General features: G+C 60.2%; 38 protein-coding genes, 1 other RNA gene and 2 pseudogenes. 26 read left to right on the forward strand and 15 right to left on the reverse strand.

Annotation, left to right across the window (positions count from 1 at the left end):
- Window positions 1–65: 65 nt before the first annotated feature.
- The 5 genes and pseudogenes from petA to ACIQV9_RS26650 form a co-directional block, all read left to right on the forward strand.
- A pseudogene (gene petA, locus ACIQV9_RS26630) lies at window positions 66–587 on the forward strand (ubiquinol-cytochrome c reductase iron-sulfur subunit); the annotation flags it as partial.
- The gene (locus tag ACIQV9_RS26635; RefSeq protein WP_083375773.1) at window positions 587–1,798 is read left to right on the forward strand and encodes a cytochrome bc complex cytochrome b subunit; all 1,212 of its coding nucleotides are present in this window, start codon (window positions 587–589) and stop codon (window positions 1,796–1,798) included. The pseudogene petA and the gene ACIQV9_RS26635, both read left to right, overlap by 1 nt.
- Window positions 1,798–2,580 (forward strand): cytochrome c1, encoded by a 783-nt coding sequence (locus ACIQV9_RS26640; RefSeq protein ID WP_403107783.1) that lies wholly within the window; start codon window positions 1,798–1,800, stop codon window positions 2,578–2,580. The genes ACIQV9_RS26635 and ACIQV9_RS26640 overlap by 1 nt, the downstream gene beginning before the upstream one ends.
- A 150-nt stretch (window positions 2,581–2,730) precedes the next feature.
- Window positions 2,731–3,348, forward strand: coding sequence for a glutathione S-transferase N-terminal domain-containing protein (locus tag ACIQV9_RS26645; protein ID WP_027922678.1), 618 nt, complete (start codon window positions 2,731–2,733; stop codon window positions 3,346–3,348).
- 16 nt (window positions 3,349–3,364) lie between these two features.
- Window positions 3,365–3,778: a ClpXP protease specificity-enhancing factor gene (locus ACIQV9_RS26650; RefSeq protein WP_059406200.1), complete on the forward strand. Its 414-nt coding sequence runs from the start codon at window positions 3,365–3,367 to the stop codon at window positions 3,776–3,778.
- 86 nt (window positions 3,779–3,864) lie between these two features.
- Here the strand turns inward: ACIQV9_RS26650 and ACIQV9_RS26655 are convergent, their stop codons facing one another.
- The 4 genes from ACIQV9_RS26655 to ACIQV9_RS26670 all read right to left on the reverse strand — a co-directional run bounded on the left by ACIQV9_RS26655 (window position 3,865) and on the right by ACIQV9_RS26670 (window position 7,311).
- Window positions 3,865–4,443 (reverse strand): BON domain-containing protein, encoded by a 579-nt coding sequence (locus ACIQV9_RS26655; RefSeq protein WP_403107786.1) that lies wholly within the window; start codon window positions 4,441–4,443, stop codon window positions 3,865–3,867.
- Window positions 4,440–5,033 carry a phosphoheptose isomerase gene (locus ACIQV9_RS26660; protein ID WP_008025961.1) on the reverse strand — a complete coding sequence of 198 codons (594 nt, stop codon included), beginning with the start codon at window positions 5,031–5,033 and terminating at the stop codon, window positions 4,440–4,442. The genes ACIQV9_RS26655 and ACIQV9_RS26660 overlap by 4 nt, the downstream gene beginning before the upstream one ends.
- Before the next feature lie 104 nt (window positions 5,034–5,137).
- Window positions 5,138–5,500, reverse strand: a complete 363-nt coding sequence (locus ACIQV9_RS26665) for a YraN family protein (protein ID WP_007904371.1) — start codon at window positions 5,498–5,500, stop codon at window positions 5,138–5,140.
- Window positions 5,500–7,311: a penicillin-binding protein activator gene (locus tag ACIQV9_RS26670; protein ID WP_403107788.1), complete on the reverse strand. Its 1,812-nt coding sequence runs from the start codon at window positions 7,309–7,311 to the stop codon at window positions 5,500–5,502. The genes ACIQV9_RS26665 and ACIQV9_RS26670 overlap by 1 nt, the downstream gene beginning before the upstream one ends.
- Window positions 7,312–7,486: 175 nt before the next feature.
- On the opposite strand from ACIQV9_RS26670, the gene rsmI reads away from it, so the two are divergent.
- The 18 genes from rsmI (at window position 7,487) to lpxC (ending at window position 26,993) form a co-directional block, all read left to right on the forward strand.
- Complete coding sequence (gene rsmI / locus ACIQV9_RS26675; protein WP_403107790.1) at window positions 7,487–8,392, forward strand: 16S rRNA (cytidine(1402)-2'-O)-methyltransferase; 906 nt, start codon at window positions 7,487–7,489, stop codon at window positions 8,390–8,392.
- A 76-nt stretch (window positions 8,393–8,468) separates the two neighbouring features.
- Window positions 8,469–8,822: RNase P RNA component class A (gene rnpB / locus ACIQV9_RS26680), an RNA gene on the forward strand.
- A 355-nt stretch (window positions 8,823–9,177) separates the two neighbouring features.
- On the forward strand, window positions 9,178–9,633 hold the full coding sequence (gene mraZ / locus ACIQV9_RS26685) for a division/cell wall cluster transcriptional repressor MraZ (protein WP_403107792.1): 456 nt from the start codon (window positions 9,178–9,180) through the stop codon (window positions 9,631–9,633).
- Window positions 9,630–10,577, forward strand: a complete 948-nt coding sequence (gene rsmH / locus ACIQV9_RS26690; RefSeq protein ID WP_403107793.1) for a 16S rRNA (cytosine(1402)-N(4))-methyltransferase RsmH — start codon at window positions 9,630–9,632, stop codon at window positions 10,575–10,577. Before mraZ ends, rsmH begins: the two co-directional genes overlap by 4 nt.
- On the forward strand, window positions 10,574–10,867 hold the full coding sequence (ftsL, locus tag ACIQV9_RS26695; protein WP_403107795.1) for a cell division protein FtsL: 294 nt from the start codon (window positions 10,574–10,576) through the stop codon (window positions 10,865–10,867). Before rsmH ends, ftsL begins: the two co-directional genes overlap by 4 nt.
- Window positions 10,867–12,606 (forward strand): peptidoglycan D,D-transpeptidase FtsI family protein, encoded by a 1,740-nt coding sequence (locus ACIQV9_RS26700; RefSeq protein ID WP_403107839.1) that lies wholly within the window; start codon window positions 10,867–10,869, stop codon window positions 12,604–12,606. Before ftsL ends, ACIQV9_RS26700 begins: the two co-directional genes overlap by 1 nt.
- Window positions 12,606–14,069 (forward strand): UDP-N-acetylmuramoyl-L-alanyl-D-glutamate--2,6-diaminopimelate ligase, encoded by a 1,464-nt coding sequence (locus tag ACIQV9_RS26705; RefSeq protein WP_403107797.1) that lies wholly within the window; start codon window positions 12,606–12,608, stop codon window positions 14,067–14,069. The genes ACIQV9_RS26700 and ACIQV9_RS26705 overlap by 1 nt, the downstream gene beginning before the upstream one ends.
- Window positions 14,062–15,429 (forward strand): UDP-N-acetylmuramoyl-tripeptide--D-alanyl-D-alanine ligase, encoded by a 1,368-nt coding sequence (murF, locus tag ACIQV9_RS26710; RefSeq protein WP_403107799.1) that lies wholly within the window; start codon window positions 14,062–14,064, stop codon window positions 15,427–15,429. The genes ACIQV9_RS26705 and murF overlap by 8 nt, the downstream gene beginning before the upstream one ends.
- Complete coding sequence (gene mraY, locus ACIQV9_RS26715; RefSeq protein WP_403107801.1) at window positions 15,429–16,511, forward strand: phospho-N-acetylmuramoyl-pentapeptide-transferase; 1,083 nt, start codon at window positions 15,429–15,431, stop codon at window positions 16,509–16,511. The genes murF and mraY overlap by 1 nt, the downstream gene beginning before the upstream one ends.
- Before the next feature lie 5 nt (window positions 16,512–16,516).
- On the forward strand, window positions 16,517–17,863 hold the full coding sequence (gene murD / locus ACIQV9_RS26720) for a UDP-N-acetylmuramoyl-L-alanine--D-glutamate ligase (protein WP_403107803.1): 1,347 nt from the start codon (window positions 16,517–16,519) through the stop codon (window positions 17,861–17,863).
- Entirely contained in the window at window positions 17,860–19,077 is a 1,218-nt protein-coding gene (ftsW, locus tag ACIQV9_RS26725) for a putative lipid II flippase FtsW (RefSeq protein ID WP_403107805.1), read from the forward strand. The genes murD and ftsW overlap by 4 nt, the downstream gene beginning before the upstream one ends.
- Window positions 19,067–20,137 carry an undecaprenyldiphospho-muramoylpentapeptide beta-N-acetylglucosaminyltransferase gene (murG, locus tag ACIQV9_RS26730; RefSeq protein WP_403107807.1) on the forward strand — a complete coding sequence of 357 codons (1,071 nt, stop codon included), beginning with the start codon at window positions 19,067–19,069 and terminating at the stop codon, window positions 20,135–20,137. Before ftsW ends, murG begins: the two co-directional genes overlap by 11 nt.
- A complete protein-coding gene (gene murC, locus ACIQV9_RS26735) occupies window positions 20,130–21,590 on the forward strand; it encodes a UDP-N-acetylmuramate--L-alanine ligase (protein ID WP_403107809.1) in 1,461 nt (486 codons plus the stop codon). The genes murG and murC overlap by 8 nt, the downstream gene beginning before the upstream one ends.
- On the forward strand, window positions 21,587–22,555 hold the full coding sequence (locus ACIQV9_RS26740) for a D-alanine--D-alanine ligase (protein ID WP_403107811.1): 969 nt from the start codon (window positions 21,587–21,589) through the stop codon (window positions 22,553–22,555). Before murC ends, ACIQV9_RS26740 begins: the two co-directional genes overlap by 4 nt.
- 4 nt (window positions 22,556–22,559) lie before the next feature.
- Window positions 22,560–23,429: a cell division protein FtsQ/DivIB gene (locus tag ACIQV9_RS26745; protein ID WP_403107813.1), complete on the forward strand. Its 870-nt coding sequence runs from the start codon at window positions 22,560–22,562 to the stop codon at window positions 23,427–23,429.
- Window positions 23,430–23,444: 15 nt separating this feature from the next.
- Entirely contained in the window at window positions 23,445–24,704 is a 1,260-nt protein-coding gene (gene ftsA, locus ACIQV9_RS26750; protein WP_008147519.1) for a cell division protein FtsA, read from the forward strand.
- A gap of 71 nt (window positions 24,705–24,775) precedes the next feature.
- Entirely contained in the window at window positions 24,776–25,969 is a 1,194-nt protein-coding gene (gene ftsZ / locus ACIQV9_RS26755) for a cell division protein FtsZ (RefSeq protein ID WP_403107815.1), read from the forward strand.
- Window positions 25,970–26,081: 112 nt separating this feature from the next.
- A complete protein-coding gene (gene lpxC, locus ACIQV9_RS26760; protein ID WP_017340679.1) occupies window positions 26,082–26,993 on the forward strand; it encodes a UDP-3-O-acyl-N-acetylglucosamine deacetylase in 912 nt (303 codons plus the stop codon).
- A gap of 171 nt (window positions 26,994–27,164) precedes the next feature.
- On the opposite strand, the gene ACIQV9_RS26765 is transcribed toward lpxC, so the two are convergent.
- The 6 genes from ACIQV9_RS26765 to ACIQV9_RS26790 all read right to left on the reverse strand — a co-directional run bounded on the left by ACIQV9_RS26765 (window position 27,165) and on the right by ACIQV9_RS26790 (window position 35,719).
- A complete protein-coding gene (locus tag ACIQV9_RS26765; protein WP_403107818.1) occupies window positions 27,165–28,661 on the reverse strand; it encodes a diguanylate cyclase in 1,497 nt (498 codons plus the stop codon).
- Between the two features lie 371 nt (window positions 28,662–29,032).
- Entirely contained in the window at window positions 29,033–29,257 is a 225-nt protein-coding gene (locus tag ACIQV9_RS26770) for a hypothetical protein (RefSeq protein WP_403107820.1), read from the reverse strand.
- A 162-nt stretch (window positions 29,258–29,419) separates the two neighbouring features.
- Window positions 29,420–30,784 (reverse strand): heavy metal sensor histidine kinase, encoded by a 1,365-nt coding sequence (locus ACIQV9_RS26775; RefSeq protein ID WP_403107821.1) that lies wholly within the window; start codon window positions 30,782–30,784, stop codon window positions 29,420–29,422.
- Window positions 30,774–31,451, reverse strand: a complete 678-nt coding sequence (locus tag ACIQV9_RS26780; RefSeq protein WP_403107823.1) for a heavy metal response regulator transcription factor — start codon at window positions 31,449–31,451, stop codon at window positions 30,774–30,776. Before ACIQV9_RS26780 ends, ACIQV9_RS26775 begins: the two co-directional genes overlap by 11 nt.
- Window positions 31,452–31,460: 9 nt before the next feature.
- Window positions 31,461–34,562, reverse strand: coding sequence for a multidrug efflux RND transporter permease subunit (locus ACIQV9_RS26785; RefSeq protein WP_403107825.1), 3,102 nt, complete (start codon window positions 34,560–34,562; stop codon window positions 31,461–31,463).
- Window positions 34,559–35,719, reverse strand: coding sequence for an efflux RND transporter periplasmic adaptor subunit (locus ACIQV9_RS26790; RefSeq protein ID WP_403107827.1), 1,161 nt, complete (start codon window positions 35,717–35,719; stop codon window positions 34,559–34,561). Before ACIQV9_RS26790 ends, ACIQV9_RS26785 begins: the two co-directional genes overlap by 4 nt.
- Window positions 35,720–36,814: 1,095 nt before the next feature.
- Between ACIQV9_RS26790 and ACIQV9_RS26795 the strand changes: the two are divergent.
- A pseudogene (locus tag ACIQV9_RS26795) lies at window positions 36,815–37,185 on the forward strand (DUF6124 family protein).
- 231 nt (window positions 37,186–37,416) lie between these two features.
- Window positions 37,417–37,674, forward strand: coding sequence for a hypothetical protein (locus tag ACIQV9_RS26800; protein ID WP_403107829.1), 258 nt, complete (start codon window positions 37,417–37,419; stop codon window positions 37,672–37,674).
- A gap of 154 nt (window positions 37,675–37,828) precedes the next feature.
- Here the strand turns inward: ACIQV9_RS26800 and ACIQV9_RS26805 are convergent, their stop codons facing one another.
- The 5 genes from ACIQV9_RS26805 to norR form a co-directional block, all read right to left on the reverse strand.
- Window positions 37,829–38,578, reverse strand: coding sequence for a YkgJ family cysteine cluster protein (locus tag ACIQV9_RS26805; RefSeq protein ID WP_403107831.1), 750 nt, complete (start codon window positions 38,576–38,578; stop codon window positions 37,829–37,831).
- A gap of 83 nt (window positions 38,579–38,661) precedes the next feature.
- Window positions 38,662–38,988: a hypothetical protein gene (locus tag ACIQV9_RS26810; protein ID WP_403107833.1), complete on the reverse strand. Its 327-nt coding sequence runs from the start codon at window positions 38,986–38,988 to the stop codon at window positions 38,662–38,664.
- Window positions 38,989–39,141: 153 nt separating this feature from the next.
- Window positions 39,142–39,600 carry a GNAT family N-acetyltransferase gene (locus ACIQV9_RS26815; RefSeq protein WP_403107841.1) on the reverse strand — a complete coding sequence of 153 codons (459 nt, stop codon included), beginning with the start codon at window positions 39,598–39,600 and terminating at the stop codon, window positions 39,142–39,144.
- A gap of 27 nt (window positions 39,601–39,627) precedes the next feature.
- Window positions 39,628–40,530 carry a chemotaxis protein CheV gene (locus ACIQV9_RS26820; RefSeq protein ID WP_010458072.1) on the reverse strand — a complete coding sequence of 301 codons (903 nt, stop codon included), beginning with the start codon at window positions 40,528–40,530 and terminating at the stop codon, window positions 39,628–39,630.
- Between the two features lie 281 nt (window positions 40,531–40,811).
- The gene (gene norR, locus ACIQV9_RS26825; protein WP_403107835.1) at window positions 40,812–42,365 is read right to left on the reverse strand and encodes a nitric oxide reductase transcriptional regulator NorR; all 1,554 of its coding nucleotides are present in this window, start codon (window positions 42,363–42,365) and stop codon (window positions 40,812–40,814) included.
- A gap of 157 nt (window positions 42,366–42,522) precedes the next feature.
- Here norR and hmpA point away from each other — a divergent pair, with 157 nt between their 5' ends.
- Complete coding sequence (gene hmpA, locus ACIQV9_RS26830) at window positions 42,523–43,704, forward strand: NO-inducible flavohemoprotein (RefSeq protein ID WP_403107837.1); 1,182 nt, start codon at window positions 42,523–42,525, stop codon at window positions 43,702–43,704.
- Window positions 43,705–43,809: the final 105 nt, after the last annotated feature.

Consider the following 43,809-nt stretch of genomic DNA (forward strand, 5'->3'; position numbering starts at 1 on the left):
AATGATACGTCAAACCAGAAAATCAACGCTTAATGGAATAATCAACATACGTCGTGCGAGCTTAAGGAGCGGTGGGGGCTGCGGTCCCGTTCGTGGGGTCATGGTTTCCCAGTGCCAAGGCGAAAGCCGCAGGTGCACCGGTGAAAGTGAATGTCAGCAAAATCGAACCAGGTCAGCAGATGATTGCTGAGTGGCGCGGTCAGCCGGTGTTCATTGTCCGCCGTACCGAGGAAATCCTGGGGAATCTGAAAAAGATCGAGGGCCAGCTGTCTGACCCGACCTCCAAGAACTCGACACAACCGACCTATGTCGACCCGGAAACGCGTTCGATCAAGCCAGAAGTTCTGCTGCTGATCGGTATCTGCACGCACCTGGGTTGCTCACCGACCTTCCGTCCAGAAGTGGCACCTGCGGATCTGGGCAAGGACTGGGTAGGTGGTTATTTCTGCCCTTGCCACGGTTCCCACTACGATCTGGCTGGCCGCGTCTACAAGTCGCAACCTGCGCCTTTGAACCTGCCAGTTCCCCCGCATTCCTATGAGACCGATGACATTATTGTCGTTGGCGTCGATACGGAGAAAGCGTGATGAGCAAGTTCATGGATTGGGTTGATGCGCGCTTTCCCGCGACCAAAATGTGGGAAGACCATCTCAGCAAGTACTACGCCCCGAAGAACTTCAACTTCTTCTATTTCTTTGGCTCCCTGGCACTGCTCGTTCTGGTCAACCAGATCGTTACCGGTGTCTGGCTGACCATGAGCTACACCCCGTCGGCGGAAGAAGCCTTTGCCTCCGTCGAATACATCATGCGCGACGTCGAGTACGGCTCGATCCTGCGTATGTTGCACGCGGTCGGCGCTTCGATGTTCTTCATCGTGGTTTATCTGCACATGTTCCGTGGCTTGCTCTACGGTTCGTACCAGAAGCCGCGCGAGCTGGTGTGGGTCTTCGGCATGCTGATCTATCTGGCGCTGATGGCTGAAGCCTTCATGGGTTACCTGCTGCCGTGGGGCCAGATGTCCTACTGGGGTGCCCAGGTGATCATCTCGCTGTTCGGTGCGATTCCTGTGATCGGGAACGACCTGACTCAGTGGATTCGTGGTGACTACCTGATTTCGGGTATTACCCTGAACCGCTTCTTCGCCCTGCACGTAGTCGCCTTGCCGATCGTGATTCTCGGTCTGGTGGTGCTGCACGTCCTGGCGCTGCACGAAGTCGGTTCGAACAACCCGGACGGCGTGGACATCAAGAAACACAAAGACGAAAACGGCGTACCGCTGGACGGCATTGCCTTCCATCCGTACTACACCGTGAAAGATATCGTCGGCGTGGTGGTGTTCCTGTTCATCTTCTGCTCGATCGTGTTCTTCTTCCCGGAAATGGGTGGCTACTTCCTCGAGAAGCCGAACTTTGAAGTGGCGAACGCCTTCAAGACCCCTGAGCACATCGCTCCGGTCTGGTACTTCACGCCGTTCTACGCGATTCTGCGGGCGGTTCCGGACAAGCTCCTGGGCGTTATCGCCATGGGCGCGGCCATCGCTGTGCTGTTCGTCCTGCCGTGGCTGGACCGCAGCCCGGTCAAGTCGATGCGCTACAAAGGCTGGCTGAGCAAAATCTGGCTGGTGGTGTTCTGCGTTTCGTTCGTGATCCTCGGCATTCTGGGTGTTCTGGCCCCGACGCCAGGTCGTACGTTGCTGTCGCAGGTCTGTACCTTCCTGTACTTCGCCTACTTCATTCTGATGCCGTTCTACACCAGGCTCGAGAAGACCAAACCGGTTCCGGAAAGGGTGACTGGCTGATGAAAAAGCTATTTGCTGTACTGATTCTTGCTGCCATGCCTGTGTTCTCCTTCGCGTCGACAGCCGGTGCTCCTGAACTGGAAAAGGTCGATATCGACGTTTCCGATCAGGCTGCCATGCAGGATGGCGCGCGTACGTTCGCCAACTACTGCATGGGCTGCCACAGCGCCAAGTTCCAGCGCTACGAGCGTGTTGCCGATGACCTGGGCATCCCGCATGACCTGATGCTCTCGAAGCTGGTGTTCACCGGCGCCAAGATTGGCGACCACATGAACATCGGCATGCAGCCGGCAGACGCCAAGACCTGGTTCGGTGCGGCGCCGCCCGACCTGACCCTGGTCGCTCGCGTTCGTGGCACTGACTGGCTCTACGGTTACCTGAAGTCCTTCTACGAAGATCCGTCGCGTCCTTGGGGTGTGAACAACAAGGTTTTCCCGAACGTGGGCATGCCTAACGTCCTGGTTGGCCTGCAAGGTCGTCAGGTTGTCGGTTGCAAGCAGGTTCAGATCGTCGAAGACGGCAAGAAGCAATATGATCCGCTGACCGGTACAGCGCTGACACATGAAGCGTGCGATCAGCTGACCATCGTGCCGAAGAGCGGTGCTCTGACCGAACAGCAGTTCGATGAGAAGGTCAAGAATCTGGTAACCTTCCTGGCTTACTCGGCTAACCCGGTTAAGCTGGAGCATCAGCGCATCGGTACCTATGTGTTGCTGTACCTGGCGTTCTTCTTCGTATTCGCTTACTTGCTCAAGCGTGAATACTGGAAAGACGTCCATTGATAAAGCTGTAAGCAATTGCTGTTAATCGCACGCGCCCAGGGGCGTCTCTGAAGGTGTAACGAGTCTGGCAAGCCAGGCGTTACGAGAGGCGTCCTCTGGGCGCGTGCGTTTTTCCGCTTCCGATAATTTCAACAAGCGAGGAGGACCGCCATGGGCGTGACCAATCGGTTGGCCTGTTACTCCGACCCCGCCGACCACTATTCCCACCGAGTGCGCATCGTACTTGCAGAGAAGGGTGTCAGCGCAGAGATCATTTACGTGGAAGCTGGTCGCCAGCCGCCTAAACTGATTGAAGTGAACCCTTACGGAAGTCTGCCCACCCTGGTCGATCGTGACCTGGCGTTGTGGGAGTCGACCGTGGTGATGGAATATCTGGATGAGCGTTACCCGCACCCGCCTTTGCTGCCGGTTTATCCTGTGGCGCGTGCCAACAGCCGTCTGCTGATTCATCGTATTCAGCGTGACTGGTGTGGTCTGGTGGATCTGATCCTGGATTCGAAGACCAAGGAAGCTGCCCGCGTCGTGGCTCGTAAAGAGTTGCGTGAAAGCCTGACAGGTGTGTCGCCGCTGTTCGCCGACAAGCCGTTTTTCCTCAGTGAGGAACAAAGTCTGGTGGATTGCTGCCTATTGCCAATACTCTGGCGTTTGCCGATTCTGGGTATTGAACTGCCGCGGCCTGCCAAGCCGCTGCTTGATTACATGGAGCGCTCGTTTGCGCGTGAGGCTTTCCAGGCGAGTCTGTCTGGTGTCGAACGCGATATGCGCTAAGGCTTAAGGAGCCGCTATGAACTCCAGTCGACCTTATCTGGTCCGCGCGCTCTACGAGTGGATTGTGGACAACGATTGCACCCCGCACATGCTGGTCAATTCCGAGTATCCGTCGGTGCAGGTGCCTCAGGGTTTTGCCAGTGACGGACAGATTGTCCTGAACGTATCACCGGCTGCCGTGCGTCATATGCACATGGACAATGAGGCGGTCAGCTTCGAAGGGCGCTTCGGTGGCGTGCCGCACACTCTGTACGTGCCTATCGCATCGATCCTGGGTATTTACGCCCGGGAGAATGGCCAGGGCATGGTGTTCGATCTGGAATCGCCTATGGAAGACGAGGAAGAGATCGAGCCGGATGACGATATTCCGCCGCCCGACAGCGAGCCGCCGCGTCCCAGCGGTCGACCCAGTTTGAAAGTGGTGAAGTAATAAAAAAGGCGATCCGCAAGGATCGCCTTTTTTATTACTGTCGGAGCGATGGCGACCTCAGAGAGGCCATCGTCGGTCATCAAATATCAGTCAATGTACTCAAACAACTTCACAATCTTCTGCACGCCAGAAACGCTCTGCACCAGATTGGTGGCCTGCGCCGCTTCCTGCTTGGTCAGCAGGCCCAGCAGATAAACGATGCCGTTCTCGGTGACGACCTTGATGCGCGACCCCGGGATGTTCGGGTCGGTGAGCATCTGGGTCTTGATCTTGGAGGTCAGCCAGGTGTCGTTCTGGCGAGCTAGGAAGCCGGAGGGCGGCAGGACCTGCAGCTCGTTATGAACCTTCTTCACGCGCTGGACGGCGGAAGCAGCCTGTTCGGCCTTGGCTTTGAGGTCGGCAGTCGGTGTTTGCCCTGCGAGCAGCACGACACCGTTGAAGCTGGTGACGACGATGTGCGAATCGTTGTCCAGGGCAGGATCGGCCTTGGCGACGTTCACGCCGACTTTTGTGTCGATCAGGGAGTCGTCGATCTTGCTGCCGAAGGTGCGCGTTCCGCGGTCATCTTCAATCGGCGCTTCACGGCTGGCTTTAACCACCGACGTGCAGCCGCTGATGCCGAGGCACAGGGTCAAGGCCAGAAAGCCTAGGCGATTAGGGGTCATTCTTCACTCCCGAACAATTGGCTGTCGATCAAATCGCAAAGGCAATGGATCGCCAGCAGGTGGACTTCCTGAATACGTGCGGTGACGTTGGCCGGTACGCGAATCTCGACGTCTTCGGGCAATAGCAGCGACGCCATGCCGCCGCCATCGCGACCGGTCAATGCTACGACAATCATTTCGCGATCATGTGCGGCCTGGATCGCTTGAATTATGTTCGCCGAGTTGCCGCTGGTGGAAATCGCCAGCAATACGTCACCCGGCTGGCCGAGGGCGCGGATCTGTTTGGAGAAGATTTCGTTGTAGCTGTAATCGTTGGCAATCGAGGTGATCGTCGAGCTGTCGGTGGTCAGCGCAATGGCGGGCAGGCTCGGACGTTCGCGCTCGAATCGGTTGAGCAGCTCGGACGAAAAGTGCTGGGCGTCACCGGCGGAACCGCCATTGCCGCAGGAAAGCATTTTGCCCTCATTGAGCAGGGCGTTGACCATCACTTGGCTGGCTTGCTCGATGTGCGGTGCAAGTACGTCCATCGCCATTTGCTTGGTGTCGATACTGGCCTGAAAAAGCTGGCGAATTCGGGATTGCATGTCCATCTGTGTGACCTTAATTAGCGCGGCTACTCGGCACATGAATGTGCAGCCCGCAAAGCAAAGAGCAAAAGTGTTGGGTAAAGGTGTCCGCTTCGGGGCGCATGGGATCAGCTGTCGAAGGCATTCTGCAACCAGTTCAACTGATCGAGGTTGCTGTCGATGGCAACCACGTCGAAGCGGCAGGGGGAATTGGCCCAACGCGACTCGCGCTGAAGAAAATACTGCGCGGCGAAAATCAGTTTCTGCCGTTTGCGCCCATCGATACTGTCGAGCGCTCCACCCCACTGGGTGTTTTTTCTGTAGCGGACTTCAACGAATACTACTGTATCGCCATCAAGCATGACCAGATCAAGCTCGCCGCGTTTGCACAACCAGTTCTGCGCCAGCAGGCGCAGACCCTGTTGTTGAAGATGTTCGAGCGCATGGCGCTCGGCATCTTTACCGCTTTGCTGGCGTGACCGGTCAGGCATCAGCGTGGGGTATCCGGCAGGCGTTGAACCTGACCGCTGACGAATTGTGCCCACGGCAACTGGCGCACCACGCGCTGGTTTTGAGTCATGCCCAGGCTGCCCGACTGGCCTTCAATACGGCTGTCCGGCAGCGCCTTGAGTTGGCCCAGTCGTGGCGCCAGGCGATACGCATCCACGCCCATTGCGTACAGGCGACCGAGGCTGCCGGCGGCTTGTGGCCATTGTGCGGTGACCTGTTTGCGCAGCGGATCATTGGCGTCCAGCAACCACGGGGTTTCGCAGAAACGGATGCCGTTCATATCGTTGTACTGGTTCGCGTCGCCGCTGGCACTGAATACGTGGGACGTGGCGTAAACCGGCACATCGCCCGCGTACTGGAAGTTCAAGGTCGGTTTGATCTGCTGGGCCTGTTGCGGAGTAGCAGCCAGGAAGATGAACTCGATGTCCTGACGACGCGAAGGCTGGGCCGCTACCTGCGAGCCAACGGTGCTTTGCAGGCTCTTGGCGCGACCTTCGCTCTGACGCAGCTGGAACATGTCGGCAATCTGCTGGGCCAATTGAACGGGTTGGTCAACACGCTCGGTCGCGACGATGCTGCCACCGTTGGCTTGCCAGTCCTGGCTAAATGCGCGCAACACGCGATCGCCCCATTCGCCTTTCGGCACCATGATAGCGGCGCGATGCAGGCCATCGGCGCGAGCGCGACGGGACACTTCCCGGGCTTCGTCTTCAGCGGCAAGACCGAACTGGAACAACTGCGCCGGACCTTGTTCGCCTTCGCTGTAGTTCAGCGCCAGGGTGGTGATCGGCAGTTGCGGGCGAGCACTGAGCTGTTTGACCAGCGGTTTCTCCAGCGGACCGACTACCAGTTGCACGCCATCGGCCTGGGCCTTGCGGTAGAACTCGTCCATCGAAGTCAGTTTCGAGCTGTCATAGAACTCGATGGCTGGCGGCTTCTGCCCGGCTTGTTGAGCCTGGTAGTGAGCCGCCATGAAACCTTCGCGCAGTGCTTTGCCGACCGAGGCCAGCGGGCCGTCTTGCGGCAGCAGCAGGGCGATCTTGCTCAGGGGCTGGCTGGCCAGTTCCTTGAGTTTTGTCAGTGGCAGTGGCAATTGAATGGCGGCCGGGTGTTTAGGGTTCTGGGCGCGCCAGTTGTCGATCGCGGCTTGCTGCTGCTCCAGGGTGCCAGCGGTTTTTACCGCCAGTGCCAGGCCCATCCAGCCACCGAGGTCATCGTTGGTGGTGGGTTGCAGTTGATCGGTTGGCAGCGAGGCGATCAGGGTCCAGATCGCTTCATGGTTTTTAGCGGCCGCTTCACCTTCGAGCATTGGCGCAATGAAGATGCGCTCCCGTGCAGCCGGCAGTGTCTGGCCATCGGCCTCAAGGGCGCGAGCATGGACGGTGCCGGTGCGAACCTGTTGCTCGACCGGCAATTCGCTCAGGCGTTGCAGGCTCGGATGGCTCAAGGCAGTCAACGCCGCCTTGGGCTGGTTGCGCGCCATGGCCAGTTCAGCCGCCAGGGTGCTGGCGAAGACTTGTTGGCCGGGCTTGAGTGTTTCCACCGGAACCTGTTGCAGGATTTGCGCGGACTGGCCGGCATTGCCCTGACGATAGGCCAGGTCTGCCGCGCTCAGGCGCAGCAGCGAGGCTTTTTCCGGATCCTTGCTTTGAGCGGCCTGTTCGAGCAGTTGCTCGATACTGGCGTCCGGGGTCCGTGGAAGTTCGCCAAGGCTGGAAGAGGGCGAGCTGGCGCAAGCCGCCAGCAAGGCAGCGAGGCAGAGGGCAGTGAACAGCCGCAGGCAAGCGATCATGTAGTGTTCCTGATACTCGATCAAATTAGCGTGGAATTGTACCCAAGCACTGGCCGGGGCGCGATGTTACTGGCGTGAATCGATCAATTTAGCTCGTGCAAATGTTGCAGCGCTGCACAAACGCCTGAAAAACCCGAGTAGGGCGGGGCGATCGCAAGCGTCGCTACGCGCTACAATGTCGCCTTTTACCGATCATGAGGTGTGCGCTTTGACTGCTCCAGGTGCTTTGAATTCCGCTGCTGGCTCGCTTTATGTGGTGGCGACGCCCATCGGCAACCTGGACGACATCAGTGCGCGTGCACTGAAGATCCTTCGCGACGTCGCGTTGATTGCCGCCGAAGACACCCGTCACTCCCAGCGCCTGATGCAACATTTCGGCATTCCCACGCCGCTGGCCGCCTGCCATGAACACAACGAGCGCGATGAAGGCAGCCGCTTTATCACGCGATTGCTGGCGGGCGACGATGTGGCGCTGATCTCCGATGCCGGCACGCCGCTGATTTCCGATCCGGGTTATCACCTGGTACGTCAGGCCCGTGCCGCCGGCATCAATGTGGTGCCGGTCCCGGGTGCCTGTGCATTGATCGCGGCGTTGTCGGCGGCGGGATTGCCGTCGGACCGTTTCATTTTCGAAGGCTTCCTCCCGGCCAAGGCTGTCGGTCGCCGCGCTCGTCTGGAGCTGGTCAAGGACGAGCCGCGCACGCTGATTTTCTATGAGGCGCCGCATCGCATCCTTGAGTGCCTGCAAGACATGGAGCTGGTGTTCGGTCCCGAGCGTCCGGCGTTGCTGGCCCGTGAAATCACCAAAACCTTCGAAACCCTCAAAGGTCTGCCGCTGGCCGAGTTGCGTGAGTTCGTCGAGTCGGACAGCAATCAGCAGCGTGGCGAGTGCGTGGTGTTAGTGGCGGGCTGGTCGGCACCTGAGACCGAGGATGCGGTCAGCAGTGAGGCCATGCGCATCCTCAATCTGTTGCTTGAAGAGATGCCGCTCAAGCGTGCGGCGGCATTGGCGGCGCAAATTACCGGTGAGCGCAAGAATGTGCTCTATCAGGTTGCGCTGGATAAACAGAAGGGCGAGTAAAAACCCGACGCACAGGAGCAGCCAAAGGCGTTTAGCGCTTGTTCTTCGGCCGCTCTGCCGTTAACCTTCGCGGCGGAGAGTCGATTGGACAGTCGCTGCCCTCTATGAAAATTAGGGGGGGGAGGAAAGTCCGGGCTCCATAGGGCGAAGTGCCAGGTAATGCCTGGGAGGCGTGAGCCTACGGAAAGTGCCACAGAAAATAACCGCCTAAGCGCTTCGGCGCCGGTAAGGGTGAAAAGGTGCGGTAAGAGCGCACCGCACGTCTGGCAACAGTTCGTGGCTAGGTAAACCCCACTTGGAGCAAGACCAAATAGGGTCCCAAGGCGTGGCCCGCGCTGGGACCGGGTAGGTTGCTAAAGATGTCCAGTGATGGCCATCGTAGACGAATGACTGTTCAAGACAGAACCCGGCTTACAGATCGACTCTCCACCTTTTTTCTCCCCCCTGCTTTAATCATTAAGCAGGGTGCTGGTAGTAGCAATTTCCCTCCTTCCAGAATCGTTGCCAGAACACTTTCGTAATACCGAAAAAATCTTACTCTTAACAAATTACTTTAACTTTCGAACGCAGCCTTCTGTGCTGATTCAAGTTATTGAGCAAAATCACACGTCAGATTCTCGTTGCACCTCTGTTTACCCTCCTAAATCTCAGTTCTGTAAGGGTTTTCCTTTAATCCGCGCCTTGACGGTGCGGTGGCCGCATTCCTATAGTGTGCGCAAGTGGCGGAAAGTGGCATGAAGTGGGTTTTTTGAGCTCAAAACGCTAATATTTGGAGAAACGCTGACGTGTTTCGCGGAGCTAACGCTATAAGTCTCGATGCAAAGGGCCGTCTCGCCATGCCGAGCCGGTACCGTGACGAGCTCGTTTCGCGTAGTTCCGGTCAGATGATCGTCACAATTGATGCCGTTGATCCGTGTTTGTGTGTTTACCCCCTCGATGAGTGGGAAATTATCGAAACCAAACTGCGCGCACTGCCTTCGCTTCGCGAAGAGAACCGCCGCCTGCAACGTTTACTGATTGGTAATGCCGTCGACCTCGAGCTCGATGGCAGTGGTCGTTTTCTGGTTCCGCCGCGTCTTCGTGAATATGCCAAGTTGGATAAACGCGCGATGTTGGTAGGCCAACTGAACAAGTTCCAATTGTGGGACGAGGATGCCTGGGATGCGGTTTCTGCCGCTGACCTGGCTGCTATTCAACAACCGGGCGCCATGCCTGATGAACTGCGTGATTTGATCCTGTGACTATTGATAGCGGCTTTAACCACATCACCGTACTGCTTGACGAAGCCGTGGAGGCTCTCGCCGTACGTCCTGATGGCTGCTATCTGGACGGCACATTCGGACGCGGCGGGCACAGTCGGTTGATCCTGAGCCAGCTCGGTCCCGATGGTCGGGTCCTCGGATTCGACAAAGATCCTCAAGCGATTGCCACCGGGCAAACGCTAGCGGCCGAAGACGGCCGCTTTGTCGTTGTGCAACGCAGCTTTGCCGAGCTCGGTTCGGAAGTGACCGAACGCGGTCTGCACGGCAAGGTCAGCGGCGTTTTGCTCGACCTGGGCGTGTCTTCGCCACAGCTCGACGACCCTGAACGCGGCTTCAGTTTCCTCAATGATGGCCCGCTGGACATGCGCATGGACCCGTCCCGCGGGATCAGCGCTGCCGAATTCGTCAACACCGCGCCAGTGGAAGAAATCGCCCGGGTATTCAAAGAATACGGCGAAGAGCGTTTCTCCGGCCGCATGGCCCGCGCCGTGGCCGAGCGCCGCGACATCAAGCCGTTCGAGCGCACTGCCGACCTGGCTGAAGTCCTGAAAGTCGCCAACCCTGCATGGGAAAAGGGTAAAAACCCCGCGACCCGTGCGTTCCAGGGCTTGCGTATTCACGTCAACAACGAACTGGGTGATCTGGAAGCCGGCCTCGAAGGCGCGCTGGAATGCCTGGAAGTCGGTGGCCGTCTGGTGGTCATCAGCTTCCACTCGCTGGAAGACCGCATCGTCAAACTGTTCATGCGCAAACTGGTAAAAGGCGAAGCCGACAACCTGCCGCGCAACCTGCCGGTCCGTCACGTCGCTTTCGAACCGATCATCAAAATCCATGGCAAAGCGCAGTCCGCCTCCGAGGCCGAACTCAAAGCCAACCCACGCTCCCGGAGCGCCGTCATGCGCGTCGCGGAGAAGCTGCGGTGAGCAAGCTTTTCGCCAAGCCTCTTCCTGGCGGAAGCTTTTTCATGCTGCTGCTGTTTATTGGCGTGCTCGTGTCGGCCATCGGCGTGTCGTACAGCGCCCACTGGAACCGTCAGTTGCTGAACTCGCTGTTCGCCGAGTTGAGCGTGCGCGACAAGGCGCAAGCGGAGTGGGGCCGGTTGATTCTCGAGCAGAGCACCTGGACCGCCCACAGCCGTATCGAAGTCCTGGCCACCGAGCAACTGAAGATGCGCATTCCCGGCGCCGCTGAAGTGCAGATGGTGGCGCCATGATGAAACTCGAAGGCGCACTGTTTCCATGGCGTTTCCGCCTGGTGCTGGGCTTGCTCGGCGTCATGGTCGCGGCGATTTGCTGGCGCATCATCGACCTGCAAGTCGTCGACCGTGCCTTCCTTAAAGGTCAGGGCGATGCGCGCAGCGTTCGTCACATTCCGATTCCGGCTCACCGTGGTCTGATCACCGACCGTAACGGCGAGCCGTTGGCCGTGAGTACCCCGGTCACCACGTTGTGGGCGAATGCCAAGGAAATGCAACTGGCCAAAGAAAAATGGCCGGCCTTGGCAGCCGCGCTGGGCCAAGACCCTAAAGCCCTGGCCGAGCGCCTCGAAGCCCAGGCCAATAAAGAATTCATCTACCTGGTGCGCGGGCTGACCCCCGAGCAGGGCCAGTCCGTGCTCGACCTGAAAGTGCCGGGTGTCTACGGCATTGAAGAGTTCCGGCGGTTCTACCCGGCCGGTGAGGTCACCGCGCACATGGTCGGCTTTACCGACATCGATGACCACGGTCGTGAAGGGGTCGAACTGGCCTACGACGAATGGCTGGCCGGGGTCGCCGGCAAGCGACAGGTCATCAAGGATCGGCGTGGCCGACTTATCAAGGATGTCCAGGTCACCAAAAACGCCAAGGCCGGCAAGCCCTTGGCGTTGTCCATTGACCTGCGTCTGCAATACCTGGCCAACCGCGAGCTGCGTAACGCGATCATTGAGAACGGCGCCAAGGCCGGCAGCCTGGTGATCATGGATGTGAAGACCGGCGAGATCCTCGCCATGGTCAACCAGCCGACCTACAACCCGAACAACCGTCGCAACCTGCAACCGGCGATGATGCGCAACCGCGCCATGATCGACGTGTTCGAACCGGGTTCGACCATGAAAGCCATCTCCATGAGCGCCGCGATCGAAACCGGGCGCTGGAAACCGAGCGACACCGTCGAGGTATACCCGGGCACCTTGCAGATTGGTAAATACACGATCAAGGACGTTTCCAAGTCCGAAGGCCCGGTGCTCGACCTGACCGGCATTCTGATCAATTCCAGTAACGTCGGCATGAGTAAGGTCGCGTTCGATATCGGTGGCGAAACCATTTTCCGCCTCGCGCAGAAAGTCGGCCTCGGCCAGGACACCGGTCTCGGCTTCCCGGGCGAGCGCGTCGGCAACCTGCCGAACTACCGCGAATGGCGCAAGGCTGAAACCGCCACGCTGTCCTACGGCTACGGTATTTCCGTGACCGCGATCCAGTTGGTCCACGCCTTCTCGGCCCTGGCCAATAACGGTCGCCTCGCGCCGCTGACCCTGATCAAAACCGACAAGGCGCCGCAAACCACACAGGTATTGCCGGAAGCTGTCGCGAAAACCATGCAAACCATGCTGCAACAAGTGATCGAAGCCCCGCGCGGTGTATTCCGTGCGCAAGTGCCGGCGTATCACGTGGGCGGCAAGTCGGGTACCGCGCGTAAAACGTCGGTCGGCACCAAAGGCTACGCCGAGAATTCCTACCGCTCACTGTTCGCTGGCTTCGGCCCGATGAGCGATCCGCGTTACGCAATCGTGGTGGTGATCGATGAACCGACCAAGGCCGGCTACTTCGGTGGTCTGGTCTCGGCGCCAGTGTTCAGCAAAGTGATGTCCGGGACGCTGCGCCTGATGAACATCACCCCGGACAACCTGCCACCGACGCAAACCGCTAACGCCACACCTGTCGTTCCACTGAAAGCCAATGGAGGGCGCGGCTAATGTCTTTGAGCCTGAACAAGATTTTCGCTCACGCCGGCCGCGATCTGTTGATCCGCGAGCTGACCCTGGACAGCCGCAACGTGCGGGCTGGTGATCTGTTTCTCGCTGTTCCTGGCGGCAAGGTCGACGGTCGCGCGCACATCGCCGATGCCCTGCAGCGCGGTGCTGCTGCCGTGGCTTACGAAGTCGAAGGCGCTACCGTGTTGCCGATCACCGACGTGCCGTTGATTCCGGTCAAAGGCCTGGCGGCGCAGTTGTCGGACATCGCCGGTCGCTTTTATGGCGACCCGAGCCGGCACCTGAACCTGGTCGGCGTGACCGGCACCAACGGCAAAACCAGCGTTACGCAATTGGTTGCGCAAGCTCTGGATTTGCTCGGCCAACATTGCGGCATTGTCGGCACCCTGGGCACCGGTTTCTACGGCGCGCTGGAAAGCGGCCTGCACACCACGCCGAATCCGATCGCCGTGCAAGCGACCTTGGCCGACCTGAAAAAGGCCGGTGCCAAAGCGGTCGCCATGGAAGTGTCTTCCCACGGCCTGGATCAAGGCCGCGTGAGCGCCCTGGCGTTCGATGTGGCGGTAATGACCAACCTGTCCCGCGATCACCTCGATTACCACGGCACCATGCAAGCCTACGGCGAAGCCAAGGCCAAGCTGTTTGCCTGGAACGATTTGAAGTGCCGGGTGATCAATCTCGACGACGAGTTCGGCCGCCAACTGGCTGCGGACAAACGTGAATCGCGCCTGATCACCTACAGCCTCGAAGATGCCAGCGCCTACCTGTATTGCCGTGAAGCGCAGTTCGACGACGAAGGCGTGCGCGCCACGCTGGTCACGCCCCAGGGCGAACACCATTTGCGCAGCACCTTGCTCGGCCGCTTCAACCTGAGCAACGTGCTGGCCGCGGTCGGCGCTTTGCTCGGCCTGGACTACGCGCTGGACGAAATCCTCAAGGTGCTGCCGAAACTCGAAGGTCCGGCTGGTCGTATGCAACGTCTCGGCGGCGGCACTCAGCCGCTGGTGGTGGTCGATTACGCCCACACGCCGGATGCGCTGGAAAAAGTCTTGATGGCCCTGCGTCCACACGCCAAAGGCCGTTTGTTGTGCCTGTTTGGTTGCGGCGGTGATCGCGATCGCGGCAAGCGTCCGCTGATGGCCGAAGTGGTCGAGCGTCTGGCCGACGGCGTGCTGGTCACCGATGACAACCCTCGCACCGAAGATCCTTCACTGATATTCGATGACATTCGTGCCGGTTTCACCGCAGTGGATAAAGTCACTTTCGTCGCTGGCCGTGGTCAGGCGATTGCCCAGTTGATCGCCAGCGCTTCGGCGGATGACGTGATTGTCCTGGCCGGTAAAGGTCACGAGGACTATCAGGAAATCAACGGCGAGCGTCACGCGTTCTCCGATCTGGTCGAGGCCGATCACGCCTTGACCGCATGGGAGGTGGCGCATGCTTAAAGCCTTGAAACTGAGCGAGCTGGCCGGCGCACTGAATGCACAATTGATCTCGGCCGATGCCACGTTCGATGGTGTCAGCATCGACAGCCGCGCAATCAAACCGGGTCAGCTGTTTATTGCCCTGACCGGTCCGCGTTTCGACGGTCATGACTATTTGAACGACGTTGCCAGCAAAGGCGCGGTCGCCGCACTGGTCGAGCGCGAAGTCGCCGACAGCGCGCTGCCGCAATTACTGGTCAAGGACACCCGCCAGGCGTTGGGCCAACTGGGCGCGATGAACCGTGCGGCGTTTACCAACCCTGTCGCCGCGATCACCGGTTCCAGCGGTAAAACCACGGTCAAGGAAATGCTCGCCAGCATCCTGCGCACGCGCGGTCCGGTAATGGCGACCCGTGGCAACCTGAACAACGACCTCGGCGTGCCGCTGACCCTGCTCGAACTCGCGCCGGAACATACCTCCGCCGTGATCGAGCTCGGTGCTTCGCGTCTCGGCGAAATTGCCTACACCGTCGGCATGACCAAGCCGCACGTGGCCGTGCTCAACAACGCCGGGACCGCCCACGTCGGCGAGTTCGGCGGGCCGGAAAAAATCGTTGAAGCCAAGGGCGAGATTATTGAAGGGCTGGACGCCGATGGCGTCGCCGTGCTCAATCTTGACGACAAGGCGTTCGGCATCTGGAAGGCCCGTGCGGCCGGTCGCAAAGTGCTGACTTTCGCCCTGAACAACCCAAGCGCCGACTTCTACGCCAGGGACCTGGATCGCGATGCGCGCGGTTGCCCGGCTTTCAATCTGCACAGTCCTGAAGGTGTGGAGCGCGTTCAACTGAACCTGCTCGGCACCCATAACGTCGCCAATGCCATGGCCGCCGCCGCTGCCGCGCATGCCTTGGGCGTGTCGCTGTTCGGCATCGCCACCGGCCTCGGCGCGGTGCAACCGGTCAAGGGCCGCACCGTCGCCCAACTGGCCAGCAATGGCATGCGCGTGATCGATGACACGTACAACGCGAACCCCACCTCCATGTGCGCCGCCGTTGATATACTCGCCGGCTTTTCCGGCCGCACCGTTCTGGTGCTCGGAGATATCGGCGAATTGGGCGATTGGGCGGAGCAGGGGCACCGCGATGTGGGCGAGTACGCCCGCGGCAAGGTTTCCGCGCTTTACGCCGTCGGGCCACTGATGGCTCAGGCCGTGAACGCTTTCGGTCCCCAGGCCTTTCACTTCAGCACTCAGGCTGAGCTGATCAAGGCCCTGGGCGCCGAGCAAGACACAAACACCACCATTTTGATCAAGGGTTCGCGCAGCGCTGCGATGGAAAACGTCGTCGCCGCTTTGTGCGGGTCCAGCCTGGAGAAACATTAATGCTGCTGCTGCTAGCGGAGTATCTGCAACAGTTCTACAAAGGCTTCGCGGTCTTTCAGTACCTGACCCTGCGCGGGATCCTCGGTGTGCTGACCGCGCTGGTTTTGTCGCTGTGCTATGGCCCGTGGATGATCCGCACGTTGCAGAACCGTCAGATCGGTCAATCCGTTCGCAACGACGGTCCACAATCGCACCTGTCCAAGTCGGGCACCCCGACCATGGGCGGCGCACTGATCCTTTCGTCCATCGGTGTCAGTACCTTGCTGTGGGCTGACCTGAGCAACCGTTACGTCTGGACCGTGTTGCTGGTGACGTTGCTGTTCGGAGCTATCGGCTGGGTCGACGACTACCGCAAAGTGATCGAGAAAAACTCCCGTGGCTTGCCGAGCCGCTGGAAATATTTCTGGCAGTCGGTGTTCGGCCTGGGCGCGGCGATCTTCCTTTATATGACCGCTGCAACGCCGGTGGAAACCACCCTGATCCTGCCGATGCTCAAGGACTACAGCATTCCGCTGGGCATAGGCTTCGTCGTCTTGACCTATTTCGTGATCGTCGGCTCGAGCAATGCGGTCAACCTGACCGATGGCCTCGACGGCCTGGCGATCATGCCGACCGTGATGGTCGGTGGCGGCCTTGGTATCTTCTGCTACCTGTCCGGTAACGTGAAATTCGCTGAATACCTGCTGATCCCTTACGTACCGGGCGCCGGTGAGTTGATCGTGTTCTGCGGTGCCTTGATCGGTGCGGGCCTGGGTTTCCTCTGGTTCAACACCTATCCGGCGCAAGTCTTCATGGGCGACGTCGGCGCACTAGCGCTGGGCGCAGCTCTTGGCACCATCGCGGTGATCGTCCGTCAGGAAATCGTCCTGTTCATCATGGGCGGCGTGTTCGTGATGGAGACCCTGTCCGTGGTTATCCAGGTTGCTTCTTTCAAGCTGACCGGTCGCCGTGTGTTCCGCATGGCACCGATTCACCACCACTTTGAACTCAAGGGCTGGCCCGAGCCGCGTGTGATCGTCCGTTTCTGGATCATCACCGTGATTCTCGTATTGGTCGGCCTTGCCACCCTGAAGCTGAGGTAGAACGAGTGTCTCTGATCGCTTCTGACCACTTCCGCATCGTTGTCGGCCTCGGCAAGAGCGGCATGTCCCTGGTTCGCTTCCTGGCGAACCGGGGCACGTCGTTTGCTGTGGCCGATACGCGGGAAAATCCACCGGAACTGGCCACGCTCACGCGTGACTATCCGCACGTGGAAGTGCGTTGTGGCGAGCTGGACGTCGAATTCCTGTGCCGTGCCGACGAGCTCTACGTGAGCCCCGGCCTGGCGCTGGCGACCCCGGCCCTGCAGGCCGCCGCCGCCCGTGGCGTGAAATTGTCCGGCGACATCGAGCTGTTCGCGCGTAACGCGAAGGCGCCGATTGTCGCCATCAGCGGTTCCAACGCGAAAAGCACCGTCACCACCCTGGTCGGCGAGATGGCGGTGGCGGCGGGCAAGCGTGTCGCTGTCGGTGGCAACCTCGGTACGCCGGCGCTGGATTTGCTCAGCGACGACATCGAGTTGTACGTGATGGAACTGTCGAGCTTCCAGCTCGAAACCACCGATCAACTCAACGCCGAAGTGGCGACCGTGCTTAACGTCAGCGAAGACCACATGGACCGCTACAGCGGTCTGCCGGCCTATCACCTGGCCAAGCACCGGATCTTCCGCGGTGCCAAGCAGTTTGTGGTCAACCGTCAGGATGCCTTGAGCCGTCCATTGATGGGCGAGGGCCAGCCGTGCTGGACCTTCGGTTTGAGCAAGCCCGATTTCAAGGCTTTCGGTATCCGCGAAGAAGACGGCGAGAAGTACCTGGCCTTCGAATTCCAGAACCTGATGCCGGTGCGCGAGTTGAAAATTCGTGGCGCCCACAACCAGTCCAACGCCTTGGCGGCCTTGGCCCTGGGCCATGCTGTCGGCCTGCCGTTCGACGCCATGCTCTCGAGCCTGCGCACCTTCGCCGGGTTGGAGCATCGCTGCCAGTGGGTCCGTGATCTGGACGGTGTGAGCTATTACAACGATTCCAAAGCCACCAACGTCGGCGCCGCACTGGCGGCCATCGAAGGCCTGGGCGCGGACATCGACGGCAAACTCGTGCTGATCGCCGGTGGCGACGGCAAGGGTGCCGAATTCAAGGATTTGCGTGACCCGGTGGCGGTCAACTGCCGCGCCGTGGTGCTGATGGGCCGGGACTCCGACTTGATCGGCCAAGCCATCGGCGATGCCGTGCCGCTGATTCGCGTCAGTTCGCTGGATGAAGCGGTTGCGCAATGCCGCACCGTCGCCGAGCCAGGCGACGCCGTGCTGCTGTCGCCTGCCTGCGCCAGTTTCGACATGTTCAAGAATTACGAAGACCGTGGTCATCAGTTCGTCCGCGCTGTGGAGGAACTGGCATGAGCCTGATGAACATCATCAAGCCTTATCCGTCGCCGATCATTACCGGGCGCGGGATCGACCTCGACTTCCCGATGCTTGCCGGTTGCCTGGCCTTGATCGGTCTCGGGCTGGTGATGATTGCCTCGGCCTCGACCGAAGTGGCGGCCGTGCAGTCGGGCAGTGCCCTGTACTACATGATTCGTCACCTGATCTACATCGTGCTGGGCCTGGGTGCCGGTATCGTCACCTTGATGATTCCGATCGCCACCTGGCAACGCCTTGGCTGGCTGATGCTGATTGGTGCATTCGGTTTGCTGGTGATGGTGATCATCCCGGGGATCGGCCGTGAAGTGAACGGTTCGATGCGCTGGATCGGCTTCAGTTTCTTCAACGTCCAGCCGTCCGAGATCGCCAAGGTGTTTGTGGTGATCTACCTCGCCGGTTATCTGGTGCGTCGCCAGAAAGAAGTGCGGGAAAGCTGGATGGGTTTCTTCAAGCCGTTCATCGTTCTGCTGCCAATGGCCGGTCTGTTGCTGATGGAGCCGGACTTTGGCGCCACCGTTGTCATGATGGGCGCGGCGGCGGCGATGCTGTTCCTCGGCGGGGTCGGGCTGTTCCGTTTTTCCTTGATGGTGGTCCTGGCGGTCGGGGCGGTGGTGCTGTTGATTCAAGTGCAGCCGTATCGAATGGCGCGCCTGACCAACTTTGCCGATCCATGGGCTGACCAGTTCGGTGCAGGCTATCAGTTGTCGCAGGCATTGATCGCGTTCGGTCGCGGCGAATGGCTGGGCGTTGGCCTGGGCAACAGCGTGCAGAAACAGTTCTACCTGCCGGAAGCCCACACCGACTTCGTGTTCTCGGTCCTGGCCGAAGAACTGGGTGCCGTGGGTTCCTTGTTCACGGTGGCGTTGTTCGTCTTTGTTTGCGTGCGTGGCATGTACATCGGTTATTGGGCCGAGAAGGCCAAGCAATTCTTCGCCGCCTACATCGCTTACGGCCTGTCGTTCCTGTGGATCGGCCAGTTCCTGATCAATATCGGGGTGAACGTCGGCCTGCTGCCGACCAAAGGCCTGACCCTGCCGTTCCTCAGTTATGGCGGCAGTTCGCTGGTGATCTGCGGTGCCTGTCTCGGTTTGTTGCTGCGCATCGAGTGGGAGAGTCGAACCCACTTGGGCAGCGAGGAGATGGAGTTCCATGAGAGCGACTTCGCCGAGGAGCCGACCCATGGGCGCTAACGTCTTGATCATGGCGGGCGGCACCGGTGGCCACGTGTTCCCGGCGCTGGCGTGCGCGCGCGAATTCCAGGCCCGCGGTTACACCGTGCACTGGCTCGGGACGCCGCGCGGGATCGAGAACGACCTGGTGCCGATGGCCGGTATCGAGCTGCACCGGATCAACGCCACCGGTCTACGCGGCAAGGGCAAATTGTCCCTGCTCAAGGCCCCGTTCATGGTGCTCAAATCCGTCTGGCAGGCGCGGTCAATCATTCGTCAGCTGCGGCCGGTGTGCGTGGTCGGCTTCGGTGGTTATGTGACCGGCCCCGGCGGCGTTGCAGCCAAACTGGCCGGCGTGCCGGTGATCGTTCATGAGCAGAACGCCGTGGCCGGTACCGCCAATCGGTTGCTGGTGCCGTTGGCCGCCCGAGTCTGTGAAGCGTTCCCCGACACCTTTACCCTGTCGGACAGCCGTCGGACCACCGGTAACCCGGTGCGCACCGAACTGTTCCTCGAAACACAGCGACCTGCCCTGGCCGGTCGCAAGGCGCGTTTGCTGATCCTGGGCGGAAGCCTGGGCGCAGAGCCGTTGAACAAGTTGCTGCCTGAAGCCTTGTCGCAAGTCGCCCCCGACCTGCGCCCGGAAGTGTTTCATCAGGCCGGCAAAAACCACGATGAAGTGACTGCAGAGCGCTATCGCGCGGCTGGCGTCGAGGCGCAAGTGCAGCCTTTCATCAAAGACATGGCCCAAGCCTATGGCTGGGCCGACCTGGTGGTGTGCCGCGCAGGCGCATTGACCATCAGTGAACTGGCTGCCGCCGGTCTGCCCTCGATGCTGGTGCCTTTGCCCCACGCGATCGACGATCACCAGACCCGCAACGCCGATTATTTGGCCCGTGAAGGCGCTGCCTTCCTGATGCCGCAAAGAACGACTGGCGCAGCGGATCTTGCCGCACGCCTGACAGAGGTCCTGATGCAACCACAACGACTCAACGACATGGCCACCGCGGCACGCCGCCTGGCCAAACCCGATGCAACCCGTAACGTGGTCGATACCTGTCTGGAGGTGGCCCATGGTTGAGAAACAGAAAGCCATGCCGCAACCGGAAATGCGCCGCATCCGTCGCATCCACTTCGTCGGCATTGGCGGCGTAGGCATGTGCGGCATCGCCGAAGTGCTGCTGAACCTGGGCTATGAAGTGTCCGGTTCCGACCTGAAAGCCTCGCCGGTGACCGAGCGCCTCGAGTCCTTCGGCGCGCAAATCTTTATCGGTCACCGTGCCGAAAACGCTGCTGCCGCTGATGTGCTGGTGGTGTCGAGCGCCGTGAATACGTCCAACCCGGAAGTCGCCACTGCGCTGGAACGCCGCATCCCTGTGGTGCCGCGTGCCGAAATGCTGGCCGAGCTGATGCGCTATCGCCACGGCATCGCCGTCGCCGGTACGCACGGCAAAACCACCACCACCAGCCTGATCGCTTCGGTGTTCGCGGCCGGTGGCCTGGACCCGACGTTCGTGATCGGTGGCCGCCTGAATGCCGCGGGCACCAATGCCCAGCTCGGCACCAGCCGCTACCTGATCGCCGAAGCCGACGAAAGCGACGCCAGTTTCCTGCACTTGCAGCCGCTGGTGGCCGTGGTCACCAACATCGACGCCGACCACATGGCGACCTATGACGGTGACTTCAACAAACTGAAGAAAACCTTCGTCGAGTTCCTCCACAACCTGCCGTTCTACGGTCTGGCGGTGGTGTGCCTGGACGATCCGGTGGTGCGTGAAATCCTGCCGCTGGTGAAACGCCCAACCGTCACTTACGGCTTCGGCGATGACTGCGACGTGCGCGCCATCAATGTGCGTCAGCAAGGCATGCAGACCTTCTTCACTGTGCTGCGCCCTGATCGCGAGCCATTGGATGTCTCGGTGAACATGCCGGGCAATCACAACGTATTGAACGCGCTGGCGACCATCTGCATCGCCACCGACGAGGGCGTCAGCGATGAAGCCATCGTCCAGGGCCTGTCCGGCTTCCAGGGTGTCGGTCGACGCTTCCAGGTCTATGGCGAACTGCCGGTCGACGGCGGCAACGTCATGCTGGTCGACGACTACGGTCACCACCCGACCGAAGTCGCGGCCGTGATCCAGGCCGTGCGCGGTGGCTGGCCGGAGCGCCGTCTGGTGATGGTTTACCAGCCGCACCGTTACAGCCGCACCCGCGACCTCTACGACGATTTCGTCAATGTACTGGCCGATGCCAACGTTTTGCTGCTGATGGAAGTCTACCCGGCCGGTGAAGAACCGATCCCGGGCGCGGACAGCCGCAAGTTGTGCAACAGCATTCGTCAGCGCGGTCAGCTCGACCCGATCTACATCGAACGTGGTGTCGACCTCGCACCGCTGGTCAAGCCGCTGCTGCGTGCCGGCGACATCCTGCTGTGCCAGGGTGCCGGTGATATCGGTGGTCTCGCCCCGAAACTGTTGGCCAGTCCGCTATTCGCGGGTGCTGTTGCCGCGCCGACTGCGGGGAAGTTGAAATGACTGCTGCTTACGCCAACCTCGTCTCCACGATTGCGCCGAAAGACTTCGGCCGCGTCGCCGTTCTGTTCGGCGGCAAGAGTGCCGAGCGTGAAGTGTCCCTGAAGTCGGGCAACGCTGTACTCGACGCACTGCTGAGCGCCGGTGTGGATGCGTTCGGCCTCGATGTGGGCGATGACCTTCTGCAACGTTTGCTGAACGAAAAGATCGACCGCGCCTTCGTCATCCTCCACGGTCGTGGCGGTGAAGACGGCAGCATGCAGGGCCTGCTCGAATGCCTGGGCATTCCGTACACCGGCAGCGGCATTCTTGCTTCCGCACTGGCCATGGACAAGCTGCGGACCAAACAGGTCTGGCACAGCCTCGGCATCCCGACGCCACGTCACGCGGTACTGAGCTCCGAGGCTGATTGTATTTCGGCAGCGACGGAACTGGGCTTCCCTTTGATCGTCAAACCGGCCCATGAAGGTTCAAGTATCGGGATGGCCAAAGTGACGTCCGCGTCGGAGTTGATCGACGCCTGGAAAGCGGCCAGTACCTACGATTCGCAAGTGTTGGTCGAGCAATGGATTCAAGGTCCGGAGTTCACCATTGCCACCCTGCGTGACCAGGTGTTGCCTCCAATTGCCTTGGGCACGACGCACAGCTTCTACGACTACGACGCCAAGTACGTGGCTTCCGATACCCAGTACCGGATCCCGTGTGGCCTGGACAGCACCAAGGAAAAAGAACTGATGGACCTCACGGCGAAAGCCTGTGAGGCGCTGGGTATCGCCGGTTGGGGCAGGGCAGACGTGATGCAGGACGCCGACGGGCAGTTCTGGTTCCTCGAAGTCAACACCGCTCCGGGCATGACCGATCACAGCCTGGTGCCGATGGCGGCCCGTGCTGCCGGCCTGGATTTCCAGCAACTGGTTCTGGCGATTCTGGCGGCAAGCGTTGCCGGCCATAACGAGGCGCGAGGTTAAGACCATGCAAGGCGCATCGCTGAGACATCAGCCTCCCGCACCGCCCGGCCGCAAGCCGGTGCCGCGGGGTGCCAGCCGAATGGTGGCCAAAGAGCCGATGTCTGCGCGCCTGCCGAAAGCCAATTTTGGTTTTATCAAAGCGTTGTTCTGGCCGTTGCTGTTGGTCGCACTGGGCTTCGGCACTTACGAAGGCGCGCAGCGGTTGCTGCCCTACGCCGACCGGCCGATCAGCAAAATCGCGGTGCAGGGCGACTTGAGTTACATCAGCCAGCAAGCGGTGCAGCAGCGAATCGCCCCGTACGTGGCGTCGAGCTTCTTCACCATCGATCTTGCGAGCATGCGCACCGAACTTGAAACGATGCCATGGATTGCCCACGCCGAAGTGCGCAGGGTGTGGCCGGATCAAGTGGTGATCCGCCTGGAAGAGCAATTGCCGGTGGCCCGTTGGGGCGATGAATCGCTGTTGAACAACCAGGGCCAGGCGTTCACCCCGCGTGAGCTGGCCAATTACGAACACTTGCCACAGCTGTTCGGCCCACAACGGGCGCAACAGCAAGTGATGCAGCAATACCAGGTGCTGAGCCAGATGCTCAGGCCGATGGGCTTCTCGATTGCACGCCTGGAGTTGCGTGAACGAGGCAGCTGGTTCCTGACCACCGGCGCCGGCAGCGCGGGCCCGGGGATCGAACTGCTGCTGGGACGCGGCAAGCTGGTGGAAAAGATGCGCCGCTTCATTGCCATCTACGACAAGACGCTTAAAGAACAGATTACGAACATTGCGCGCATCGATCTGCGCTACGCCAACGGCCTCGCTGTTGGCTGGCGGGAACCTGTAGCGCCCACGACAGCCCAACCCGCTGTCGCGAAGAATTAAGAAGAGGCAGGACCCATGGCAAACGTGCAAAGCGGCAAAATGATCGTCGGTCTCGATATCGGCACCTCCAAGGTGGTGGCGCTGGTCGGCGAGGTCTCGGACGACGGCACGCTCGAAATCGTCGGGATCGGCACTCATCCGTCCCGTGGCCTGAAGAAAGGCGTGGTGGTGAACATCGAGTCCACCGTGCAATCGATCCAGCGCGCGATCGAAGAAGCGCAGCTGATGGCCGGTTGCCGGATCCACTCGGCGTTCGTCGGCGTGGCCGGCAATCACATCCGCAGCCTGAACTCCCACGGCATCGTGGCTATTCGTGATCGCGAAGTCAGCTCCGCCGACCTTGAGCGTGTCCTCGACGCCGCCCAGGCCGTGGCGATCCCGGCTGACCAGCGCGTGCTGCACACCTTGCCGCAGGATTACGTGATCGATAACCAGGAAGGCGTCCGTGAGCCGCTGGGCATGTCGGGCGTGCGTCTGGAAGCCAAGGTTCACGTGGTCACCTGCGCCGTCAACGCTGCACAGAACATTGAAAAATGCGTGCGTCGCTGTGGTCTGGAAATCGACGACATCATTCTCGAGCAACTGGCTTCGGCCTATTCGGTCCTGACCGATGACGAGAAAGAGCTGGGCGTGTGCCTGGTGGACATTGGCGGCGGCACCACCGACATCGCGATCTTCACCGAAGGCGCGATCCGTCACACCGCGGTGATCCCGATTGCGGGCGACCAGGTGACCAACGACATCGCCATGGCGTTGCGCACCCCGACCCAGTACGCCGAAGAAATCAAGATTCGCTACGCCTGCGCCCTGGCCAAGCTGGCCGGTGCCGGTGAAACCATCAAGGTGCCAAGCGTTGGCGACCGTCCACCGCGCGAGCTGTCCCGTCAGGCCCTGGCCGAAGTGGTCGAGCCGCGTTACGACGAGCTGTTCACGCTGATCCAGGCCGAACTGCGCCGCAGTGGCTACGAAGACCTGATCCCGGCCGGCATCGTGCTGACCGGCGGTACCTCGAAAATGGAAGGCGCGGTCGAACTGGCCGAAGAAATCTTCCACATGCCGGTCCGCCTGGGCGTGCCCCATGGCGTCAAGGGCCTGGACGACGTGGTCCGTAACCCGATTTATTCCACCGGCGTTGGCCTGCTGATGTACGGCCTGCAAAAGCAGTCCGACGGGATTTCGTTCTCGGGCATCAGCAGCCGCGACAGCTACAGCAATGAAGAACCGAAAGCCGCCTTGCTCGATCGCATCAAGAGCTGGGTACAAGGCAACTTCTAAAGATTTACCGCAGCACCGTTGTAGATACAGGCAGTAGGCGAAAAAACTAGAGAAATGAAAGGAGAGGGAAAATGTTCGAACTCGTAGACAACATCCCCGCAAGCCCGGTAATCAAAGTTATCGGTGTTGGCGGAGGCGGCGGCAACGCTGTCAACCACATGGTCAAGAGCAACATTGAAGGCGTTGAATTCATCTGCGCCAACACTGATGCCCAGGCGCTGAAATCCATCGGCGCGCGGACCATCCTGCAACTGGGCACCGGCGTGACCAAAGGTCTGGGCGCCGGCGCCAACCCTGAAGTAGGTCGTCAGGCCGCTCTCGAAGACCGTGAGCGCATTGCCGAAGTCCTGCAGGGCACCAATATGGTGTTCATCACCACCGGCATGGGCGGTGGTACCGGTACCGGTGCTGCGCCGATCATTGCTGAAGTGGCCAAGGAAATGGGGATTCTCACCGTTGCGGTGGTGACTCGTCCGTTCCCGTTCGAAGGCCGCAAGCGTATGCAGATCGCCGACGAAGGTATCCGTCTGCTGTCTGAAAGCGTCGACTCGTTGATCACCATTCCCAACGAGAAACTGCTGACCATCCTTGGCAAGGACGCAAGCCTGCTGTCCGCATTCGCCAAGGCCGACGATGTACTGGCCGGTGCCGTTCGCGGTATCTCCGACATCATCAAGCGTCCGGGCATGATCAACGTCGACTTTGCCGACGTACGCACCGTGATGAGCGAAATGGGCATGGCGATGATGGGCACTGGCTGCGCCAGCGGTCCGAACCGTGCACGTGAGGCCACCGAAGCGGCCATTCGCAACCCGTTGCTGGAAGACGTGAACCTGCAAGGTGCACGCGGCATCCTGGTGAACATCACCGCCGGTCCTGACCTGTCCCTGGGTGAGTACTCCGACGTGGGTAGCATCATCGAAGCTTTCGCTTCCGAGCACGCCATGGTCAAGGTCGGTACCGTTATCGATCCGGACATGCGCGACGAACTGCACGTGACTGTGGTTGCCACCGGTCTGGGCGCGAAAATCGAGAAGCCTGTGAAGGTCATCGACAACACAATGCACACCTCCGTGGCCTCCCAGCCGCAACAATCGGCGCCCGCTCGTCAGGAACAACCGGCGGTAAACTACCGTGATCTGGACCGTCCGACCGTCATGCGCAACCAGGCTCAGGCCGGTGCTGCGACTGCCGCGAAGATGAATCCGCAAGATGATCTGGATTACCTGGACATCCCGGCTTTCCTGCGTCGTCAGGCTGATTGATGGAATGTATCAGGGCTATGAAGGTGATTGGTGTTCAGCAAAGGTCTGGTCTGCTATTATCGCCAGCCTTTGTTGATACCAGTTCGCAATTTGCGCTGAAGCGGCCCAAGCCATGATTAAACAACGCACACTGAAAAATATTATCCGTGCCACAGGTGTAGGCCTGCACTCCGGGGAGAAGGTATACCTGACCCTCAAGCCCGCACCTATCGACACCGGCATTGTGTTTTGTCGTGCCGACCTCGACCCTGTGGTGCAGATTCCTGCCCGCGCGGAAAACGTTGGTGAAACCACGATGTCGACCACATTGGTCAGTGGTGACACCAAAGTGGATACGGTGGAGCACTTGCTCTCGGCCATGGCTGGCCTGGGCATCGATAACGCCTACGTCGAGCTCTCCGCGTCCGAAGTCCCGATCATGGATGGTAGCGCTGGACCTTTCGTATTCCTGATTCAATCGGCCGGCCTGGAAGAACAGGACGCACCGAAGAAGTTCATCCGGATCCTGCGGGAAGTGACAGTGGAAGACGGCGACAAGCGCGCCACTTTCGTCCCTTTCGAAGGCTTCAAAGTGAGTTTCGAGATCGATTTCGATCACCCGGTTTTCCGTAACCGCACACAAAGTGCAAGCGTGGATTTTTCCAGCACTTCGTTCGTAAAAGAAGTCAGCCGCGCCCGTACCTTTGGTTTCATGAGTGACATCGAGTACCTGCGCAAGCACAACCTCGCACTCGGCGGCAGCGTTGAAAACGCTATTGTGGTCGACGCGGATGGTGTACTGAACGAAGACGGCCTTCGCTATGAAGACGAATTCGTGAAGCACAAGATCCTCGATGCAATTGGTGACCTCTACCTGCTGGGCAATAGCCTGATTGGTGAGTTCAAGGGCTTCAAGTCCGGGCATGCATTGAACAACCAGCTGCTGCGCAAGTTGATTGAGCAGACAGATGCTTGGGAAGTCGTGACTTTCGAAGACGCCAGCACTGCACCGATCTCTTACATGCGTCCCGTTGCGGCCGTGTAAGTAAAAAACCTCTCTAGTTTTTAAAGGCTGCCTTCGGGTGGCCTTTTTTTATGCCGATCGTTCCCACGCTCTGCGTGGGAATGCAGCCCGGGACGCTCCGCGTCCCATTCAGAGCCGAACGCAGAGCGTCCGTTGAGGCATTCCCACGCAGAGCGTGGGAACGATCAAACGTCAGACAGAAGCCACAATCCGATTCCGCCCCTTTTCCTTGGCCTGATACAGCGCCTTGTCCGCCGCAAACAGCAAACTCTCCAGGCTGATATCGTTCGACGTCGTCCAGGTGCTGATCCCGATACTGACAGTCATCGGCGAATTGGCACCCTCAACCCATGGCAACTGCTCAACCGCCTTGCGGATGTGTTCGGCAATCTGCCGCGCACCCGCGCTATCGGTTTCCGCCAGGATCACCGAAAACTCCTCGCCGCCGTAGCGGGCAGCCAGGTCCGCCGGCCGTCGGATGTGGGCGCTGATGACGTTGGCCAGCGAGCGCAGCGCTTCGTCGCCGGCCTGATGGCCATGGCGGTCGTTGAACGCTTTGAAATGGTCGGCATCAATCATCAACAGCGACAAAGGCATGCCGGAACGTTGGGCGCGAAACCATTCATGGCGCAGGGCCTGATCCAGCGTTCGGCGGTTGGCCAGCCCTGTCAACGCATCGGTGGCGGCCAGTTGCGCCAACTCTTGCTCGGCGTTGTGGCGCAGGCGCAACTCCCGGCAGAACAGCCAGGTCAGCCACAGCAGGCTGATGCACAGCGCAAGGGTCGCAACGCTGACCACCACCGCCGTGCGCTTCCACGATGCAAACACTTCATCGCTGGAGAGGGCAACGATGACGATCAACGGCAAGTTGCCCACCTTGGAGAACGTGTACAGGCGTTTGTCCTGGTAGCGGCTTGAAACACTGGTGAAGCTGCCGTTGCCTTCTTTGACGATGCGCTGGAAGTTGGGGCGGCTGCTGAAGTCCTTGCCAATCAGCTCTTCGGCCAGTCGAGGTTCCTGGGCCAACAGGATGCCGTCCGAGCTGATCAGGTTGACCGAGCTGTCCTTGCCGATACTCAAGCTGTTGAACAACTGATCGAAGTAACTCAAGCGCATGGCGGCTTCGGCCACGCCGAGGAATTCGCCCTGCGAGCCGCTGACCCGGCGACTGAAGCTGATTCGCCATTCGTGTTCAGCCTGCCTGGAGCGGAAGGGACGGCTGATGAACATGCCGGGGTCGCGATTATTCACGTGAGACTGAAAATACTCTCGATCGGCAAAGTTGCCCTTTCTGGGCTCCACCGAGGCTGAGTCGGCGATCACGTCGCCCTTGTTGTCGAGCAACAAAATGTCGCCCTTGTACGGCGCAGCGGTGGCGCGGTCGAACAAGGCCAGATGGCGGATGGCGGGGGACACGTGCTTGAGGTCTTCTCGCTGTGAAGCCGCGATCAGGCCGAGCAAGGACAGGTCATAGAGTTCGACATTGCGTAGCACGTCGGCGTCGATCAATTGCACGATGTTAGAGGCTGAGCGTGTGGCAGACAATTCTGCATTGGCACGCTCGCGCACCAGCAGGAACGCGACGATGCTCAGGATTGCGATTACCAGCAGCAAACTGCCGAGAACCAGAAGCCGCTCCGACCGGGTCGAACGGATCGGATGCTGAGATGTTGTGCTGCTCACACTCATGGTTCTGACTTCTGCTAATGAGGCGTTATAAAAGTGCTTTCGCAAGAATCGGGCAGAGTTCCAGAAACCGGTTGCGTCCAGAGCGGCCTGTATAAATCCTGGATAAAAAGAAGGCCAGCAAAAACGTGCTGGCCTTTTGTTCGATGAAGTTTAGAAGACATTCAGTGAGTAGTCGACGAACACCCTATATTCATGACTTTCGTGGCTGGATTCGTCGACGGCGTGGGGGTAGGCGGGAATCGTTGCAGAAGCTGTAACGAACCGTTGTCCATCCACAATAAAAAAGCCGCTGATAGCAGCGGCTTTGAAGACAACTTTTCAAAGGGAAGAGCCAATGAAAAGTGTCGAGGAAATGGAGCGATTACGCGGGATCAGCTGTCTTTCTCAACCCGTGGCTGGGTGGCAGATGTTGACGCTTGAGGGGTTTGCGCAGCGTCCTGGGCCTTGGCTGTCATTTCGCTCTGATGATCTTCATACGCTGCGGCGCGCGCGGCATTTTGCGCGACGAACGTCTGCGACTCTTCAGCCAGGGCGAACGGAGACAGGAACAAAGAGGACAAAACGAAAGCGCTGGCAATACCCATAGTGTTGGACATCTTTAAAACCTTCTTGCTTGGCAAGTGCTGTTTGGTGCGGCAACGATAAGGGGGATTGGAGAGGGGAAAAAGATCGGATTCATGAAAGGACTGTTGCGCTGAAAGCAACAGTCACGCACTGATCGTTCCCATGCTCCGCGTGGGAACGATCGTTTAGCGGGATCAGACCGGGAGGTGGATACCGAAGGTGTTCATGCCGTGATCACTGCGCACAAATACATCGCCGCCATGCATCAGCGCGATCGCCTTGACGATTGCCAGCCCTAACCCGTGGTTGTTGCCACTGTTACTGCGCGATGCGTCGACGCGGTAAAAGCGCTCGAACAACCGCGGCAGGTGCTCGCTGGCGATCGGTGATCCCGGGTTGGCCACGCCGATGCTGACCTGATGGTCCTCGACCTCGATCCGCACCTGAATCACTTGCCCGGGCTCGGTGTGTTGCACCGCGTTACTCAGCAAATTGATCAACGCCCGGCGCAGATGCGCAATCTCGATCCGCACCTGCGCATCCCCACTGACCTGCACCTGAACCTGCGCATCTTCAAGAATGAAATCCAGATATTCCAGGGTCGTCGCCACTTCATCGGCCAGCGAGGTGGAGGTCAGTTTGGTCGCCTTGCTGCCCTGATCCGCGCTGGCAAGAAATAGCATGTCGTTGATGATCGACCGCAGCCGCTCCAGCTCTTCGAGGTTCGATTGCAGCACTTCGAAATAGTGTTCCGCCGAACGTCCACGGGTCAGCGCGACCTGGGTCTGGCCGATCAGGTTGGTCAGCGGCGAGCGCAGTTCGTGTGCGACGTCGGCGTTGAACGACTCAAGCCGCGAATAGGCCTGCTCGACCCGCTCCAGCGTGGAATTGAACGAATTGACGAACTGATTGAGCTCCGGCGGCAACCGCGATAAACGCAAGCGCCCGGATCGCAACGGCGGCGCCAGTCGCTGGGCTTCCTGCGACAACTTGATCAACGGCTTCAGGCCAATCCGCGCGACCCAATACCCCAGCGCCGACGCCAGCAAAACGCCGATGATCGCCAGGCTGATCAGCGCGATCAGCAAATGATGCTGAGTCTGCAGAAACGTCTCGGTATCGATGCCGATCATGAAACGCAGCGGCGGACGTTGATCCTTGGCCGGGAACTGGCTCACCAGCACTTTCAGCGGATAAGGCTGGTCCGGCAACGTCATGTCGCGCATCCCCAGCGGCCCTTCGGCAAAGGCGCGGATCTGCGGCGTCAGGTTGCCGTATTCGTAGTGCGGATCGCCGCTGATGATCCAGAAACTGATGCGCTTGTCTTCTTCACCGAGCAACTTGAGCTTGTTGTTGATCTTCACCCAATGCTCCGGCGTGCCATAACGCCCGACCGTGGATTCGAGCACGCTGTAGCGCGCATCCAGCTCAGCCTCGGGCAACAGACCCAAGCCTTTATCGACCTGCTGGTACAAGGCCCAGCCGATCAACAGAAACACCAGCAACGCCACCAGCGTGAACATTCCGCTCAGGCGCAGGGCAATCGAATTACTGGACACTGCGGCTCTCCAGCACATAACCCATGCCACGGATCGTGTGCAGCAGTTTTTCGTCGAACGGCCCGTCGAGCTTGGCCCGCAGGCGTTTGATCGCGACTTCGACGACGTTGGCGTCGCTGTCGAAATTGATGTCCCAGACCATCTCGGCAATCGCCGTTTTCGAGAGGATTTCACCCTGCCGGCGGGCCAGCACGCTGAGCAGCGAGAACTCCTTGGCGGTCAGGTCCAGACGGGTGCCGGCGCGGGTGGCCTTGCGGCTGATCAAATCTATCCACAGGTCGGCGATGCTCACCTGCACCGGCTCATGACCGCCACTGCGCCGGGTCAACGCTTGCAGGCGCGCCACCAGTTCAAGGAAGGAAAACGGCTTGCCGAGGTAATCGTCGGCACCGTCGCGCAGGCCTTTGATGCGGTCTTCCACCCGCTCGCGGGCGGTGAGCATGATCACCGGGGTTTGCTTGCGCGCACGCAGCGCGCGCAATACGCCGAAGCCGTCGAGGCCCGGCAGCATGACGTCGAGGACGATCACCGCGTAGTCGCTTTCCAGCGCCAGGTGCAGGCCTTCGACGCCGTTGCGCGCCAGGTCCACGGTGTAACCCTGTTCCGTCAGGCCGCGGTGCAGATAATCCGCGGTTTTTTCTTCGTCTTCGATAATCAGAACGCGCATGACCCCGCCTCAGTCTGTGGTTGCCAGCGCCGGCATCGGTGCGGGTTTGGGCTTATGGAAAAGCCGCTCCAGCCACAAGTATATGACCGGAGTGGTGAACAGCGTCAGCGCCTGGCTCACGAGCAAGCCGCCGACCACCGCGATCCCCAATGGCTGACGCAGTTCGGCGCCGGTGCCGTAGCCGAGCATCAATGGCAGTGCGCCGAGCAGGGCGGCGAGGGTGGTCATGATGATCGGCCGGAACCGCGTGATACAGGCTTGGTAAATCGCCTCTTCCGGCGGCAAGCCACGATTGCGCTGGGCATCCAGGGCGAAGTCGATCATCAGGATGCCGTTCTTCTTCACGATGCCGATCAGCAACACCAGCCCGATCAGCGCCATGATCGAAAAGTCCTGGCCGCAAATCCACAGCATGATCACCGCACCGAGCCCCGCTGACGGCAGCGTCGAGATGATGGTCAGCGGATGGACGAAGCTCTCGTAGAGCACGCCGAGAATGATGTACACCGCCACCAGCGCCGCCAGAATCAGCCACGGTTGGCTGGCCAGCGAACTCTGGAACGCTTGCGCGGCGCCCTGGAAGTTGCCGCTCATGGCGGCCGGCATGCCGATGTCGGCCTTGGCCTGGTTGAGCATGATCACCGCATCGCCCAGTGCTACACCGGGCGCGAGGTTGAACGACAAGTTGGCAGCCGGGAACATGCCGTCGTGGGCAATAGACAACGGGCCGACCGTCGGCGCATCGAATTTCGCCAGGGCCGACAGCGGCACCATCTCCCCGCTCAGCGGTGAGCGCAGGTAGAAATAGTTGAGGCTTTCGGCCTTGCCGCGTTGCTTGGTGTCCAGTTCCAGAATCACGTTGTACTGGTTGATCTGGGTCTGGAATTCATTGATCTGGCGCTGGCCGAAGGCGTCGTACAGCGCTTCATCGACATCGCTGGCGGTCAGGCCGAAACGCGCGGCGGCGCTGCGGTCGATGCTGATGTGGGTGATGCTGCCGCCCAGTTGCAGGTCGTTGGAAATGTCACGGAACGCCGGGTTGGCGCGCAGTTTTTCCGTGAGGCGCTGGGTCCAGGTGCTAAGCGTTGCGCCGTCGTTGCTCTTGAGCACGTATTGATACTGCGCGCGGCTCGGGCCGGAGCTGAGGTTGATATCTTGGCCTGCACGCAGGTAGAGCACGATGCCCGGGACTTTCATCAGTTGTGGACGGATCCGGTCGATGAACTGGCTGGCCGAGACGTCGCGGTCGCCGCGTTTTTTCAGGGAAATCCAGAAGCGGCCGTTGGCGATGGTCTGGTTACTGCCCGAAACGCCGACCGAGTGGGAAAACGCCGCGACCGCTGGATCCGCGGCGACGATTTCGGCCATCGCCAGGTGTTTTTTCACCATGTCGCCGTAGGAAATATCAGCGGCGGCTTCGGTGGTGCCGAGGACAAAACCGGTGTCCTGCACCGGAAAGAAACCCTTGGGGATAAAGATGTAACCGGCAACAGCCAGGCCCAGCGATAGGCAGAACACACCGATCATCAGTTTCTGGTGGGCGAGGGCGCGGCGCAGCAGTTTTTCATAGCCTGCCAGCAAGCGTTCGCCAAAGGTGGGTTTGCTGTGGGCGTTATGCACTGGGGCGCGCATGAACAGCGCGGCCAGGGTTGGCGCCAGCGTCAGTGACACCACCACCGAAATCATAATGGTCGAGGTCGCGGTCAGGGCGAACTCCTTGAACAGCCGCCCGACCACGCCTCCCATGAACAGCAGCGGAATAAACGCCGCCACCAGCGAGAAGCTGATCGAGACCACGGTAAAACCGATCTCGCCGGCACCCTTGATCGCGGCTTCGCGCATGCCGTCGCCAGCCTCCAGGTGACGGTGAATGTTCTCCACCACCACAATCGCATCGTCGACCACAAACCCCACGGCCACCACGATCGCCACCAGCGTCAGGTTGTTCAGGCTGAAGCCCATGATGTACATCAGCGCGAAACTGGCGACCAGCGACACGCCCAGCACGGCGGACACAATCAGGGTCGCCGACCATTGGCGCAGGAACAGCGCCATCACCGCCACCACCAGCATGATCGCGATCAGCAGGGTGATTTCCACTTCATGAAGCGAGGCGCGGATGGTCTGGGTGCGGTCGACCAGCACCTTGACCTGCACCGACGCCGGCAGCATGGCTTCGAGGCCGGGCAGGGCGGCCTGGATGCGATCCACGGTCTCGACGATGTTGGCGCCCGGTTGCCGGGAAATCACCAGGTTCACCCCCGGCTTGTCACCGGCCCAGGCTTGCACGTAGGCATCTTCCGAACCATTGACGACTTTGGCGACATCCTTGAGGTGAACCGGGGCACCGTCCTTGTAGGAAACGATGAGTTGGCTGTATTCCTCGGGATGGAACAGCTGGTCGTTGGTCGACAGCGTGGAAATGCTCGACTCACCGTACAACGCACCTTTGGCCAGGTTGAGGCTGGTGTTCTGGATTGCCAGGCGTATGTCCGCCAGGGTCAGGCCGATGGCCGCGAGTTTGTCGGCGGAAGCCTGAACGCGGATCGCCGGACGTTGCTGACCGGTGATGTTGATTTGGCCTACACCGTCGATCTGGCTGATCTGACGCGAGAGCAGGGTTTCCACCAGGTCGCTGAGTTCGGGACCGGGCATCAATTTTGAGTTGATGCTGAGAATCAGCACCGGGCTGTCGGCCGGGTTGACCTTGCGCCACGTCGGCAGGTTCGGCATGTCCTTGGGCAGTTTACCGGCGGCGGTGTTGATCGCGGCCTGCACTTCCTGGGCGGCGGTGTCGATGCTTTTGTCGAGGGTGAATTGCAGGGTCAGGTTGGTCGAGCCGAGGGCGCTGCTCGAGGTCATCTGGGTCACGCCGGGGATGGCGCTGAATTGCACTTCAAGTGGCGTGGCCACCGATGACGCCATCGTTTCGGGGCTGGCGCCGGGCAGTTGCGCGGCGACCTGGATGGTCGGGAATTCGGCTTCCGGCAGCGGCGCAATTGGCAGGCGCGGGAAGGCGATGACGCCGAGCAACACCAGGGCAAAGGTCAGCAGAATCGTCGCCACCGGGTGATCGATGCACCAGGCCGAGACAGAACCGTGACCCTTCATGGCTTCGACTCCGATTGCACCACTTGCGGCGGCTCGGTCATTACCTGCACGGTCGAGCCGGGTTTGAGCCGTGACTGGCCGTCGCTGACCAGCACGTCACCCGGTTTCACGCCTTTGATGATGTCCTGGCCGCTGCCTTGGTAGACCATTTGTACGGTGACGGTTTCGACTTTGTCGCCGTTGATCCGGTACACGAAATGTTGATCGAGGCCGCGCTGTACGACGGTGGGCGGGACCACCAGCGCATCTTTATCCAGGGCTGTCTGAATCTTTACCGTCACCAGCAAGCCCGGCCAGAGTTTCTGCCCGGGGTTGTTGAATTCGGCCTTGGCGCGGATGGTCCCGGTGTTGGCGTTGATCTGGTTGTCGATCAGGGTCAGGTGGCCTTCGCCCAGCAGGTTGCCGGTTTCGCCATCGGTGTCGGCGCCGATGTAGGCCTTCACTTGTGCGCGCTCGGGGTCGCCGATCAGGCCTTGCAGGGTCGGCAGCATTTGCTGCGGCAGGGAGAACTCCACGGCGATCGGGTCGATCTGGGTCACGGTGAACAGGCCCTGGGCATCGGTCATGCGCAGGAAGTTGCCTTCGTCCACCGTGCGAATACCGACGCGACCGGTGACCGGGGAGCGAATCTGTGTGTAGGAAAGCTGCACCTGAGCGGCGTCGATTGATGCTTGATTGCCTTGGGCGGTGGCTTTGAGCTGGTTGACCAGGGCTTGTTGCTGGTCGTAGGTCTGTTTCGATACGCCGTCGTCGACGCTCAGCAGTTTGTAGCGCTTGAGGTTGACCTGCGCGACTTGCAGTTGCGCCTGGCTTTCGCCGAGTTGCGCCCGGGCCTGGTCGAGGCTGGCGCGGATCGAGCGGTCGTCGATGGTGGCGAGCAGGTCGCCTTGTTTCACCAGTTGGCCTTCTTTGACCAGGATTTTGGTGAGGATGCCGTCGATTTGCGGGCGAACCACCACGCTGTGCAGGGACAGGACCGAGCCGATGCCGCTGACATAGCGGGGGACGTCTTTTTCGGTGACGCTGACCACCCGAACCGGGATTGCCGTGGGCGCGGCGAGTTTGGCGGTGGCGGGTTTGGTGGCGTACCACGTGCCACCCGCTGCCAGGGCAATCAGCAGACCTGCGATCAAGGCGGTTTTTTTCTGAATTCGCATGCGAGTGGGGCGCCGGGCTAGATGGTCGGGAGTCGGGTCAGGTTTATACCTTCCTTTATAAACCTGTTCGCTGGTCAGGAAGGTGACTGCTAACTGACGGCGCTGTCAGTTTGGGCTTGGCGGCCTGTGGGCCGACCATGTTGTGGTTGATCGGGTGTATATCCATTTCTGCGGTAACGGCGGCTGGCGGTTTCGCCCTTACGGCGAGGCACTTTTTTCAAACGCCAAAAAAGTACCCAAAAAGGCTCGCCCCAAACGTCCGGCCCCTCGCTAAGGCTCGGCGTACCTTCGCTCCGGCATCCATCCGGGGACACTGCCCTCCGGTCTGCTTCGCGACGACCTACATGCAGCGTGTTCGACTGCGTCGAACGGCGCTACGCGCCACTCCCCGGATGAACACCTCCACTCAGCCTCCCGACGGGGCGGGTGGATCAAGATCAAGAGCAGGCGAGCTAACGCTCGGCCTGTTGAGTGGTGAGAAGCCTCGGGTGTACACCGCCCATTGTAGGAGTGAGCCTGCTCGCGATGGCGGCCTGACAGCCGGCCAATCACTTTCAGATGTACATATTCCCTGTGGGAGCTGGCTTGCCTGCGATGGCGGCCTGACAGCCGACCAATCTCTAGCGGGTGTACACCAATTCCCTGTGGGAGCTGGCTTGCCAGCGATGGCGGCCTGACAGCCGACCAATCTCTTTCTGCTGCCCCCGATTGATCGTTCCCTACGCTCCGCGTGGGAATGCCGCCCGGGACGCTCCGCGTTCCATTTTTGTGTTGAAAGATGTGTAAGAAACACAGCGAATTCCCACGCATTTTTCAGGTTGCCGGGTAGGAAGCGTGTTCTCTAACCTTTGGCTGTCGCTGCAAATTCAGCGACCGGGCGTGAGATCCCCGGCAACTAGTATGCATCTAGCGCCAATGTCACCATAATTGGCGCCAGCTTATCCGCTGCCTGTAAATGCGTTATGGCGGCTGTGTGCGGGCAGACTTCGGTCTGGCCGGGTGCCTACTACCGGTGATCTCACACTGCACATAGCTGCCACCTCTTCGCCGCTTGAGATCCGGCGAGTGGTGGCACCCATTTCAGTAGGAGTTTGCATGGATAAGTTAATCCCCGATCCACCCATCGACACCACCACTCCCAGCGACGAGCCCTCCCAGGCCGAAGCGCTCATCAAAGACCACGAAGCATAAAACGCGCGCTAGATTACTACCTCGATTCCCCCGAGCGCTACAGCGCAAAACCGCGTTGCCCGAGCACGATGTTCGTGGTCGCCCCCGATGTTGATTCGGAAAGTCTGTTGGCCCATGCCTGTTAATCTTTGGCGTCGGCGAGTGTGATGAGCAGTGATTTTGCGACGAGTCTGGAGGGGCCGCAGCGGCATACGCTGATGGCGATTCAGCAGGTCATCATGCTGGCGGAGTTGGCGGTGAATCGGGTGTTGGATAGGGTTGAGGTTCCGGCGTAGGTAACGTTCGGTCTGGTTGACCGCGTTATCGTTCTTCGCGGGCAAGCCTCGCTCCCACAGGTACAGCGGTGTTCTTGTGGGAGCGGGCTTGCCCGCGATGACGCCTGGTCAGTCAACCAAAACCCGACGGACTCGCTCGTGGTGTGAAGCTTGCGGCTCTGGACACAGGTATACTGCCGCCTTTCGCGGCTCGCTGATCGGGCCCGACTTTTTGTATCACCCGGAGCTTTCATGACTTCCCCGACACAACCGCCGGTTGCCGACGCTTTGAGCGACGACCCGGCAGACCTGCCAGACAGCGTCGACTCCAACGCAGACAGCGAAGCCAAAGCCGCGATCCCTGCGTTCAAGTTCCCGTTCAAACCGGGTGATCTGGCCGCAGCGAAGAACGCCAGCCAGCCTTGGTACAAGAATGGCGCGAAGAATGGCCATACCAAGACGCCGGGGGCGGCGCCTCCTGGGACTCGTCGGTCGATGGGTAAGCGCTGAGTTTCACGCTCTGCGGTGCCTGATCTACCGTCATCGCGAGCAGGCTCGCTCCTACAGTTGATCTCCATAGCACACAGATTTGTGTACGACGAAGGCCCATTGTAGGAGCGAGCCTGCGCGCGATGAGGCCAAAACAGGCAGCAAATCCCTGGGATCAAGCCGCCCGCAACGATATAAACGCATAGTTCACCGGCGCTTCAGTCGCCACTTGCGCTCCAGCCGCCAGCACTTGTCCGGCGATATCGTCGCCCGACACATGAAACTGCCAATCACTGCCTGAGCCCGCCAGCGGCTGCCCGGCTAGCTGATCAATGACTGTGGCAAACGCATTCATATCCGGCAGATAAGCCGTAAAACCATCCCCCTTCAATGCTGTAGTCCGAATCCCCAGCAACCCGCAAATCGCATCCTTGGTCTGAATGTCATCGCGATCCGCCTGACGCGATCGCTGGATCAATCCTGCCAGTTCCTGATCCACCAACTCACCCCCGATGATCAAGTCCGGGCCCTGTTCCCATGACTCGGGCGGGCATTCCTTGATTGCCGGGTTCAGCGCAATGTGCGGATTGATTTCCATCGGGTAGATGCGGCACACCAGCGGGCGGCGTTCGTAGATGCGGCAGAGGTTGTCTTCGTCAAGATTCCGGCAGGGGCCGACGTTGTAGGCGGCGAAGGTGATCGCCACATAAGCCTCGGACGTGCCGCTTCGAACCACCACTGAACGGCGTTCGGCGTGTTCGCGTTGCTGCACGGGCAGGCCCAGGCCGTTGCCCAGGAAACCTTCCACCAACACGATCACCTGACCGCCGTCGGCCGCCCACATACGGGCTTCAGCCAGGGTCAGGGGCACGTGGTGGTCGTTGCAGCATTTGCCGCAACCCACGCAGGAAAATGTCGTATTCATTGAACGGCCGGTCGCTTCCGAGGGCATGGAACGGCGCCAGAAAGACACCGCGAAAGCATGTTTCGAAGCAAGTTATGCGCCAGTCACTGGGCTTTGGCGGCGGGGCGAATGGAGTCCCATTCGGTCACGTAGGCGGTTTTGCTCTTTTTGTTGTAGAGGCACAGTTCGGTGCCTTGCTGGCCTTTCATGTGTTTTTGCGGATATTGGCCTTGCAGCAGGAGCGCGGTGTAGCCGACCCGGTCATCGAACTGCGCGGCGTTGCCGACGGGTTTGGCGTTTTTCAAGCCGCTGGCTTTGGTGCAGCTGGCGAGCACGGCTTTGTCGAAGGCGGCCCAGGCGTCGGGGCTGGAGGCGTGAGCCTGGGTTGCGAGGGCGGTGAGGCAGAGGAAGGTCAGGGTTGCGGCTTTCATGAGTCAGGCATCCTTGGGCGTTGAGTTGGCCGAGGGGTGGAGTATGCCTGATGGTTTTGGGGGGAATGTGTCGGCCCCTTCGCGGGCAAGCCTCGCTCCTACAGGTCATGCGCAATCCGTGTAGGAGCGAGGCTTGCCCGCGAAGGCGGTATATCAGGCTGGAACAGGCTCCCTGCGGACGACATACATCCCGGCACTTTCATACAAGCGCTGCGCCCGAAGGTTGTCTTCCAATACCTTCAAATCCACAAAGCCTTCCCGGCGATCCTGAAACACCTGGAACGCGTGAAGCAGTAATGCGCGGCCAAGCCCGCGTCGCTGTGCCCGTGGATGCACCATCAACTTCTTGATATAGGCACTGGTCCAGCACTGCGCCACGCCGACGATCCCTTCGGCATCTTGAGCGATGAAGCAGAGCGTTGGGTCATATTCAGGATCGGTTTCAAAACGCCGCTGCCAGATAGCCAATTCCGGCACGCGGCCGCCGCCTTCAAGATGACCCAGTTCCATCAAGCGATGGACCGCCTCGGCGACTTCGGGGCGGTATTGGGTCAATTCAATTCCGACCGGCCACGTGATTGTGGGCACAGCCTCGGCAAGGTTGCGCCGCATCAGCAAGCAAAAGCCTTCGGCCATGACTCAATGACCTTGTTCGGCGACGGCCTTGGCCGCTTCGATCAGGCATCGGGTCAGTTCTGGCGAGGAGAACTTGGTCAGCACCGCGTTGGCCCCGGCGAGGCGCGCTTTCTCGCTGTTCATCGCGCTGTCCAGCGACGTGTGCAGCAGCACATACAGGTGCGAGAAGTCCGGCGTCTCGCGCAAGGTGCGGGTGAAGGCATAGCCGTCCATCTCCGACATTTCGATGTCCGAGACGATCAGGTTGATCTGCTGCGCGGTGCCTTGCAGGTCCAGCAGGCAGTCGATGGCTTCCTTGGCGCTGCGGGCGGTGTGGCATTGCAGGCCGAGGTTGCGCAGGGTGTGAACCGATTGCTGCAGCGCGACCTGGCTGTCATCGACCACCAGGATCCGCGCATTGCCCAGCACTTCGGCGTCTTCCATGCTCAGTTCGGTCGGCGCCATTTCGATCTGCGCCGGGGCGATGCCGTGGATGACTTTCTCGATGTCCAGCACTTGCACCAGGGTGCCGTCGACCGAGGTCACGCCGGTGATGTACGAGCGCACGCCGCCCGAGCCGAAGGGCGGTGGGCGAATGTCGGTGGTCAGGCAGTGGACGATTTTGCTCACGGCCTGAACGTGCAGGCCCTGCTTGGAGCGGCTGACGTCGGTGACGATCAGGCAGCCACCGTTCGGGTCTTCCAGCGGTCGCTCGCCGATGGCGCGGCTGAGGTCGATCACCGACAACGAGGCGCCGCGCAGGGTGGCAATGCCTTTGACGTGGGGGTGCGACTCCGGCAGCTTGGTCAGCGGCGGGCAGGGGATGATTTCGCTGACTTTCAGCAGGTTGATTGCCATCAGCTTGCCGCTGCGCAAGGTAAACAGCAGAAGCGAAAGTGAGTCTGCGCGGGCTTTGGTGGTGGACATAAAAACCTTCTATGGAAAAAGGTGATGGGCGAGTAGAAAGTCGCCAAAAGCTATTGATGCCGGGTTATCGACTTGTTGGGGGCAGGCTTTAGGCCAAATGCCCATTCCCGGCCCAACGGTGACCTTGTGACGAGGGGGCTTGTCGGAACGCCGCATCGCCCCGTTGGGCTGCGAAGCGGCCCCAAAAAATCGAGAGACTGTCCAGAATCTTGCCAGTGCTGCGCACTGGAACGGGGGCAAGCCCCCTCGCCACAGGGATTGTGCAGGCTATAACGATTGCGTTATTTCATGCCCAACCGCTTGGCCATCCGCCCAAGATTCGCTCGATCCAAGCCTAGCTCACGCGCCGCACTCGCCCAGTTGTCGTGGTGCCGTTCCAGGCAAGCGCTGATCAATTGTCGCTGATAATTTTCGGTGGCCTCGCGCAGATCTCCCGCGACCAACGCGACGGGACTGGCCGCCGGTTGCTCAGTGGCGGCGATTTCAACGCTGCCATTGGGCAAATCCAGATCCGCCGCACTCAAACTCAGAATCTTCGGCCGTTCCTTGCAGTTACCCAGCGCCTTCAAGGCACTGCGACCAATCAAATGCTCCAGCTCCCGTACATTCCCCGGCCAACCATACGCCAGCAATGCCGCCTGCGCATCGCTGTTCAGGCGCAGGCTGTTAAGGCCCATCCGCGAGCGGTTCTGCTCCAGGAAAAAACCGCTGAGCAGCAACACATCCCGCCCGCGATCTCGCAGGGCCGGGACCAGCAGCGGGTAGACACTCAGGCGATGATAGAAGTCGGCGCGGTAGCGGCCGCTGCGCACTTCTTCGGCCAGGTCGCGGTTGGTCGCCGCGATCAGGCGCACGTCCACCTGATGTTCTTTATCCGACCCCAGGCGCTGCAACTGACCGCTTTGCAGCACCCGCAACAACTTGGCTTGCACGGTCAGGGACAGTTCGCCGACTTCATCTAGAAACAGCGTGCCGCCATTGGCCAGTTCGAACTTGCCGCGCCGATCGTTCATGGCGCCGGTGAACGCGCCGCGCACATGACCGAACAACTCGCTTTCCACCAGGGTGTCCGGCAGGGCGGCGCAGTTGAGGCTGATGATCGGTTTGTCCGCCCGAGGCGATGCTGCATGAATTGCCTGTGCCACCAATTCCTTGCCGACCCCGGTTTCGCCAGTGATCAGCACGGTCAGGTCGCTGCCGCCCACCAGGCTGATCTCTTCCACCAGGCGTTTATGCGCCTTGCTCTGGCCGATCATCTCGCGGTTCTGCTGGCCGCTGGCCTGGCGGTAGACCTCGGCGCGCTGATGTTCATCTTCGGCACGATTGGCCAGGCGCTCGATGCGCTCGGCGGCGTTGACGGTGGCCGCCGCGAGGCTGGCGAAGGCTTGCAGGGCGTCCAGTTCGATGGGTTCGAATTGTTCCGGGTCGAGGGCGTCAAGGGTCAGCAAGCCCCACGGGCGCTCATCGATAAACAGCGGACAGCCCATGCAGTCGTGGACTTCCAGATGATCGGCGAGGCCGTCGACCAGGCCGTCGTATGGGTCAGGCAAGTCGCTGTCGGCGGCGAATCGCGTGGGTCCGGGGCTGCTGAGCAACGCTTCGAAGCGCGGGTGCTCGCTGACTTTGAAGCGGCGGCCAAGGGTGTCGGTGCTCAACCCGTCGACGGCCAGCGGCACCAGCCATTCGCCATCAAGGCGCAGCAGGGCGGCGGCATCGCAGGGGAGCAGGGCGCGCATGGCTTCTAGCAGGCGTCGATAACGCTCACCTTCAGGCAGTTCGCGGGACAGGTCGGAGACCAGCGGCAACAGGGCGGTGAGCAAAGATTTTGCAGTCATAGTGACTCCGTGTAGTCGGGATGACTATAAGTCAGCCTGTGTCGATATGACTACGTTGTTTTTAAGTTGTTGATTTTAAACGTTTAAATACTTGGCATGGAAACTGATAAGCATAGGGTAATCAGTTAGTAATCCAAGAAGCCCCAGGAGTCACTTTATGCTTAGCGTCCAAGACCGTGCCATCGTCAAATCCACCGTGCCGCTGCTGGAAAGCGGTGGCGAAGCGCTGATCACTCACTTCTACCGCATGATGCTCTCCGAATACCCGCAAGTTCGCCCGCTGTTCAACCAGGCCCACCAGGCCAGCGGTGATCAGCCTCGCGCCCTGGCCAACGGCGTTTTGATGTATGCGCGCCACATCGACCAGCTCGACCAGTTGGGCGACCTCGTCGCCAAGATCATCAACAAGCACGTGGCCCTGCAAATTCTGCCTGAGCACTACCCGATTGTCGGCGCTTGCCTGCTGCGTGCGATCTCCGAAGTGCTGGGCGACGAAATCGCCACCCCTGAAGTGATGAGTGCCTGGGGCGCGGCCTACGGTCAATTGGCCGACATCCTGATCGGCGCCGAAACCAGCATCTACGATCAGAAGGAACAGGCACCCGGCGGCTGGCGCGGAGCGCGGGAGTTCATCGTGGCGGCGAAGGTCGAGGAAAGCGCGGAAATCACCTCGTTCTACTTCGAACCTGCCGACAAAGGCGCGATTCTGGCGGCGGAACCGGGCCAGTACATTGGCATGAAACTGGTCCTCGATGGCGAAGAGATCCGCCGTAACTATTCCTTGTCGGCCTTGGCCAACAAGGGCCAGTACCGCATCAGCGTCAAGCGTGAAACCGGTGGCCGCGCCTCTAACCACTTGCACGATCAACTGCATGTCGGTTCGAGCATTCAACTGTTCCCGCCATCGGGCGAGTTCACCCTGACTGCCAGCGACAAACCGCTGGTGCTGATCAGCGGCGGTGTCGGCATCACCCCAACGCTGGCGATGCTGGAAGCGGCGCTGGCGACCGAGCGGCCGGTGCACTTTATCCACTGCGCGCGCAACGGCAGCGTTCACGCCTTCCGCGACTGGATCGATGGATTGGCCGAGCGTCACCCGCAACTCAAACGGTTCTATTGCTACGCCGAAGATGACGGCGTGAGCCCGGCGGCGCACAAGGTCGGGTTGTTGAGCCAGGAACAATTGGGCGAGTGGTTGCCCGAGCAGCGTGATGTGGATGCTTACTTCCTGGGGCCGAAAGGGTTTATGGCGGCGATCAAGCGTCACTTGAAAGCCTTGGGTGTGCCGGAGAAGCAGAGCCGTTACGAGTTCTTTGGGCCGGCTTCGGCGTTGGAATAAGTCTCTCTCCCTGATCGTTCCCACGCTCTGGTGTGCACCCCAAAAGTTGGACGATTGTGGTTCTAGGCCTGAACGGATTGAGTCCTGTATTCCACAGGGCTCATT

It is taken from the genome of Pseudomonas sp. NPDC099000, from assembly GCF_044759925.1.
GTDB lineage: Bacteria > Pseudomonadota > Gammaproteobacteria > Pseudomonadales > Pseudomonadaceae > Aquipseudomonas.

Bases quoted from the DNA above. Each gene is read 5' to 3' on its own strand.
- ACIQV9_RS26670 (WP_403107788.1), bottom strand. From the start codon at position 7,311: ATGATCGCTTGCCTGCGGCTGTTCACTGCCCTCTGCCTCGCTGCCTTG.
- rsmI (WP_403107790.1), top strand. From the start codon at position 7,487: ATGTCGCCTTTTACCGATCATGAGGTGTGCGCTTTGACTGCTCCAGGT.
- hmpA (WP_403107837.1), top strand. From the start codon at position 42,523: ATGCTTAGCGTCCAAGACCGTGCCATCGTCAAATCCACCGTGCCGCTG.
- ftsW (WP_403107805.1), top strand. From the start codon at position 17,860: ATGAGCCTGATGAACATCATCAAGCCTTATCCGTCGCCGATCATTACC.
- ACIQV9_RS26810 (WP_403107833.1), bottom strand. From the start codon at position 38,988: ATGAAAGCCGCAACCCTGACCTTCCTCTGCCTCACCGCCCTCGCAACC.
- ACIQV9_RS26815 (WP_403107841.1), bottom strand. From the start codon at position 39,600: ATGCGGCGCAACCTTGCCGAGGCTGTGCCCACAATCACGTGGCCGGTC.
- ACIQV9_RS26655 (WP_403107786.1), bottom strand. From the start codon at position 4,443: ATGACCCCTAATCGCCTAGGCTTTCTGGCCTTGACCCTGTGCCTCGGC.
- ACIQV9_RS26740 (WP_403107811.1), top strand. From the start codon at position 21,587: ATGACTGCTGCTTACGCCAACCTCGTCTCCACGATTGCGCCGAAAGAC.
- murG (WP_403107807.1), top strand. From the start codon at position 19,067: ATGGGCGCTAACGTCTTGATCATGGCGGGCGGCACCGGTGGCCACGTG.
- ACIQV9_RS26820 (WP_010458072.1), bottom strand. From the start codon at position 40,530: ATGTCCACCACCAAAGCCCGCGCAGACTCACTTTCGCTTCTGCTGTTT.
- ACIQV9_RS26650 (WP_059406200.1), top strand. From the start codon at position 3,365: ATGAACTCCAGTCGACCTTATCTGGTCCGCGCGCTCTACGAGTGGATT.
- lpxC (WP_017340679.1), top strand. From the start codon at position 26,082: ATGATTAAACAACGCACACTGAAAAATATTATCCGTGCCACAGGTGTA.
- ftsA (WP_008147519.1), top strand. From the start codon at position 23,445: ATGGCAAACGTGCAAAGCGGCAAAATGATCGTCGGTCTCGATATCGGC.
- ACIQV9_RS26745 (WP_403107813.1), top strand. From the start codon at position 22,560: ATGCAAGGCGCATCGCTGAGACATCAGCCTCCCGCACCGCCCGGCCGC.
- ACIQV9_RS26800 (WP_403107829.1), top strand. From the start codon at position 37,417: ATGACTTCCCCGACACAACCGCCGGTTGCCGACGCTTTGAGCGACGAC.
- ACIQV9_RS26700 (WP_403107839.1), top strand. From the start codon at position 10,867: ATGAAACTCGAAGGCGCACTGTTTCCATGGCGTTTCCGCCTGGTGCTG.
- murC (WP_403107809.1), top strand. From the start codon at position 20,130: ATGGTTGAGAAACAGAAAGCCATGCCGCAACCGGAAATGCGCCGCATC.
- ACIQV9_RS26640 (WP_403107783.1), top strand. From the start codon at position 1,798: ATGAAAAAGCTATTTGCTGTACTGATTCTTGCTGCCATGCCTGTGTTC.
- ACIQV9_RS26645 (WP_027922678.1), top strand. From the start codon at position 2,731: ATGGGCGTGACCAATCGGTTGGCCTGTTACTCCGACCCCGCCGACCAC.
- ACIQV9_RS26705 (WP_403107797.1), top strand. From the start codon at position 12,606: ATGTCTTTGAGCCTGAACAAGATTTTCGCTCACGCCGGCCGCGATCTG.
- ACIQV9_RS26635 (WP_083375773.1), top strand. From the start codon at position 587: ATGAGCAAGTTCATGGATTGGGTTGATGCGCGCTTTCCCGCGACCAAA.
- ACIQV9_RS26770 (WP_403107820.1), bottom strand. From the start codon at position 29,257: ATGTCCAACACTATGGGTATTGCCAGCGCTTTCGTTTTGTCCTCTTTG.
- ACIQV9_RS26790 (WP_403107827.1), bottom strand. From the start codon at position 35,719: ATGCGAATTCAGAAAAAAACCGCCTTGATCGCAGGTCTGCTGATTGCC.
- ftsZ (WP_403107815.1), top strand. From the start codon at position 24,776: ATGTTCGAACTCGTAGACAACATCCCCGCAAGCCCGGTAATCAAAGTT.
- mraY (WP_403107801.1), top strand. From the start codon at position 15,429: ATGCTGCTGCTGCTAGCGGAGTATCTGCAACAGTTCTACAAAGGCTTC.
- ACIQV9_RS26665 (WP_007904371.1), bottom strand. From the start codon at position 5,500: ATGCCTGACCGGTCACGCCAGCAAAGCGGTAAAGATGCCGAGCGCCAT.
- ACIQV9_RS26805 (WP_403107831.1), bottom strand. From the start codon at position 38,578: ATGAATACGACATTTTCCTGCGTGGGTTGCGGCAAATGCTGCAACGAC.
- ACIQV9_RS26765 (WP_403107818.1), bottom strand. From the start codon at position 28,661: ATGAGTGTGAGCAGCACAACATCTCAGCATCCGATCCGTTCGACCCGG.
- ACIQV9_RS26785 (WP_403107825.1), bottom strand. From the start codon at position 34,562: ATGAAGGGTCACGGTTCTGTCTCGGCCTGGTGCATCGATCACCCGGTG.
- ACIQV9_RS26660 (WP_008025961.1), bottom strand. From the start codon at position 5,033: ATGGACATGCAATCCCGAATTCGCCAGCTTTTTCAGGCCAGTATCGAC.
- murF (WP_403107799.1), top strand. From the start codon at position 14,062: ATGCTTAAAGCCTTGAAACTGAGCGAGCTGGCCGGCGCACTGAATGCA.
- ACIQV9_RS26780 (WP_403107823.1), bottom strand. From the start codon at position 31,451: ATGCGCGTTCTGATTATCGAAGACGAAGAAAAAACCGCGGATTATCTG.
- norR (WP_403107835.1), bottom strand. From the start codon at position 42,365: ATGACTGCAAAATCTTTGCTCACCGCCCTGTTGCCGCTGGTCTCCGAC.